Origin of the sequence: Methylophilus sp. 13 (assembly GCF_015354335.1) — a bacterium.
Lineage (GTDB): Bacteria > Pseudomonadota > Gammaproteobacteria > Burkholderiales > Methylophilaceae > Methylophilus > Methylophilus glucosoxydans.
Window position 1 is genome coordinate 1 of the sequence record NZ_JADKYR010000009.1, and the last position, 50,230, is coordinate 50,230.

Here is a 50,230-nt window from a genome sequence, read left to right on the forward strand (position 1 = left end):
TTCCAAGGCATAGTGTTCTCCGCATTTATCCAATGCGAAAGTGTCAACTATGTCCTCGTACACCTGTCAACCATGTCCCCGGTCTATACAGCTTGCACAAAGATAAAGTAACCAAAAGAAAGTGCACCCTAGCTTCCGCTTATTCCCTGCGTTGCTCATCAAAATAAGCGCTCGCGGAACTCATCCTGGCGGCCTGCACAAACCGCAGGCCACCGCGGGATTCGGACAGCCGCTCGCTTGATCTTATTTTGCCTGTGCTACTCGGCGCGGCAGATAGGGGCCCGAAAAACCAATGAACGCCACCTTTTGCGAATTGAAGAAAAGAATAGTGTTTTTCAACGGTCCAACTTCAGGAGTGTGAGTTTGGCGAGATAAATCCCATCCCATCACGCTGAGTAGCGGAAACGAAGTGGGAGGGTTCGGCCATCGGCTGTTTGAGTTCCGCGGTGGCTTGCGTTCTTTGCAAGCCGTTAGGGCGAGTTTCGATGGCCGCCCACTTTGTTGAGCAACGCAAGGGAGCCGAAGGCCGTGATGGCTGGGTGCCCTCTTCTTTGGTTACTTTCTGTGGGGCAAGCAGCAGAAAGTAACTCGCCAAAAGGCGAAATAAATCTGCCGTTAAAATTCGATATTTAATTTAGTCATTTGCCACCCAGTCCCCACTCTTCCCACCATGTTTTTCCAGTACGCGAACACCTTGTATTGTCATACCTCTATCAATCGCCTTACACATGTCGTAAATCGTCAGCAGGCCAACCTGCACCGCGGTCAACGCTTCCATTTCGACGCCAGTTTGCCCGGTAGTTTCACATTGCACGCGGCAGGTGATTGTTTGTTGTGCTTCATCCGCCATAAAACTGACATCTACACGGCTTAGGCTAAGCGGGTGGCAGAGCGGAATCAGGTCGCTGGTTTTTTTGCTGGCCTGGATGGCGGCAATGCGGGCAATGCCGAGGACGTCGCCTTTTTTGGCGGTGCCTTGCAGGATGGTTTGCAGCGTGGCTGCCTGCATTTGAATCTGGCCTTCAGCGATGGCGATGCGTTTGGTGTGTGCTTTGTCACCGATATCGACCATATGGGCATGGCCTTGGGCGTTAAAGTGAGTGAGTCCGTTGTTGGCAGTTGACATAATTGGTCTTGAGCTCAGTTTGAGTGAAATCAGTGCGAGTGAAAAAGGATGAACTCGGGCAGTGAAGTCGTTATCATAACAAGTTTGGGTCTTTAGCACAGGGCACATGCGTTTTAAACCACTTCACATGGTATTTCAATCTGGCAATCTGCGTACACGTTGTGCGCGGCTGTTGCGCGGGTTGTGTTTGTGCGCACTGTTCATTGTGCCCGAGACGTCCTTGTTGGCAAATAACGCGACTGGTATTTTTTCTGGCAAGCCTTATGAGCCAGGTGATCTGGATGTCACCCTGCCTGCCGATTCATCTAATCAGCTGCCTGAGTTGGGTGACGCCTCACAAACCGTATTGTCATTGCGCGATGAAGAAAAAATTGCGCACCAGATTTTAAAGCAAGTCGCTACCGATGAAGATGTGTTCGATGATGCTGAGGTAACGGATTACCTGCAGGCACTGGGGACGCGGCTGGGGGCGAGTAGCCCGGACCGCGCTCAAAAGTTTTATTTTTTTGTGGTACAGGACAAGTCGATTAACGCTTTTGCCATGCCGGGCGGGGTCATTGGCGTCCATACCGGTTTATTCATTGCGGCCAACAGTGAGTCTGAGTTGGCCAGTGTGCTGGGGCACGAAATCGGCCATGTCACGCAGCATCACCTGGCGCGTATGCTTGCCTCTCAAAAGTACGATATGTTCAAAAATATCGCTGCGACGGCCCTGGCATTGCTGGTGGCACGCTCTAACCCGCAAGTGGGCATGGGCGCGATGACTGCGGCCTCTGCTGCCGGGATACAAAAGCAGCTGGATTACACGCGTGAGCACGAGCGCGAAGCAGATCGGGTCGGCTTGACCATTTTGCAGGATGCAGGCTTTGATGTGCGCGCCATGCCGGCCTTTTTTACCACCATGCAGCGGGCGACGCGCTTTTCGGATGGCAATATGCCCAGCTATTTGCGTACCCACCCGCTGACCAGCGAGCGGATTGCCGATATAGGCAACCGTGTACAAAACCTGCCTTATAAGCAGGTGAATGAAAGTCTGCCCTTTTTTATGATGCGGGCAAAAATCCGGGCTTTTCAAGGCGCGCCCCAGCAAATGGTAGAAGAGTTTCAGAACAATATTAACGAGGGCCGCTACCAGAATGAGCTGGCTGAACACTATGGCCTGGCTTACGCCTGGCTGCGTGTCAATCAGCCGCAAAAAGCACAGGCCGAGGTCGACTGGCTGGTTAAGCATGGCCTTTCCAGCCCTTATCTGGTGACCCTGCAAGGCTTGACCCTGGCCAAGTCGGGGCAGGTGGCACAGGCGCAAAACCGTTTTGTTCAGGGCTTGCAGCAATATCCGCAACATCGTGCGCTGGCGCAAGGCGAGGCTGAGTTATTGATCCGCAGCAATCAGTGGGCGCCGGCAGTCAGTTTTATCCAGAAACAGCTTGAGGCCTTCCCTGAGGACCCAAAACTGTATGACTGGCTGGCTGCCGCATATCAGGGCCAGGACAAACAGATGTTGCGGCATCAGGCGCTAGGGGAGTCTTATGTGCGCAAGTATGATTTGCCGCGGGCGATTGAGCAGTTTGAAATTGCCAGCAAGGCCAAGGATGGCGATTTTTACCTGCAATCCAAAGTCGAGGCCAGATTGAAAGCGCTCAGGGTGCAGCTCAAGCTGGAACAAGGGGATGACAAAAATGGATAGGAGGGCAGGATGGACAGACGTCGCTGGTTAAAAAACAGTGTGCTGCTGGCAGCGCTACCATTGTGGATCATCGCCCGCAAAGTGCAAGCGGCCACCTGGTTTGCTTCTGCCTTTGAGGCCAAGCAAACGGCACAAGTGTTGGCTGCGCTCAAAGCCACCGCGGTGCCTGTCGCCAGTGATCTCAGTATTGACGCACCGCAAAAAGCTGAAAACGGCGCCGTGGTGCAAATTGAGCTGAGCAGCACGCAGGCGGCGGGCAAACTGCGTAGTTTGCGCTTGCTGGCAGATGCCAATCCCACTCCCTTGATTGCGAGTTTTGAGTTAGGCAAGCAGGTATTGCCGAGGCTGGTGACACGCGTCAAGCTCGCGCAATCGGGGGAGGTGATCGCGTTGGCAGAACAGGGGAGTGGCCAGTTTGTGCAGCAGCGGCGTCAGGTGATCGTGCTCGAAGATGGTTGTGCCAGCAGCGAACGTGAAGAGCCGTTTGCCAGTAGCATGAAAATGCGAGCCCGCATGCTGGAGAGCAGCCCGCTGGGGAACCATGTCACTGAACTTAAAATCATTATTGTGCATCCCATGCGTACGGGTCGTAGCAAAAATGAAGATGGCCAGTTAATGCCCGCGCACTTTATGCAACTGATGCAAGTGGTGATGAATGGGCAGGTGATTGTAGATGCCCAGACGGGCACCGCGATTGCACGCAATCCCTATTTCACCTTTTATATACAGGATGCCAAGGTCGGCGATGTGATTACGGTAAACTGGCAGGATAACCGTGGCCTTGAAGGGCATGGACAAGTTACGGTGGCTGTATAGTTTGATAAAAATAATTTATTGATAAAATTAAAATAATCAATTTTACATATTGAATGTGTGTGTCTACAATGCACTCATTCGCTGTTGAAATGCAGCAATATTTAATGAAGTCTGTTTAATTAACCCACGTTCTAAATCATAAAGGAGAACTACATGTCATTGATTAACACACAAGTACAACCATTCAAGGCGCAAGCTTTTCACAACGGTAAATTTATCGAAGTGACTGACGAGTCTTTGAAAGGCAAATGGTCTGTGTTGATTTTCATGCCAGCAGCGTTCACTTTCAACTGCCCAACCGAAGTTGAAGATGCAGCTGACAATTATGCGGAATTCCAGAAGGCTGGTGCTGAAGTGTACATCGTGACCACCGATACCCACTTCTCCCACAAGGTTTGGCACGAGACTTCACCAGCAGTAGGCAAGGCGAAATTCCCATTGGTTGGCGATCCAACTCACCAATTAACCCGTGCATTTGACGTGCATATTGATGAAGAAGGTTTGGCATTGCGTGGTACCTTCGTGATCAACCCAGACGGCGTGATCAAGACTGTTGAAGTACACAGCAACGAAATTGCCCGTGATGTGAAAGAAACCTTGCGTAAATTGAAGGCTGCACAATATACGGCTGCTAACCCAGGCCAGGTGTGCCCAGCCAAGTGGAACGAAGGTGCAAAAACCTTGACGCCATCTTTGGACTTGGTAGGCAAGATCTAATCTCGTTGAGATTGGTATGAGCAACGCCCTGCGCCAGCAGGGCGCTCAGGAAAAGTCACTGAGTGGATGTGTTGTCACTGTGGTTTTTCCTGAGCGAGTTTCCCCCAACCATTTTTGATTGCCATGCATGATGGCCACGGTTTCTTGTTGCCTGAAGAAATGCACCAGCCGTGATTTTGGAGAATGAATATGTTAGATGACACCTTAAAAACCCAACTGCAGACTTACCTTGGCATGTTGCGCCAACCTATCCGTTTGATTGCTTCGCTGGATAGCAGCGAGCGTGCGGCAGAAATGCGTGAACTATTGCAAGAAATTGCCGCGCTGTCCGACAAGGTCAGCCTGGACGAGACTGGCGATGATGCACGCAAACCGTCATTCGTGATTGCCAAAGAAGGCGAAACCCATGGTGTGCGTTTCGCGGCGATTCCGTTAGGCCATGAGTTCACCTCATTGGTACTGGCGTTGTTGTGGACCGGCGGCCATCCACCAAAAGTGGAGCAGGATGTGCTTGACCAGATTAAGGCGCTGGATAGCGATTTGAATTTTGAAGTCTATATGAGCTTGTCTTGCCATAACTGCCCGGATGTCGTGCAGGCGACCACACTGATGACTGTGTTCAACCCACGCATCAAGACCACCGTGATTGACGGCGCGCTGTTTCAGGACGAAGTCAACGAGCGCAACATCATGGCGGTACCCGCCACTTTCCTCAATGGCGAGATGTTTGCCTCAGGCCGTATGCTGGTCGAAGAAATTCTGGCCAAGGTGGATACGGGCGTTGTTGCCAGAGAGGCCGAAAAGCTCAACGCTAAAGAAGCGTTTGATGTCCTGGTGGTTGGCGGTGGCCCGGCGGGTGCTTCAGCAGCAATTTATGCAGCCCGTAAAGGCATACGCACCGGCATCGTCGCTGAGCGCTTTGGTGGCCAGGTTAACGACACCCTGGCGATTGAAAACTTTATTTCAGTCAAAGAGACCGAGGGCCCTAAACTGGTCGCGGCGCTTGAAGAGCACGTGAAAACCTACGACGTGGATATCATGCCATTGCAACGTGCAGTTGGATTGGCCGAGCCTAGCAAAACCGACAGCAAACATGCTGGCTTGATTGAAGTGAAGCTAGAAAGCGGGGCGATTTTGCGCAGCAAGTCCGTGATTTTGGCCACCGGTGCACGCTGGAGAAATCTGAATGTGCCTGGCGAAGAAGCCTATAAAAATAAAGGCGTGGCCTACTGCCCACACTGCGATGGCCCGTTGTTTAAAGGCAAGCATGTCGCAGTGATTGGTGGTGGTAACTCCGGTGTGGAAGCCGCAATTGACCTTGCTGGTGTGGTTGGTCATGTCACCTTGCTGCAGTTTGATACTGAGCTGAAGGCAGATGCGGTATTGCAACGCAAACTGCGCTCACTTGAAAACGTGACGATTTTAACCAGCGCGCAGACCACTGAAATCACGGGGGATGGGACACGCGTCAATGGCTTGACATACACGGACCGCGTCTCTGGCGAGAGCAAGCATATCGCACTGGAAGGCGTGTTTATCCAGATCGGCCTAGTTCCCAACAGTGACTGGCTGAAAGGCACCCTGGACCTGAGCAAATATGGTGAAATTGAAATTAACCACCACAATGCCACTTCGTTGCCAGGCGTGTTTGCGGCCGGGGATGTCACAACGATTCCCTACAAGCAGATCATCATTGCCATGGGGGAAGGCTCGAATGCGGCACTGGGGGCATTTGATTACCTGATTCGTCAGTAATTGTGTTGGCAATAAAAAAACCTGCCTCGGCAGGTTTTTTTATGTGGTCTATTTTGAAAAACTGATCAGGAAGTTAGCGACAGTGAAACGGCTTCTGCCACCTTAATCCCATCTACCGCGGCTGACAGAATGCCGCCTGCGTAGCCTGCGCCTTCACCACAGGGAAACAAGCCTTTGGTGTTGATGCTTTGCAAGGTATCGTCGTTGCGTTTGATGCGGATCGGGCTGGAGGTGCGGGTTTCCACGCCAGTGAGGACGCCATCGGCCAGGTCAAATCCGGAAACTTGTTTGGCAAAAGCCGGGATCGCTTCACGCATGGCGCTAATCGCGAATTCAGGCAATGCCGTATCCAGGTTGGTCAAGTGCACACCGGGCGTGTAAGACGGCGTCACTTCACCAAATTGGGTCGAAGGGCGGTTAGCTAAAAAGTCGCCTATCAGTTGGCCGGGGGCTGAGTAATTACTGCCGCCGAGCACGTAGGCCTGGCTTTCAAGCTGGCGCTGGAATTCGACCCCGGCCAGCGGATGGCCGGGATAATCCACTTCCGGCGTGATGCCAACCACAATGCCGGCATTGGCGTTACGCTCGTTGCGGCTATATTGGCTCATGCCATTGGTCACCACGCGGTTGGGTTCTGAGGTGGCGGCAACGACCGTGCCGCCCGGACACATGCAAAAACTATACACACTACGGCCATTTTGCGCGTGATGCACCAGCCGGTAATCAGCTGCACCCAGTTTTTTAAGGATATCGTCGCTATAGCTTTTGCCATAGCGTGCGCGATCTATCAGGCTTTGTGGATGTTCAATGCGGAAGCCAATCGAGAACGGCTTGGCTTCAACATAAATGCCTCGCTCATACACCATCTCAAACGTATCCCGTGCGCTGTGACCGACGGCGAGCACTAGATGATTGGTCGGGATAAACTCACCGCTATGCAGAGTGACGCCCTGTACCTGCTCGTTCTCAATCGCAATATCGGTCACTCGGCTTTCAAAGCGGATCTCGCCGCCCAGGCTAATAATGGTATTGCGCATTTCTTCAACCATGCCGACCAGACGGAACGTTCCGATGTGCGGATGGCTGACGTAAAGAATTTCTTCTGGCGCCCCGGCCTTGACGAACTCCTGCAAGACCTTGCGGCCGTAATGTTTGGGATCCTTGATCTGGCTGTAGAGTTTGCCATCCGAGAACGTGCCCGCTCCGCCTTCACCAAACTGCACGTTGGATTCAGGGTTTAATGTGCGTTTGCGCCAGAGTCCCCAGGTGTCTTGGGTCCGCTTGCGCACTTCTTTGCCGCGTTCGAGCACAATCGGATTGAAGCCGGCTTGCGCGAGAATCAGCGCGGCAAAAATCCCGGCTGGGCCAAATCCCACCACAACAGGCCTGTGTGTCTTGGTCTGATTAGATTGTGCGACAAAGTGGTAGCTGGTATCCGGCGCCGGTTTGATGTGCGGGTCTTTTTTAAACCGTGCCAGTATTTTGGCTTCGTTTTTGACCTCGACATCCAGATTGTACACATACAATATGGCATGTGACTTGCGCGCATCCACGCCGCGCTTAAAGATCTCAAAGCGGAGCAGTTCGCTTTCGGGGATTTCAAGACGTCTGAGCAGCGCCGCCTTGATTTGGTCATCCTGGTGTTTGAGCGTATCTGCAAGCTCAATCGGTAGTTTGATTTCTGTGATTCTGAGCATAATGGGATAGTGGTTATCTATCAAAAGGCTATTTTATTATACTTGACAAGGCTTTATCATGATTTAGTTGGAAATTTTCCCTAAAAAACATGTGAGATTGTGACGATATAAAGTTTGTATGTTTAACTACAAGCGACGAATACTTATCCCACTAATCATTGCGGCTGCATTATTATGCATCTCAATGGCGGGGTTGTTTGTTGCCATGTATCAGCTCGTTGATTACTCAGAGCAAAAAGATCTGGTAGACAGGCAGCGCTACCAGGTGGTGACCTTGGGCAAGGCGATCACCAATGCCGAAAGTGGGCAGCGCGGTTATTTGCTCACTGGGCACACCTTGTTTTTGGATGCGCTGGAACAAGGACGTGATGAAGCCTCTAAAGTCATCGCACAGCTAGAAAATAGTTTGGCAATAGACTGTGCTGCGCGTCCCTTGTTAAACAAAATCAAACAGTTGGTGCAACAAAAATTTAATGTCATGGATAAAAGCGTGCAGGTACAGATGCATGCCGGTGAATATGCGCCACATCTTTCATTAAGCAGAGATCGCGGGCGTGAATTGATGAAGTTGATTGATGGGCATATGGCGCAGATTGACGAGCAACTGGTATTACAGCGTCAAGGCTTTGAGCAAGCGATCCGCAATCGCATCCTGGCTTCAGTCACGGTGGCGATTCTATTGAGTATTGTCATTATTAGCGTCTTGGTCTTTTCTTACCGCAGTACCACCCTTTTGCTGGAACAGGTCATGGAAAATCAGGCCGTAGCTAAGCAGCTTAGCCATCAGGCTGATCACGATTTGCTCACCAGCCTGCCAAACCGCCGCAGTGTGAATGTCTATCTGGAAAGCACTTACGAAATGGCCAGGATAGGCTCCAAGCAGTTTGCTGTCTTTTTTATGGATCTGGACGGGTTTAAACGGGTGAACGATGCCTATGGGCATGATGTGGGCGATGCCTTGCTGATTGAAGTGGCAAATATGTTTAAAAGAGTGCTGAGACAGTCTGACTTTCTGGCCCGTCAGGGCGGAGATGAGTTTGTATTGGTGGTGAGCAACTACTTACATCGGCTGGAGTTGACGCAGCTCGCGCAGCGCTTGATTTATTTGTTTGCGCAACCCGTGGTTGTGCGCGGGATTCCGTTGGAAATCGGGGTGAGTATCGGCATTGCCGAATACCCGCATCATGGCAAAAACGTGAAGCAGTTGTTGCATGTGGCAGATAAAGCCATGTACGACTCCAAGAAAAATGGCAAGAATCGTTTCAGTTTTGGCGAGTAGGCCGATGGCTGAATGAGGGAGCGCTCGTCGTGTGTTTGATTACCGCGTTGTCTGCAACTGACGCATTTTTTTGAGCATGGCGACGGTGACGGGCTTTTTGGTGGTCAACGACCATTTATCCAGTGCGTCCAGCACGGCCATCAGTGTCGGCAAATCCCGGCGCAAATAGCGCAAGCAGTAAGCAATCACCTCTTCGGGTAATTTCATGCCACGCTCATGCGCATGAGCACGCAAGGCCTCCGCTTTTTCACTGTCACTCAGCGGATGTAGTTGATAAACCAAGCCCCAGGCCAGCCTAGTCGCGAGGTCATCACGCAAGCCCATCTGGGTGGGCGCATGGCTGCCAGCGCTCACCAGTATGCCGCCTTCTGCCTTGATCTGGTTAAAAGTATCAAACAAAATGATTTGCGACTCTTCATCCAGCAGGTGCACATCATCGGCAATATGTGCCCCCAGGGCCTGTGCAGCCAGCAACAAATGGCTTTTGCCACTGCCAGACTCACCCCAGAGGTAAAGAAAACGGGTGGGGGCTTGTGCGGCCAGCACGGCATGTAAACTGGCCAGCGCCTCTTGGTTTTGGCCCACAATAAAGTTGTCAAAACCGGGCGCGGCCGGCGGCTGAATATTCAGTAGCAGTTGTTTCACGGCAGTCTTATCGCGAGGGATCACTCATCCAGGGTTTGGATCAGATTCGGCTCGCTATTCAAATAGGTTTCGCTACGCAAATAACTTTGTTTGGTATGGCGCAAGCCTACGGCAATCGCGGCACTCACCGGCAACGCAAGCAATACGCCGGCAAACCCAAATAATTGCCCACCAGCCATTAATGCGAGAATCACGATGACCGGGTGCAATCCGATGCGGTCGCCCACCAAAATAGGCGTAAGCAGAAAGCTTTCTACAAACTGGCCGACGCCAAATACCAGCAGGACCGGGACAACTTCTGGTAGCGAGGCAAACTGTAACAAGGCGAGCAAGACTGCCATCACAAAGGCCAAGGCAAAACCCAGGTAGGGGACAAAGCTTAACAAGCCGGCAATCATGCCGATGGAGAGCGCCATATCCAGCCCCACCAGCCACAGGCCGACGCTGTAAAACACGCATAGCGACAGCATGACGGAAAGCTGGCCACGCAAGAACTCTGCGACCACGCTGTCTACGTCTTTACAGATATGCTTTACCCGCGCGATCCAGTTGCGCGGGATCAGGTTGCCGGTTTCAGCCACCATGTGATCCCAGTCGCGCAGAAAATAAAACAACACCACGGGCAACAGGCAAATGTTGGCAAACATGCCAATCAGGTTAAGGCCTTTTTGCCCGGCGCTGAGCAAGAAACTCCCCAGCATGCTGCCTGCGGTTTGCCAGTGCTCGCTAATCAGTTTTTGGACAACGTTGCTGTCAATATCAAGGTGGATGCCAAATTTGTCGCGTAACCAGGGCTCTACCTGCTGATGGAAGTGATCGACCACGACCGGTAAGCGTTGCGCGATTAACTGCGACTGCTGTTGCAAGAGCGGAATCAAGATCAGCAACAGACCAATCAACGCCAAAATGACGCCAGTCATCACCAGCAAGGTGGCGACGGTACGGCCAAACTGCCAGCGGCCCAGGCCGGCTTCGCTCAGTTTGTCCACCATCGGGTCCAGCATATAGGCAATCACGGCAGCGGCCAGAAAAGGCGTGAGGATGGGCTCTAGCAGGTAAAACAGGTAAATGAAAATGCCGATCACAATCCACCAGCGATGATCACTGACAAACTGGGTAGCAATGGACTTGTGATGATCTTGGTCTGACATGGGTAGGGCGCATGCGCGAATCCGGCATAGGTCGAACTGGCAAGATGCGTTAAAATAATGATTATTTTAAAATTATACTGAATTTCGACGCGGTCTTACGCTTTGTTGCAAACATCTGCACATTGCCGGTAGTGCGTCACACAATTAATCGCATTGAAAGAAACGAGAGTATCTTGACGACTTCTTCAGATAAAACTTCTATTACCTACCGCGATGCCGGTGTAGACATTGAGGCGGGCGATGCCCTGATCGAACAAATCAAGCCCTTTGCCAAGCGCACGCTACGTCCTGAAGTCATGGGCGGGATTGGTGGCTTTGGGTCATTGTTTGCCATGCCAAAAAAATTCAAGGAGCCTGTGCTGGTTTCGGGCACCGACGGCGTGGGGACCAAGCTTAAATTGGCATTTCAGTTGAACAAGCATGACACTGTGGGTATAGACCTGGTGGCCATGAGTGTGAACGATATATTGGTGCAAGGCGCCGAGCCGCTATTTTTCCTCGATTACTTTGCCTGTGGCAAACTCGAAGTCGGCACTGCGGCTGCGGTGATCAAAGGCATTGCGCAAGGCTGTGAAGAGTCCGGTTGTGCGCTGGTGGGCGGTGAAACCGCTGAAATGCCAGGCATGTATCCTGCCGGTGAATATGATTTGGCTGGCTTTGCTGTTGGCTGTGTCGATAAAGCCAATATTATTGATGGGTCTACCATTCGTGCCGGTGATGTGGTGCTGGGCCTGGCTTCCAGTGGCGCGCACTCTAATGGCTACTCCTTGATCCGCAAACTGATCGAAACATCCGGGATTGATATGGAGTCAGATTTCCATGGCCGCAAATTCAAAGATGTGGTGATGGCACCGACCAAGCTGTATGTGAAGTCTATTCTCAAATTGCTGGAAACTTTGCCAGTCAAAGGCATGGCGCATATTACGGGTGGCGGTATCACCGAAAATATCCCGCGCGTGTTGCCTGAAGGCCTGACTGCAGAAATCCAGAAAGCCAGCTGGACGTTGCCACCCTTGTTCCAATGGTTGCAGGCACAAGGCAATATCGAACCGATTGAAATGTACCGCACGTTTAACTGCGGTATTGGCATGGCCGTGATTGTGGCGGCAGAGCACGCAGACCAGGCGCAAGCCGTGCTGGCATCAGCAGGGGAGACGGTTTACCGGATTGGTCAGATTCGCGCACAGCAAGCTGGCGAAGCCCCAACCGTGGTGGTGTAATGGCTGGCATGCAGCGTTTTTGCCGCCATCTAGCGTTCTGTCTGGCGATTGCAGGCTTGTTGGCCGCACCGTGCTTGTCTGCTGCGCCCAAGCAACTGACCGTCACCTATGATTTGTTGCAGCAAGGCGTCAGTATTGGCACCATCAAAGATCAGCTCAATGTCTCCTCAGGGCGTTACGAGATCAATTCCCTGGCGGAAGGTAAAGGCATTTACAAGCTGATGGGTGAGCGCACACTCTCCAGTCAAGGCCAGGTTATCTCGAATGCTTTACGTCCGGCACATTTTGAGTCACGCCAGTCCAAACATCCGAATAAAGCCTTGATCAGTGAGTTTGACTGGGCGAAAAAAATCCTCAATATGCAAATCAAAGACGAGCAGGAAACCGTGCCGTTGACCAAAAACGTACAGGATTTGCTAAGTGTGATGTATTGCTGGATGTGGCAGCCCCCTAAAGGTAAACAAATCAGCCTGGACGTGGCAACTGGTAAAAAACTCTCGCCCCACGCCTTTGTGATCACCGAAGAAAAAACACCGCTTGTCACCGAGGCAGGGACGTTTAATGTGATCAAACTGGCGGATACCGAGGGTGAGAAAACGTTATACCTGGCCAAAGAAAAAGGCTATCTGCCAGTCAAGCTGATTGTGCAAGATGATGGCAAACAGATGGAGCAGGTGATCACCAGCATCACCGGCCAGTGATGCCGTCAATGCTGGGAACTTAAACATGCCAGCGTCAGGGTTACGAGAAAAGATCACGCAGCATTTTTCGTGGCCGTTGTTTCTCGCTTTCTGTGTTTCTTTGTTGTTGCATGTGCTGGTGTTGAGTGAGGTCAATTGGCGGAGCTGGTTACCGGCAGAAGCGGAACAGCCAGCGCGATTGCAAGCACGTCTTGTGTTGCCAACCAAGTCCGCGCCAGTCGCTTCCAAGGTTGAGGCGCCGGCCTCTCGCCCTGCGCCTGCGGCGAAAAAGCGCTCTTCCGCGCAGCCACTTTCAGAACCGGCGACTGATCAGGGTGATCGTGTCGCGCCGGATGCTTTAAGCGAGTCATCGTCAGCAGATGTGAGCCAGTCAGGTCAGGATGCGCCTGCTGTGCCTGAGGCTGAGGCGGTGGCAGAACAAATTGCCGAGTGGCATGCCAGTGATCATCCAGAGGCAACGGACGATGAGCGGCCTGCCCCGCCATATCGGCATGTGCTGACCGAGTATGCGGTGTATGTGAATGGCGAGTCGCGCCCGGCCGGCAGTGCCAGCATTGAATATGTGCGCGAGACTGCAGAAAGTTATTCCTTACGCTGGCTGGTTGAGGGCAAGGGGCTGCTAAAATTGTTGTACCCCTCGCTTGAACAGCAAAGTCGCGGTGAAGTGGGGCCCGCTGGGCTCAGGCCTAGCTATTACCGTTATGCGTTTGGTAGCCGTGAAAGCAAAACCTATGAGGCGACCTTTAACTGGGCGATCGGTGAATTGACCCTCAAAACCAGCAAGGGTGAGCAAAAGCGCGAGTTGCCCGCCAATACGCAAGACATCCTGAGTTTTATGTATCAGTTTATGTTTGTACCGCCGCTGCAAGAAATGCGCGTGACATTAACCAATGGCCGCCGGCTGGGCGAATATGAGTATGTGTTTGAAGGTGAGGAGACGTTAGAGATTGCCGAGCAGTCTGTGTCTACCCTGCATATTGCGCACACCCGTGGTGACACAGATGAAAAAGTGGAATTATGGCTGGCCAGCGGCTATCGCTATGTGCCGGTTAAAATCAAAAAGCTCGAGAAAAACGGCATGGTGATTGAGCAAGTGGCCACGCGCTTGATCGCCGAATAACGCAAATATTGCAACTATCGTAAGTATTGAAAGAACCTGATGAACCAATCCCTGATGCGCCAGACGGCGATGCTGTTAAACGACCTGCTGAAATTTGAAAGTCCGGCCGATGCCAAGCTCGGCGAATTTTTCCGTCAGCATCGCGAGCTGGGCACCAAAGACCGTGCTTGGGTGGCTGAAACCGCCTACGGCGTCTTGCGCCGCTATCGCTATTTGCGTGAAGTGAGTGTCAGCGAGCCCGATGAACAAGAAGACACACGCAAGCTCATTATCGCCTTGCTGCTTAAAATAGAGGGCAAAAGCATCCGTGACTTGGATGAGATGCTCGACGAGCGTCAAAAAGAATGGGCCGTTACCATCAAAGCCAAAAACAGTGAAGGCTTTGCGCCAGCAGTGCTGGCCGATGTGCGCGACTGGTTCTGGCAAAAGCTGGTTGAACAATATGGCGAGACAGAAGCCATGACCATCTGCCGCAGCATGTTTGAGCAAGCCAGTCTGGATTTGCGCGTCAACACCATCAAGGCCAGCCGTGAAGAAGTGCTGGCTCGAATGCTGGCTGAAAACACGGTTAAAGATAATGTGATCACGCCTACGCCATACTCCCCCGTCGGCATCCGTATGGGTTCGCGCCTCAATATCGGCAAACACATCCTGTTTACCGAAGGCAAAATCGAGGTGCAAGATGAAGGTAGCCAGTTGCTCAGCTATCTGGTTGCACCCAAACGCGGCCAGATGGTGGCAGATTTATGCGCAGGGGCAGGTGGAAAAACCCTGGCTCTTGGCGCACTCATGAAAAACACCGGTCGCCTCTATGCCTTTGATGTCTCGGAAAAACGCTTGAATAATCTGGGCCAGCGCCTCAAACGCAGTGGCTTATCCAACCTGCAAGCACAATTGATTAACAACGAAAACGACCTCAAACTCAAACGCCTCAACGGCAAGTTTGACCGCGTGCTGGTCGACGCCCCTTGTAGCGGTCTCGGCACCCTGCGCCGCAACCCGGATTTAAAATGGCGCCAAGCTGAAGAAGATGTGGCTGAACTGAATATCAAACAAACCAACATCCTCGCCCGCGCCGCCAAGCTCTGCAAAGCCGGTGGCCGCGTGGTGTATGCGACCTGTAGCTTGTTACGTGAAGAAAATGAAGCCATCGCCGAAGCCTTTCTTGCTGCACACCCTGACTTCAAACTCATCCCTGCCAATGAAGTTTTAGCCCAGCAAAATATTGCGATGGATACAGGTGACTATCTGAAATTATTGCCTCACCTGCATGGCACGGATGGGTTTTTTGCGGCGGTGTTTGAAAAGTTTGCTTAATTGGCTAAGGCGTACCTACTGGCGGTACGCCAAGTGGTCTGCTAAGTTTAGGCCTTGCAATAAGGCTGTCTTAAGAGCTGGTTATGCATTAAGCCTATTCCCCTTTCAATGCTGTGATTACTCACCCGAGTTGCAGTATGATGTTTCCAAGCCATTGTTCCCTTAAAATGCCAAAAAAATGAAATTCCCCAGCCTCAACGTTCAAATATTCATTGCTGCCATTGGGGGTGTCTTTTTTGGCTGGTTGGCGCATACCGGTGAACATGGGGTGGCGCTTTATGCGGCGAACTTAGTGGGCACTTTGTTCATTGATTTGTTGAAAATGGTGATGATCCCATTGGTGTTTTGCGCGATTGTGACTGGTATCGCTAATCTGCGCCAGCATCGCCAGATCGATGTGGTGTGGAAAACGACTTTGCTGTTTTTTGCTACCACGACCATCATCGCGGTGGTAATTGGGTTGACTGCAAGTCATCTTTTTAAACCGGGGGCAGGGCTGCATCTGGAAATGTTTTCGCATGCCATGCAGCAGTTTGAATCCAGGCAGATGAGCCTGCCCGAGTTTTTCACACAGTTTTTGCACGGCATATTCATTGATCCATTCAAGGCGCTGGCCGAGGGTAATATTCTGGCGATTGTGGCTTATGCCATGTGTTTGGGCATTGCGCTGGTGATGGCGTCCGAGCGCTATCCGCAATGGCTGGCGTTGTTTGAAGAGGGCATGGGTCTAAGCATGCAGATGATTGGTTGGATCATGCGGCTGGCACCATGGGGGATTGCTGCACTGTTATTCAAGCTGGTCGCAACGCAGGATATGAGCCTGTTTGCCTCTTTGACCAAGTTTATGCTGGTGGTGACCGGGACGACCTTGTTTCATGGCGTGATTGTTTTACCGGTCTTGTTGTTTCTGTTTACAGGCAAACATCCTGTGTGGTTTTTGCGGCAAGCCCGGGAGGCGTTGGTGACGGCATTTGCCACCAGTTCTAGCAATGCGACCATGCCGGTGACGATGCGTTGTACGACGCAAAACATGCATGTGAAGCCTGAAATTGCCGGGTTTGTGGTGCCGCTAGGGGCAACCATGAATATGGATGGCACTGCCCTGTATGAGGCGGCAGCGGCCTTGTTTGTGGCACAACTGGCCGGGATTGATTTGTCGCTGGGGCAGCAGTTGGTGGTGTGTTTAACCACCATGATCGCGGCCATGGGGGCCCCGGGGATTCCCAGTGCGGGCATGGTGACCATGGTGATGGTGTTACAAAGCGTGGGATTGCCGGCTGAAGCCATTGCCATTTTGTTGCCTATAGACCGCTTGCTCGATACCGTCCGTACTGCCGTCAATGTCGAGGGCGATATGATAGGCAGTTTGGTGGTACAACATCGCATTGAAAAATTAGCACACTAAGGTCATGACTGAGTTAGAGATTAGACCTGCGCAAGCGCAGGAGGCCGACATCATCGCGGCACTGGTGAATCGTGCGTATCGCGGCGAGAGCAGCCGGGCAGGATGGACCACGGAGGCTGATTTGCTCGATGGCAAGCGTACCACGCCAGAGGAGGTGCTGAGTTTGCTCGCTCGGGATGATATTCAGATACTCACCGGCTGGGTGGCATCACAATTGACGGTGACGCTGTGTGCCGAATGGCATGCTGTACAGCAGACCGTGCATCTGGGCATGATTGCCGTAGAGCCGACTGCGCAGAACCGCGGGTATGGCAAAACAGTGATTCTGGCGGCTGAGCAATGGGCGGTGGAGCATTGGCAGGTGCGGGCCAGCCAAATGGTGGTTGTCAGTCTGCGGCAGGCATTAATCGCGTTTTATCAGCGGCTGGGTTATCAGCCGACCGGGGAGGTCAGGCCGTTTCCCTACCAGCCAGAGATGTGGCAGGCCAAGGTCGAAAACATGCAGCTGATCACCCTGCAAAAGCCGCTTGGCTTAAGTTGAGGCTATCGTGGCAATCATCCAACATCAGGCAATTGTCGTCGGTGTATCACAAGACGCTTGACCATTTTTGCCAATCCACGTAAATTGCCCAACCTTATGAACAAGCAATTTTTCTCAACTATTGTGTTGGCAATGCACCGAAAGGCATTGTGGCTGGTCGCCACAGCGTGCCGCGGTTGCTGCTTGTCGTAAATCTCATGCAACCGCGGGCTCTCCGCGGTTGATCTGTTGTCCCTCCCTCCCGGCGAGCCCTTTTATTTAGGGCACATATGAAAGACGCGACTCACCCCTATTACGGTGCCATGTTGGTACTGTTATCCTCCGTGGCCTTTTCGTCAAAAGCGATTATGGTCAAGCTGGCCTATGCCTATCATGTAGATGCAGCGACCTTGATCTCCTTGCGGATGGCGTTTGCTATTCCTTTCTTCGCTGCACTTGGCTGGTGGGCTATGCGCCAAGGCACGCCTGTGCGTATGGCGCGCCACGACTGGTGGAAGCTGGCATTGTTAGCGATGGCTGGCGGGTATGGGTCGATGTGGCTTAATTTTGAAGGCTTGCGTTATGTCTCTGCCGGGCTGGAACGAGTCATTTTATTCCTATACCCAACCTTGGTCGTTGTGATGAGTGCGATTTTTCTTAAACACCAGATTACCCGGCGTGAGTGGTTTGCCATGGTGACCAGCTATGCAGGTGTCGTGCTGGTAGTCTGGCATGATGTGGCGCTAGCGGGATTCGATTCTGCAGACACCTTGTATGGTGCTGGGCTGGTGTTACTTAGTGCGATTGTCTATGCCGGTTATTTACTGGTGAGCGGGCAACTGATTCCCAAGTTGGGGGCCAGCCGCTTTACTGCGTTGACCATGGGTCTGGCCGCGCTCGCTAGCGCTACACATTTTGCCTGCAATGGTTCGTATGAAAAGGTGGCCTCATTCCCGCAGGCGGTATACATGCTGGCTTTGTTGATGGCGCTGGTGGCGACTGTTCTACCTTCGATGTTGATGAATCTCGGCATCCAGCAATTGGGGAGCCGCAAAGTCTCGCTGATCAGTGCGATTGGTCCGGTCTCTACCATTTTGCTTGCTTACCTGTTCCTGGGCGAGCACCTTTCATGGGTACAGGGGCTGGGTACCCTGCTGGTGCTGGCCGGGGTGATGGCAGTGAGCCTGGATAAGGCTACGAAGGCTTAAGCATTCGTAGAGAGGCGCTGCCAGTCAAAAAACGGGCCGGGGTCGGTTTTACGCCCCGGTGCGATATCAGCGTGGCCGACAATATGCTGGATGGGATAGCGTTGCTGTAGCGCCTTGACCAAGGCTTGCAAGGTGACATATTGCGCATCTTCAAACGCCTCAATATCACAGCCTTCCAGTTCAATGCCAACTGAAAAGTCGTTGCATCGTTCGCGGCCTTGCCATTGTGAAACGCCGGCATGCCATGCCCGCTGCGCGCAACTCACATACTGCAATAGCTCACCGGTACGGCGGATCAGAAAATGTGAAGATACTCTGAGTTGCGCAATTTCTGCGTAGTAAGGGTGTTCGTCCGCATTCAGCCGGTTGGTGAATAACTGTGTAATGCCCTCGCCGCCATATTGTTGCGGTGGCAGGCTGATGTTGTGGATCACGATCATGTCGATGGCCGCATGCTCAGGCCGGTCGTCCTGATTGGGCGAGGTGATGATGCGCGCATGACTGGCAAAGCCAGCATGATCAATTTCTATCATGGGTGACAAGTAGCGTGACATATAAACATTGTAGGTGAATTTGACCGAATTGCGTTATGATTTCGCCCGCGTGCACACCTTTGGCATGCACATGCGGATCGGGCGGTGGACGCATGCAGGATTCATGACCGCCAGACAGGGACAGGTATGGTTTTTTTACAATTATTGCTGATGCTGGTGTTGATTTTAGTGGCAGCAGAGGTGTTTACCAACGCGCTGGAACATTTGGGGGAGCGCCTGGGGATTTCTGAAGGCGTGACAGGCTCAATTTTTGCGGCGGTGGGGACTGCGTTGCCAGAGACGCTGGTGCCATTGCTGGCGATTTTTTCGTATACGTCCTCCACGGGCGATAGCCATGCCGGCAATGACATCGGGGTGGGTGCCATTTTGGGCGCGCCCTTGATGCTGGCAACCTTATCTATCAGTTTGATGGCCTTTTCAGTCTTAAAGCGTCGTGGCGCACACGGTCATATCCGTCCCGAGCGCACCGGCCTGATCCGTGATCTGAATTTCTTTATTCTGGCGTTTATCTTTGCCACGGTGGCCATGTTTATTCCGCACACCGTCCCCATGGTGCGCTACGGTATCAGTATCCTCATGATTCTGATCTACTTTGTGTATGTGTTGATGACCATCAAGGCGTCTAAAGGCCTGGTGGAGGAGGGGCACGCGACCGAGGCCGAGGATGTCATGATGTTATCCCGGCTGGGCTTGCCCACCAACATGGTCACCATTCTGCTGCAATTGTTGCTTGGCTTGGCTTTGCTTATCGTCGGTGCCAAAGGCTTTATTAACGAGGTGGAAACCGCGGCTGCCATTTTGGGTGTGTCAGCCTTGTTGCTGTCTTTGCTGATTATCCCGATTGCCACCGAGCTGCCCGAAAAAGTAAACAGCATTTTGTGGATACGCAAAGGCAAAGACACGCTGGCGTTTGGCAATATTACCGGTGCCATGGTGTTTCAAGGCACTTTGTTGCCGGCAATCGGCATTATGTTGACTGACTGGTCTCCGCGACAAGAGGTCGCGCTCGGCATCCTGATCACCTTGCTGGCGGCCATCTGGGTACGTTACCGCATTGCCAAAGGTGGTTTGCTGGTATGGCACCTGCTTGTCAACGGCCTGTTCTACCTGGCCTATCTGGCAATTGTATTAAGCTAACCCTGACTGGATGAAAAAAGGCGACCTTCTGGTCGCCTTTTTGTTTTACTCTTCGTCGCCGTCTGCGTCGTCCAGGTCCGCGTCTTGCTCTTTCGATAATCCTAGCTTGGATAAACGGTAGCGCAAAGTGCGGAAACTGATGCCCAGTAATTTGGCCGCCGCAGTTTTATTATTGTTAGTTTTCTCCAGGGCTTGCAGAATCGTGCGCTTTTCAATGTCTTCCAGATAATCAGACAAGCTCACATCCATCGGCAACATGGTTCCAGGGACCGTCGCGGGTGCGGTGCTGGCTGGCGGGACCACGTCAGCCGCTTTCGCCACGGGTTCGTTGGCGCGCTCCAATACAGGGGCCTTCCAGGGCAACACCGGGCGATCACTCAGTTGCGCAGGCATGTCCTCCAGCGACAAGTCCTCTACCGTAATGGTCTGGCCATCGCATAGCGCCAGTGCGCGTTCCAGCATGTTTTCGAGTTCACGGACATTGCCATGAAAGGGCAGTTGCTGAATAAACACTTTGGCATCATCGGCAATCACCGGGATGTCTATGCCTTGTGTCTGGCACAACTTGGTCAGCAAACGTTCTGTCAGCTCCGGAATGTCTTCGGGGCGTTCACGCAAGGCCGGCATCTTGAGCTGAATCACATTGAGCCGGTAATACAAATCCTGCCGGAATTCGCCTTTTTCCATCATGGCATTGAGGTTTTTGTGCGTGGCAGAAATGATGCGTACATCCACCGCTTCTTCAATGGTGCTCCCCACCACGCGGACTTTTTTCTCCTGAATCGCGCGCAGCAGTTTCACCTGCATGGCCAGCGGCAGGTCGGCTACTTCATCCAGAAACAAGGTGCCACCACTGGCGGCCTGAAACAGGCCTTGCGTATCCTGAACGGCGCCGGTAAAGGCCCCTTTTTTATAGCCAAAGAATTCGCTTTCCATCAGGTTCTCGGGGATGGCGCCACAGTTAACTGCTACAAAAGACTGGTCCTTGCGGGCGCTGTTCTGGTGGATGAGACGCGCGGCCAGCTCCTTACCACTGCCAGATTCACCGCTGATGTAAACAGGGGCCTGGCTACGTGCCAGCTTGGCAATCATGGTCCTGACATAGCCCATGGCCGGAGACGCCCCAATCAAATCGACGGTGTTGGCTCCTTGAGATTCTTTTTGCGAGGAAAGCTTGAGCGCAGACTCGACCAATGGCCGCAACTGTTTGAGTGAAATCGGTTTGGTGATGTAGTCGTAGGCCCCGGCCTTGAGCGCAGAAACCGCATTTTCTGCACTGCCATAAGCCGTAATTACCGCGACGGGCAGCCCCGGAAATTGTGCATTGATGTGCTGTACAAGTTCCAGGCCCAAGCCATCCGGCAGGCGCATATCGGTTAGGCACAAGTCATAGCTGAAAGACTGCAGCATATGTTTTGCATCTGTGACGGTACTGGCGCTCTCGGCCTGTATGCCCATACGTTCCAGTGTCAGGACGACCAGTTCGCGAATATCGGTTTCGTCATCAACTACCAGACAACGATAAGTGTTTGCCATTTAAACAATTGCCTTTTTAACTGTCAGTGAAAATTGGGTGCCACCGGCCCCCGTGGTATAACTTAATTTTGCGCCATTGGCCTCAGCCAGCTCTCTTGCGATAAACAAGCCCAGCCCGGTCCCGGTTTTCTCCGTGGTCATGAACGGTTCGAACAAGTGGGGTTGAATTTTCGGGTCCACGCCTTGGCCATCGTCTCTGACCAGCAGGTGAATAAACTGTCCGCTTTTATCGCTCACGACGTTCAGTTGCAGGCTTTGTGCCTGTTGCTGACTGTGCCGCCATCCATTTTTACACAGATTCCATAAAATCTGGTTGATGTGCCGACGATCAAAAATAATGCCGGTTTCTGCTGCAGGCAAACTGAGTGTGAAATCACTCAGGGCAATCTTTTCTACCGCACAAAACTGTTGATAAAACTCCAGTACAAAGCTGTTGATATTTAATTTTTCCTGATTGGTGCGGTCGCGCCGGTTCAACTCCAGCACATCCTTGATAATCTGGTCCAGCCGCTGCACGTTGTCAGAAATAATTTGCAGCATGCGCTGCGTGCCTGGCTGCTGCGAGTCTTCTTGCATGAGTTGCGTCGCATGGCTAATCGCACTGAGCGGATTGCGGATTTCGTGCGCGATATTCGCTGTCAGCCTGCCCAGTGCCGCCAGTTTTACCTGGTGGGCCTGGGTTTGTATTTGTGACCAGTCCTCAATAAAAATCACCACACCATTGTCTGCATTTTCTGAGATGGCGTGAAAGCGGATACCGAGGTCGCGATTGTTGATACTGAGTTTGGTGGCATCTGGCGAGGCCAGTTTGGCCGAGGGCGTCGTACGCAATAATTGCATGATTGCCGGAATCAGTTGCTCCACCGGGGTGGAGAGTTCCAGCGCTGCCAGCATTTGTGATTCTTCCAACCCCAGCAGCTTGCAGGCTTGCAGGTTGTAGTGTTTGAGCTGCTGGTGCTGGTCTATCACCAGCACCCCGTTAGGCATTTCTTGCGTGATCAGGGCGTTAGTTTTGGCTAAATGTTCAATATCACGCCCACGCTGACTGGCCAGCTTTTCACTGCTTTGCATGCGTGCAGTCAGCGTTTGTGCCAGCCAGGCCGTCGCAAAGCAACTCAATGACAACAGCACTGCATTGCTGTAATCGTTCATGGGGACGTTGCGGTTTAACAGCTGAAAAGTGTTCTCGAGCAGAATGCCTATGGTGGCAATGGCCGCATAAAACATGGCAAAGCGGCCATCGCTGATCAGCCCGGCAAAGATGATATTGATGATGAGCAGCAACCCAATCGCACTCTGGTTGCCAGGTAAAAAATGCAGCATGAGCACGATAAAAACAATGTCGAGGCTGGTCTGGATCTTGACGGCTAGCCCTTGCTTGCATTGCAGGGACTCAAAGCTGACACTGACAGCAATCGCGTATAAAAAGAATAACAGCAATGCCCAAAAGGTGAGCGAGGGTTCTGCCGGGGCATTGCGAAAAAATGGCCATAGCTGGCTACCAAACAGCATGCCCGAGGCCCCCAGCCTGAAGAGCGTATACAGGCGCAAGTGCTGGATATCAGGAGTTCTTTCAATCGTGCTGATCATCATAAGGCGCACGCAGAAAAAACGGAGGGTTGCCGAGCGGCGGCTTGCACTACTTGGCAATTTACTGGACAAGGCATAAACATTATTTTTTAATTGTGAGCATAAATAGTGTGCTTTTGCTATTGAGCTTGTGGCCGTTATCACGTGGCAATTCGCAGGCTTATTCTAACAGTAATTAAATTTAAAACTGATATACTCCCTGTCAGAGGGAGATAAAACCGTGCATATTTGTTTTAGACGGATAAACACTCACAACAATGTCGCAAAAATGGCACCTTTGTCAGCATGAGAAACTGACGATCGCGGGAATGGGAATTTGTAGTGGCGAGTGCGCAAGAACTATCGGATTTTTTACGCCAGGTTGAAAAACGGGCCTTCAGGCAAACGGCGTATGCGGTGCGTGACGATCATGCCGCACTGGATATCGTGCAGGATGCCATGATGAAGCTGGCTGAAAAATATGCCAGCAAGCCGATTGAAGAATATCCTTTGCTGTTTCAGCGCATTTTGCAAAATACCATGCGCGACTACTGGCGGCGGCAGAAAGTGCGCAACTTGTGGACCAGTCTGTTTTCGTCACTCGGTTCGCAAGAGGATGAAGACTATGACCCACTTGAAACGATAGAGGTGGAAACCCAGGAAGGGGATCCTGCCGAGCAACTCGAGCGGTCACAAGTGATGCGCCTGATTGAAAAAGCCCTGGCAAAATTACCAGCACGTCAACGGGAAGCCTTCGTCCTGCGTTATTGGGAGGAATTAGACGTTGCTGAAACAGCGTCGGTGATGGGATGTTCAGAAGGAAGTGTTAAAACGCACTGCTCCAGAGCAGTCAGTGCGTTATCAATGTTAATGGAGCAGGCCGGCATTGGTCGCCGGAAACTGCCAAACAAGGAGTAAGGCATGAGGATACAACGTCACGTGGATGATGACTTGCCCACCCCTCTGCGCGAAGGGGTGCAGGCACTCAAGCAGGATGATCGGCCGCTGTCTGCCGCAGTGCAAGACCGGTTGGCGAAGGCCCGTCAGGCTGCTTTGGCGCAACATGCAGCTGCGCATCAGGCCCGTTCCGGTTGGTCGGATGTGTTGTCATGGGCTTCATGGGGGCATCCCCGTGTCGCAGGGATGGCCGCGTTCTCTATTTTTTTTGCGGTGGGCTTGATGTTTATCTCTAACAGCCAGAATGATGATGCGCTGTTGCTCAGCGATGATATGCCTGTCGAGGCATTTGTCGATAACGGGTTTGCTGCCTGGCAGTATTCAGAAGATATTTGATGGCGCTTTGGGTAGGGTTGTGCGCCGGGCGATACAAAATGCTTTCATGGAATAATGAGAAATGATACGAAATCATTCTTTGTGGATAGGGTGGATATTCTGTTTCGGCACTTCGTTGCCGAGTTTTGTGGCTGCAGAAGCGTTCCCCGGCGAGGCCGCTGCCTCGCGCGTGATGGCGATGGCCGATATCGGGGCGATCAAGAATGACCTGGCCCCGGCCGATCCTGCGGCCAATGTGACTTGGGCACAGTTGACGGAACAGCAGAAAACCGTGTTGGCGCCTTTGGCCAGTGAGTGGGATAGCTTGCGGCCCTGGCAGCGTGAGAAAATGCTCGATATTGCCAAGGAGTATCCAAAAATGGATGCGCAGAAGCAGCAGCGCATCCAGCATCAACTGGTGAAATGGAGCCGCATGACGCCCTACGAGCGCGAGAATGCGCGCAAACGTTACCAGCAGTTTCAAAGCTTGAGTCCCGAGAAAAAAGAAGCTTTGCGCAAACAGTGGCAGCAGCACAAGCAAAAATCGGCGATCAGTGAAGGTTATGATCCTGAGTTTGATGGCGCAGAGCATTAAACTTTCTCTCATAAAAAAGGCCCGCTGGATGCGGGCCTTTTTTATGAGAGTTCAGGATTAGTTGGCTTCTTCATTCAAAGACTTGCTCATCGACAGGCCGGTCAGCACAATGCCGGAGCCCGCGCTCTGGGAGGTCAGGGTGCTGTAGTTGTGTTCCATCCATTTTTTGATGCGTTTGGCATCGCCAATTCGAGTCAATTTGCCAACGGAGTCCAGCAACACCATGATGAGTGGTTCACCCGCAATGGTTGCCTGCATCACCAGGCAGCGGCCTGCTTCACTGATGTACCCTGTTTTGGAGAGGCCAATTTCCCAGCTGCTGTTGGAGCTGTCACGCACCAAGGCATTGGTATTGTGAAAGTGTATCGGCTGGCGTCTGCTATTCACGTATAAGTCGTAATCAGATGTGGTCGTAATCTGGCGTATTAATGGGTACTGATACGCTGCGTGAACCATTTTGGCCAAGTCCATGGCGGTTGAGACATTGTTGCTGGTCAGACCAGTGGAGTCTTCAAAATGCGTATTCATCATGCCCAGGCTGGCTGCTTTGGCGTTCATTTCCTGGATAAAACGGGCCTTACCACCTGGATAGTGCGTTGCCAGCGCAGAAGCTGCACGGTTTTCGGAGGCAATCAACGCCAGGTTCAACAGGTCGGCACGTGTCATGGTGGTGCCGACTGGCAGGCGTGAAGAAGTGCCTTTCAGGTAGTCAACGTCCATTTCAGTAATGGATACTTCTTCATTCAGGTTAAGTTTTGCATCCAGCACGACCATGGCAGTCATGAGTTTGGTGACGGAGGCAATCGGCGTCGGCGTATCGAGGTTTTTGGAGTAAATGATCTCGTGCGTGTTCTGGTTCATGACCAGCGCCTTGGTGGAGGCGATGGACAAATTGCCATTGTTGAGCGATTTGCCCTGGAACGAATCAAACATCTCGGCATCGACCGTCGGTCGCGCCGCTTTTCTGGCATGCGAGTGTAATTTCACCGGGCGCATCCCTTTGGTTTTTTCAGGGTTAACGCGGTACTGTGAAGAAACGCGCGCGCTGTATTTTTTACTTTTGCTCGCAGAAACGGTTTGTTTCTTGGAGGATGATTTGGCAATGGCTTGACCCGCAGGTGCAAAAGCAATTGAACACATTAGTAAAACTTTAAAACAGTGCTTGTAAAAACTCATAATCAACCTTCCTGAAACCCGCCTCATTATTGCCCAGTAATTATTCAGCGTCAATCACTTATCGCAATTTTTTCGTGTGAAAAGTTAAGCAATTTGCTTGCCTGTCTGAATAAGTTTTGGCGCGTTGTGCAGACTATGGCACAATAATTATCTACTAAACTTTTGATTTTTAAATTCTATGTCAGCAGGCTTGAAATACTTCTTTTCCAAAGACCACACCTGGGCAGCGCAAGGCGAAGATGGATTATGGCTGGTTGGGATTACTGACTACGCCCAAAATATGCTGGGGGATGTGGTGTTTGTGGACCCGCCCAAAGTGGGGCAGTCTGTTGAGCAAGGGGCGGTGTGCGGCCTGATTGAGTCAGTCAAGACCGGTTCTGATCTCTATGCGCCCTTGACCGGGGTCGTGGACGCCGTCAATGAACAGGCATTGTCTTCACCTGAGCGCATTAATGATCATCCTTATGACACGTGGTTGTTCAAGCTGGCAGCGACTGCCAGTGGTGCAGAAGGGCTGCTTGATCAATCAGCTTATGAATCACAGCTTTAGTGGCTGATGGTTTAGCTGGGGGTTGCTTAGTCCGCCTGTTTTATCCTGAGCGGGCGCTTGGTGGCTGCCAATTCGGCTGGCGTGAGGGCTGCTACTTTCACTGTGTCGGCTTTTTGATCTAGCGATAACATGGTGTGATGGATGTTCAAATCGCGGCTGGCTAAGCTCAGAAAAAATAGTGCGATCAGGCTAAGGGGTATTTTAAGTGACAGTGATTGCATGGCGGGTTCCTTAAAGTCTTTTTAATTCAAATACATCGCGCTGCTTTTTATGATTTGTAACGCGAATCGGGTATAATTTGTCTTTGTTTAGTTTTTAAGCAAGTTATCTTTCCGGTTGACGTTCAAAATGCCTATCTACGATTTTCAATGTACCGCCTGTGGTTACCAGCAAGAGTTGATGCGTAAGGTCTCTGCGCCTGCAGTGGAGGCTTGTCCGCAATGCCAGCAGCAAACCTTTAGCAAGCAAGTGTCGGCGCCCAATTTTCAGCTGACCGGCAGTGGCTGGTATGCCACCGATTTCAAAAATAACCAGTCAGCCAAGAGCAGCTCTTCATCTGAATCTGCCAGTGCCGGAGACGCTGCCAAGTGCTCACCGGGTTGCGCCTGCCACTAAAAAGACAAGCATGAAAAAATACTTTATTACAGGGTTGTTGGTACTGGTTCCATTGTTCATTACGGTGTGGGTGCTAAAAACTTTAGTGCAAACGCTGGACCAGAGTCTGCTGTTGTTGCCCGTCGCCTGGCGGCCAGAAGCCTGGCTGGGCGTAGATATTCCAGGCTTTGGCGTGATTCTGACCGTGGGCATTATTTTGGCGACCGGTCTGGTAGCGACCAACATTTTTGGCCAGCAACTGATTGTGTTATGGGAAGGCTTGCTGGTCCGCGTGCCTGTGGTCAAGTCTATTTATTCCAGCGTCAAGCAAGTATCAGACACTTTGTTTTCTGACTCCGGTAACGCATTCCGCCAGGCGTTGTTGATTCAGTACCCACGGCAGGGCGTCTGGACCATCGCTTTTTTAACCGGCACGCCGGGTGGCGATGTGAGCAAGCACTTGCAGGGAGAATATGTCAGTGTGTATGTGCCGACCACGCCTAATCCGACCTCAGGATTCTTTTTGATGCTGCCCAAGGCAGATGTGATCGAGCTGGATATGAGCGTAGATCAGGCCTTGAAATACATCATCAGCATGGGTACAGTGGCGCCCTTGCCTAAACAACATTAACCGCAACACCACTTTAAACTTTATAAAATTATTATGATGCGTACACATTACTGCGGTCACTTGAACCGCGAACATATTGGACAAACCGTGACCCTGTGTGGCTGGGCTCACCGTCGTCGCGACCACGGGGGGGTGATTTTTATTGATTTGCGGGACCGCGAAGGTCTGGCGCAAATCGTGATTGACCCGGATACCAAAGACGCATTTGCCATCGCAGAAACCGTACGTAATGAATTTGTGTTGCGTGTGGTCTGTAAAGTGCGTGCCCGTCCTGAAGGCACCGTGAATCCCAACCTGCCAACCGGCGAAGTGGAGATGCTGGCGACAGAGATCGAAGTACTGAATGCTTCACTGACACCGCCGTTCATGCTGGATGACGACAATCTGACCGAGACCGTTCGTCTGGAGCATCGCTATATCGATCTGCGCCGCCCGGCCATGCAGAAAAACCTCATGTTGCGTTACAAAGTGGCGAAAAACCTGCGTGACTACCTCGATGAAAATGGCTTTATCGAAGTAGAAACGCCAATGCTGACCCGTTCGACGCCAGAAGGCGCACGTGATTACCTGGTGCCTTCACGCGTACACCACGGCATGTTTTTTGCACTGCCACAGTCACCACAATTGTTCAAACAATTGCTGATGGTGTCCGGTTTTGACCGTTACTTCCAGATCACCAAATGTTTCCGTGACGAAGACCTGCGCGCAGACCGTCAGCCAGAATTTACCCAGGTGGATATTGAAACTTCTTTCCTGGAAGAAAACGACATCATGGACATCGTCGAAGAGATGATTCGTCGCATGATGAAAAAGGTGCAGGATATCGACCTGCCCGCCAAATTCCCGCGCATGCCCTTCTCTGAGGCGATGAACAAATACGGTTCTGACAAGCCTGATATGCGCGTGACACTGGAAATCACTGAGCTCACCGATGTGATGAAGGATGTGGATTTTAAAGTGTTTGCCGGTGCTGCCAATATGGCCGGTGGCCGCGTGGCTGCGATTCGCGTGCCTAACGGTGCGGCCATCAGCCGCTCTGAGATTGATGCCTATACCGAATTCGTCAAAATTTATGGCGCCAAAGGTCTGGCTTATATCAAGATCAACGACATTACCAAACTGAACGAAGAAGGTCTGCAAAGCCCGATTGTGAAGAACATTCACGTCAATGCCTTGCAAGCCGTGCTTGAGCGCACGGGTGCGCAAAACGGTGACATCGTATTCTTTGGCGCCGATAAAGCCAAGATCGTCAATGAAGCCCTGGGCGCACTACGCACCAAGGTTGGCCATGAAAAAGGCCATGTCGATGGTCGTCAGTGGGCGCCATTGTGGGTGGTGGATTTCCCGATGTTTGAGCACGACGAAGATGCAGACCGTTGGGTCGCCTTGCATCACCCGTTTACTGCACCGAAAGATGGTCATGAAGACCTGTTGGTCAGCAATCCAGGCGCTTGCTTGTCTAAAGCGTATGACATGGTGCTCAACGGTTGGGAAGTGGGTGGTGGTTCCGTGCGTATCCACAAGCAAGAGGTGCAGTCCAAGGTGTTTGATGCATTGAAGATCAGCAAGGAAGAAGCGCAAGAGAAATTTGGCTTCTTGCTGGATGCACTGCAATACGGTGCGCCACCGCATGGCGGCTTGGCATTTGGTCTGGATCGTTTGGTTACCCTGATGGCTGGCGCCGAATCAATCCGTGATGTGATTGCCTTCCCGAAAACCCAGCGCGCACAATGTCTGATGACCAATGCGCCTAACGAGGTGGACGAGAAGCAATTGCGTGAATTGCATATTCGCGTACGTCAGCAAAACGCTGCTGGCAGCTAACATGCGGGCGACTTGCCACGAGATTGTTGCAGGTCTCTGTTTTGTGATCAACGCGCCCAGACGGGCGCGTTTTTTATTGGATGTTTAGAGTATGTTGTCACTGATACGCACGATTCCCGATTACCCAAAACCCGGCATTCAGTTTCGGGATATCACGCCTTTGTTGCAGGATAAGCAGGGGTTTGCAGCGGTGCTGGATGCGCTGGCAGCACATTGTTCCCAGATGCCGGTAGATAAGGTGGTCGCCGTGGAGGCGCGGGGCTTTATTATTGGCGCAGCATTGGCTGCACGCCTGGGAGCAGGCTTTGTGCCTGTGCGCAAACCGGGCAAATTGCCAGCGCAGACCATCAAGCAGTCTTACAGTCTCGAATATGGCACCGATACACTGGAGCTTCATGCCGATGCGATTCAGGCAAATGAGCGCATTTTGCTGGTGGATGATCTGATCGCTACCGGTGGCACCGCACTGGCCGCGGTCGCGTTGATTCGGCAGCTGGGCGGGCTGGTAACGCAGGCTGCTTTTATCATTGATCTGCCCGATTTGGGCGGGATGCAACATTTAGCCAATGCTGGCGTCCAAGGCTTTGCCTTGTATCAATTTGAGGGCGATTAAGTTTTGTACTATAGTGGCCGACTTGCATGCCACTTAACACACGGGACCTCACAGGATTACTATGCCACTGACCGAAATCAATCATGTCAATTTTCGCTCTGACCGCGAAACCATGCACAAACTGCGCGATTTTTATTGCGAGGTGCTTGGGCTGACGGTGGGCAAGCGGGTGGCGAGTACCACCTATGGCTATTGGCTGTATATCGGTGATAACGATGTGATTCATCTGGCCGAGTACAAAACGGCAGAAGCGCCGCAGTTGCATGTGCATGGCACCTATGACCATGTTTCATTCACCTGCACAGACATGCCTGCCATGGAGGCGCACTTGCAGGCGCACGGCATCACTTACACCACGCGTATCCTGGCTAATGGGGTTCGCCAGATCAACTTGCGGGATCCGGCCGGTAATGGCGTGGAGCTTAATTTTGAAGAGTACCGTGACCCGGCGTATGTGATGCGGCCATCTGGCGACCCGGGCAAAATGTGAGGGTCAATGTGATGCGTATCACATATTGTATTTGTCAAAGCATAAGAAAATCCTTTTCATGCAATCTAAGATAAAAAATGGAAGATGGGGAATCGTATGAAAAAAACATGGATGATGGTCGTGGGGTTGGTGGCTTTCTGTGCGGCAAGTGTGGTGCATGCAGAGGCGGATCCCAAGTTATGGTCAGTAGTGAAAGAGGCTTTTTTCCCCAAGCGGGAGATTCAGGAAGTTGACTTCCTGAAAGTGGAGGGGCCACGCCGCGCCGAGAGCGGCGCACAGGTGCCCGTCACTTTCATTTACGACAAGGCGGCGGCCAACGGCATCCAGTTAAAGAAACTGTATGTGATCGTTGATGCCAACCCGATACAATTGGCGTCCACTTATCATTTAACCGACAGCTTGAACGGCTTTCAGATGGCGACCCGTATCCGTCAGGAAACCGATTCTTATGTGCGCCTGATTGGCGAAACTGCAGATGGCAAGCTGTATATGGGTAAGCGCGAGATTCGTGCGGCGGGCGGCTGTGGCGGTACCGTCGATAATAATGAATCCGAAGTGCGGGCGGCGGCGGGCAAGATCAAAATGAGTGTGGATGCGCCAAAATTTGGCGAGCCCGCCACGGCCACGTTCAACATTAAACATGTGATGCGGACCGGCTTGCAGCGCGATCTGGTTTCACAAGGCTATGTGCCTGCATTTTATATCAACAAAACCACCTTTACCTACAACGGCAAGGAGTTGATGACAGTCGATGTCGGTGTGGGCACCAGTGAAGATCCTTACATGAAATTTAGTTTTATCCCCGATGCACCGGGCAAGCTCGAAGTGGTCGCCACGGATAATGAAGGCAAGACGTTTAGCCAGAGCCTGGATGTCCATAGTTAATCGTGATGCATGCATAAAAAGGTCTCTCAGGAGGCCTTTTTTATTTGCGCTGCGTGGGCGCGTTTGGCCTGCTGACCGTCAATGTTAAAATAACATTATTTGGGGAAAGGGAAAGCATGAAAAGTTTTCGTAAAGAGCTGTGGTTTAACATTCCGGCACGCATGGATTTCAAGAATATCACCAGTGACGTGGTTGCGTGTGTGCGTGAAAGTGGCGTGCAAGAAGGCCTGGTGCTGATTAACGCCATGCATATTTCTGCCAGCGTGTTTATCAACGACGATGAGCGCGGCCTGCACCATGATTACAAAATATGGCTGGAAAAGTTGGCGCCGCACGAGCCGGTGAGTGGCTACCGCCATAACGATACTGGTGAGGATAATGCAGATGCGCATATCAAGCGCCAGATCATGGGCCGCGAAGTGGTGGTGGCGATTACTGAAGGCAAGCTGGATTTCGGCCCATGGGAACAGATTTTTTACGGTGAGTTTGATGGCCGCCGTAACAAGCGTGTACTGGTGAAAATTATCGGCGAATAAATGGCATTCGCTGCAAGTGATTGAGCTATAAGCTTTTTTAATGGACTAAATTGAAATGAAATCCCCTGAATTGTTAGCGCCCGCCGGTGATCTTGATCGCATGCGTACGGCGTTTGATTACGGCGCAGACGCGGTGTATGCCGGTCAGCCGCGCTACAGCTTGCGCGTGCGTGAAAATGATTTTTCAATGCAAAACTTGGCAATTGGCATTCAGGAGGCGCATGCACGCGGCAAAAAGTTTTTTGTCGCCAGCAATATTTCACCGCATAACGCCAAAGTCAAAACCTATATGCGCGATATGGCGCCGGTGATTGACATGCAGCCCGACGCATTGATTATGGCCGACCCTGGCCTGATCATGATGGTGCGCGAGCAATGGCCGGACATGCCTATCCATCTGTCGGTGCAGGCCAATGCGGTCAATTACGCTTCGGTTAAATTCTGGCAGCGCATGGGCCTGACACGGGTGATTTTGTCACGTGAGTTATCGCTGGACGAGATTGCCGAAATCCGCCAGGAATGCCCGGATATGGAGCTTGAGGTGTTTATTCACGGTGCCTTGTGTATCGCTTATTCCGGCCGTTGCCTGCTGTCTGGCTATTTCAATTCGCGCGATCCCAATCAGGGGACCTGTACCAACAGTTGCCGCTGGGATTACAAGGTGCATGATGCCCAGCCCGATGCCGCAGGCGTGATCCGTTTAAAAGAGTTTGATTTTCAGGCCGAGCTGGAACAATCCAATCTGTCTTCCTGTGGCTCATTACCCCGCCATCCGGCTGCTGACCAGGTTTACCTGATCGAGGAAAAAGGCCGTCCTGGCGAGCTTTTGCCTATCATGGAAGACGAACACGGCACCTATATCATGAACAGCAAGGACTTGCGGGCGATTGAGCACGTGGAGAAGCTAATTGCCATTGGCGTCGATTCGCTCAAGATTGAAGGACGTACCAAGTCGCGTTACTACGTGGCGCGTACCAGCCAGAATTACCGCCAGGCGATTGATGATGCCGTGGCCGGGCGTCCGTTTGACTGGCGTTTGCTGGGCGAGTTGGAGAACCTGGCCAACCGGGGCTACACCGATGGTTTTTACCAGCGCCACCATACCGCCGAGCACCAAAATTACGTCCAGGGGCACTCGAGTGCCAATCGCAGCCAGTATGTCGGCGATGTGGTGGCCTATGATGCAGAGCTGGGACTGGCTTCCATTCAGGCGCGTAACAAATTTGCCGTAGGCGACAAATTGCAACTGATACACCCCAGTGGTAACCGCGACATTGTGGTGGAGCAGCTTTTTGATAAGCGGGGCGAAGCCGTGCAGCAGGCCGCTGGCAGCGGACATTTTGTCAAACTGCCGATTGCCGCATCTGCCCTGGATAATGCCATGGTTGCCAAATATCTGTAAGTGCGGGTCAATCTGGGCAATCAAAAAAGGGGAGTGAGCTCCCCTTTTTTGTTGGCTGCTGAAATGCATCAGCTATGAATATAGCTTTCCAGTTGCTTGATCAGTGATTGCTGGTAGTCTATCGTCTCTTTGAGAATATCCCCGATCGAAAGCATGCCTAGCAGTTTGCCATGATCGACCACGGGCAAGTGGCGGATACGCTTTTCCAGCATGGTGTTCATGGCCGACTCGACCAGGTCACCCGGTTTGCCTGTGATGACTTTTTCCGTCATCACTTCACTGACTTGCGTGGTTTTGGATGAGCGGCCTTTCAGGATAATCTCGCGCGCATAATCGCGTTCCGAGAAGATTCCCACCAGTTCGCCGTCTTTGATCACAGCCAGTGCACCAATCTGGTATTCCGCCAGAATCACCAGTGCGTCAAACACCGGTCGGTTGGGCGCAATACTAATGATGCCTTGATGTGTTTTATGAGTGAGTACTTGCTGAAGCGTCTTCATGACTTCCTCCTTTCATAGGGCACGAGCGTCTAAATATACACCGATGTGTCGTGGAGTAAAACCTCAGATTGTTATTGACATAATTAGCCGGCTAACTATAATGTGGCTAATTATGTTACAGCTTAGAGATCTTCCTACCCCAGAAGTCCTGCAACGGTTTGCCCAGCGCTATCCGGAAGCCGATGTCACGGCTATTGCCAGCTTCTTGATGTTGTTACGCGTGGCCACTGATTTGTCAGTGGCACTGGATGCCTGCCTGAGTAAACACGATTTGTTACAGGGGCGCTGGTGGGTGTTGATTTTGTTGATGCGCGAAGTTGACCTGACGTCTACGCCCTCGGTGTTGGCAGAAAAGCTGGGGGTGACGCGCGCCACCATGACTGGGTTGTTGGATGGCCTGGAGCAAGGTGGCCTGGTCCAGCGTATCTTGGTGCCAGAAGACAGACGCAGTGTCAAAGTGCGTCTGACTGAAGCCGGGCAAGCCCGGCTGGATGCGGTGATGCCGGACTATTACACGCGGCTACGGCAGTGCATGCAAGGATTGAACGAGCAGCAGCGCAAGGATTTGCAAGCGCTGTTAGGGGTGATAGACCAGGGCATCTCAGCCTGGGATTTTAAATAGTAATGTGTCTTTTATTCAGGAGTTTTGTATGACTAATGTTGATCACTTCATTGCGTTAAACCAGCAGTTTGATGCTGCCTTTAACAGCAAAAATCCACAGGCGATTGCGGCCTTGTATGCAGAGCAGGCGATCGTGATGCCTGCGCCTGCTGGCCAGGTCGTGAAGGGCCGTCAGGCGGTTGCGGATTTTTTTGCTGGACTGATTCAGGCTGGGGTCATTGAACATGCGCTGACGATGAACGAGGCGGTGGTCAGCGAAACGCTGGTCACTCAAACCGGACATTGGGCAGCAGCCATGATGGCTGAGGATGGCGTCAAGCAGCAGTTTGGCGGCAATGTACAAGTGGTGTTTCAAAAGCAACCCGATGGGCAGTGGCTGGCAGTGACCCATATCTGGAACTAAATCAGCGGATAAAGTCATGGATCAATTGCTTAAACAGCGTTCACAGGCACTGACAGCACTGCTGGTGCTGACGCTGATCTGGGGCTATAACTGGGTGGTGATGAAAAGCGCGTTGCAATATGCGGGGCCGTTCCAGTTTGCCGCCATGCGTACCTTTTTTGGCGCGCTGGTGTTGTTTTTGGTGCTGTATGTGACGCGGCGGCCAATGGGCTTGACCGAGTTTCCAACCATGCTGCTGCTGGGCATTTTGCAGAATGTAGGGTTCACCGGCGTGCTCATGTGGGCGCTGGTGCAGGGGGGCGCGGGCAAGACGGCGGTGCTGACTTATACCATGCCTTTCTGGACCTTGCTGTTTGCCTGGCCCATGCTCGGTGAGCGTATCCACGGCTGGCAATGGCTGGCGGTGATTTCTGCCGTGTTGGGCATGCTGTTTATTTTTGATCCTTTGCATTTGCGTGCAGACAGCTTCAGCATGCTGTTGGCTGTGCTGTCCGGCGTGTCGTGGGCGGTGTCTGCGATTATGACCAAGCAATTGCACAGACGTCATCCAACGCTAGACCTGATCAATCTGACGGCCTGGCCTATGTTGCTGGGTTCGCTGCCTATGGTGCTGATTGCCTTTCTGGTCCCTGCGCCGACTATGCAATGGTCGGGTTATCTGATCGGCGCGGTATTGTTTAATGTGATGTTATGTGGCGCGTTGGCCTGGTTGCTCTGGCTGTTTGCCTTGCAGCGGTTGCCCGCCGGGGTGGCCAGTATGGCCTCCATGCTGGCACCCGTGATTGGGGTGATTGCGGCCTGGATACAGTTGCATGAAGTGCCGGATGGCATGGAGATGATCGGCATGGCACTGATTTTGTTTTCCCTCAGCCTGATTTCCATTCTGATGATGCGGCCTGCCTATCACGGTATCCCGCCGGCGAGTGCCAACGTTTAGCGCCATTTTTCGCTGTTCTCCCGGTTTTTTCATTGCGCAGGGCTTGCGTAAATCAGGCCCTGTTCTTATTTGTCTTGCCTATCTGCCTTCAATCAAGCCGCCGCCAAGCCTGCTTGCGCCTGTGGTAAAATCCGCCAGTTAAAACATTTCATCCCGTTGTTAAAAAATACAAGGAAGTCATATGGCTGGACATAGTAAATGGGCCAATATCCAACATCGCAAAGGTCGCCAGGATGCCAAGCGCGGCAAAATCTTCACCAAGCTGATTAAAGAGATCACGGTCTCTGCGCGCATGGGTGGCGGTGATACAGCCATGAACCCGCGTCTGCGTGCGGCCGTGGCAGCGGCCAAAGAAGAGAATATGCCTTCAGACAATATCACGCGTGCCATCAAAAAAGGCACGGGTGAGCTCGAGGGTGTCAACTACGAAGAAATTCGTTATGAAGGCTATGGCATCAATGGTGCGGCCATCATTATTGATTGTCTGACCGATAACCGTCAGCGTGCGGTCATGGATGTGCGCCATGCCTTAACCAAGCATGGCGGCAACCTCGGGACCGATGGTAGCGTGGCCTTTATGTTCAAGCACTGTGGTCAGTTGGTGTTTGAGCCTGGCGTCTCGGAAGACGCCGTCATGGAAGCGGCACTGGAAGCCGGTGCGGAAGATGTGATTGCCGATGAGGATGGCAGCATAGAAGTGATCACGGCCCCTGGCGATTTTGTCACGGTGAAAGAAGCGCTTGAGGCTGCGGGCCTGAAGGCGGTGATGGCGCAAGTGACCATGAAGCCGCTGAATGAAGTGGTGTTTACTGGCGATGATGCGGTCAAAATGCAAAAAATTCTCGACATGCTCGAAGACCTCGATGACGTGCAAGAGGTCTACACTTCTGCCGTGATTGAAGAAGATTAAATGGCGCGATTGGCGGTGCACGCCTTTCTGGCCAACCGGCTTGAACTGGGTGTCTTGACGTGAGTAGTCAGCGTATTTTGGGCATAGACCCCGGCCTGAGAATTACGGGTTTCGGTGTTATAGAAGCCGTGGATGGCAAATTGTCCTACGTGACCAGTGGCGTGATTAAAACCGCTTCAGCTAAAAAAACCGCAGAGGGCGAGTCAGAAAAAGAGGCCTTGCCCGAGCGCCTAAAGGTTATTCTGGACGGCTTGTTTGAGGTGATTTCAACCTATCAGCCCACGCAAGTGGCGATTGAAAAAGTGTTTGTTAATGTCAACCCTCAGTCCACGCTATTGTTGGGTCAGGCGCGCGGCGCTGCCATTTCTGCGGCGGTGATCCGTCAACTGCCGGTGGCTGAATATACGGCGCTGCAAGTGAAACAATCGGTCGTGGGTAACGGCCATGCGCAAAAAGAGCAGGTGCAAGAGATGGTCAAGCGCCTGCTTAAATTACCGGCTACGCCTAGCCCAGACTCTGCGGATGCCTTGGCTTGCGCGATTTGTCATGCACATGGCGGTCAGGGCCTGGGGGCTTTGGCCACCACCGGCTTCAGAGTTAGAAATGGAAGATTGATATGATCGCACGCCTGAATGGCCGCTTGCTGGAAAAGTCCCCACCCTTGATTGTGGTGGATTGCAATGGCGTGGGCTATGAAGTAGAGGTGCCGATGAGCACTTTTTATAATTTGCCCGATCTGGGTCAACCTGTGCAGATTTTGACGCATATGGTGGTGCGCGAGGATGCGCAACTGCTGTATGGCTTTGGCAGTGAGCAAGAGAAAAACACCTTCAAGCAATTGTTGAAGGTGAATGGCATTGGTGCCAAGTCTGCGCTGGCGATTTTGAGTGGTGTCAGCGTGAATGATTTGATGCTCGCCGTCAGCCAGCAAGAAGTCGGCTTGCTGACGCGTATTCCTGGCATCGGCAAAAAAACAGCCGAGCGTTTGTTACTCGAGCTCAAAGACAAATTTGTGGTGACGGGGTCCACCTCGGCGCAACCGGCCGTCAAAGCGGCGACAGATGATATCCTCAATGCACTGGTGGCGCTTGGTTACCATGAGCGTGAGGCAGCTGCGACCCTGAAGTTGCTGGAACCTGGCATTAGTGTGAGCGATGGTATCCGGCAGGCGCTCAAGTATCTGGCCAAGTAGTCCGGCCAGGCCGAGCGCGAGTCTGTAATAGTCATACGCTGCATGGTATGATGACAAAAATAACTGATTCAATCGCGGCATGAGGCCTTCATTGTTGAGTATTGCATTGCACTTCATCGCCCATCACCCATGATAGAAACCGATAGACTCGTCGCTCCCGCTACTGCCAGCACTCAAGAAGAGGCGCTTGAGCGTGCCTTGCGCCCCAAGCATCTGGATGAGTATGTGGGGCAGGAGAAGGCGCGCGGTCAACTCGAAATCTTTATTAATGCGGCCCGTGGCCGGCAAGAGGCACTTGATCATGTGCTGCTGTTCGGCCCGCCTGGTCTGGGTAAAACCACGCTTGCTCACATTGTGGCTAAAGAGATGGGCGTCAATCTGCGCATGACCTCGGGCCCGGTGCTGGAGCGGGCCGGCGATCTGGCTGCATTGCTGACCAATCTTGAACCCAACGACGTCTTATTTATTGACGAGATTCATCGCCTGAGCCCGGTGGTTGAGGAGATTTTGTATCCGGCCATGGAAGATTACCGACTCGATATCATGATCGGTGAAGGACCTGCAGCACGCAGTGTGCGACTGGATTTGCCGCCTTTTACGCTGGTGGGGGCGACCACGCGCGCGGGCATGTTGACCAACCCCTTGCGTGACCGGTTTGGCATTGTGGCGCGGCTAGAGTTTTACAGTCACGCGGAGCTCTCCAAGATTGTCATGCGGTCGGCCAACTTGCTCGAGGTTGAAATGCAAGCGGCCGGCGCGCTGGAGATTGCCAGACGTTCACGCGGCACACCGCGGATTGCCAATCGTCTGCTACGCCGGGTCAGGGATTATGCGCAAGTCAAATCGGATGGCATTGTGACCGATACGATTGCCGATGCCGCCTTGAAAATGCTGGATGTCGATCAGCAAGGGCTGGATGTGATGGATCGCAAGTTATTGCAGGCGGTGGTTGAAAAGTTTGGTGGCGGGCCAGTGGGACTGGACAATCTTGCCGCGGCCATTGGTGAAGAGCGTGACACCATAGAAGATGTGCTGGAGCCCTATCTGATTCAGCAAGGCTATCTGATGCGCACGCCGCGCGGACGCGTGGCCACGCAGTTGACTTACCAGCATTTTGGCTTGAAAGCGCCTGTCAGCATGGTGTCAGCCGATTTATGGCAAGATGCCGGGCAATAACATGGTTGAGTTTCCTGTACGTGTGTATTACGAGGATACCGATGCCGGTGGTGTGGTCTATCACAGCCGCTACCTGAATTTTATGGAGCGTGCGCGCACCGAGTGGTTGCGGGCGGCAGGCTTTGACCAAAGCGCGCTCAAGCAGCAAGAACAAGTGTTGTTTGTCGTCCACAGCATGCAGCTACAATTTAAAAAACCGGCCCGGCTGGATGACCAGTTGCGGGTGGTTTCGCAGTTGCTGGAGATGGGGCGTGGCAGTTTTAGCTGCCAGCAGCAGATCATGCGTGATGAAACGATTTTAATTGAGGCACAGGTGAAAGTCGCCTGTGTCGATGCGGATTCATTTAAACCCACGGGTATTCCGGCCCGTATCAAAATTGCACTGGAGTCTTCATGAATGTAGCGAACGATATGTCGATTTTTACCCTGGTGAGCGGGGCCAGTTTGCCAGTTCAGCTGGTGATGCTGATTCTGCTGCTGACCTCACTCGCCTCCTGGTGGTATATCTTCATTAAGGTTTTTTCACTTAAGGCTGCCAACGAAAATGTGGATCAGTTTGAAGCGCAATTCTGGTCCGGCGGTGATTTGAACGAGCTGTACGAGCGCATCACGACTGGTCGCAAAACACCTCAAGGCATGGCCAGCATTTTTCAGGCCGGGTTAAAAGAATTTATCCGCTACAAGCAGCAAAAAGATACCGAAGTCAGTGATGTGATGGAGGCGACGCGTCGTGCCATGCGTGCAGCATATAACCGCGAACTGGATTATCTGGATGCGCACCTGCCATTCTTGGCTTCCGTAGGTTCGGTCAGTCCTTACATCGGCCTGTTCGGCACCGTATGGGGCATCATGAACGCCTTCCGTGGCTTGTCTAACGTTGCGCAGGCGACATTGAGCCAGGTTGCCCCTGGCATTGCCGAGGCGCTGGTGGCGACTGCGATCGGGTTGTTTGCCGCGATCCCAGCCGTGATTGCCTATAACCGCTTTGCCGCGGGCGTAGACCGCCTCTCTGTCCGTTACGAGAGCTTTATCGAAGAATTTACCAACATTTTGCAACGTAGAGCCTGATAGGAGCCGCGATGAGCAGAACGCGTAAACGTCGCATGATGAACCAGATTAACGTCGTCCCCTATATCGACGTCACGCTGGTGTTGCTGGTGATTTTTATGGTGACCGCGCCCATGACCAATCCCGGCATGGTGGAGTTGCCCAAAGTCGGGCAGGCCCTCAAGCAGAGTGGTGACCCGATTGTGATCACCGTGCAAAAAGAAGGCACTGTGATGATGGAAGGCAAAGAGATGCAGCGTGACGATATGCTGGCTTTGATTCGTCAGCGCCTGTCTGAGACACAAAAGCCGGTGGTGGTGTCTGCAGATAAAAACACGCCTTATGGTGAAGTGGTGTCCGTCATGGATTTGCTCAAGCAAGCGCAGGTGAATCAAGTTGGTTTGCTGTTTCAGAATGAGAAATAACGGGCAGGTTGCTTAAAGCGCATGAAAGTCACTTACTCCCCACAAGATCAGGCGATACGCAAACGTGCAGCGATCTTATCCGTGCTCATGCACGTGTTACTGTGCTTGGGCATGATCTTTATGGTTGACTGGAAAGCGGTCCACGTGACCCCCAGTGTGATGGAGGCGACCTTGTGGGATAGCTTGCCTAGTAAACAGCCTGCCAAGCCAGTGGAAAAGCCGGTAGAACCGACGCCACCACCGCCTGAACCCAAACCAGAACCGACACCGCCGCCCAAGCCGCCTGAGCCAGAACCTAAACCGCAACCCAAGCCTGAGCCTGCGCCTCAAGTCAAGCAAGCGGAACAAGAGGCGGAAATTGCACTCAAAAAGCAGGAGGAAGAAAAGAAGCGCCTGCTAGACGAAGAGAAAAAGAAGGAACTTGAGCAGAAAAAGCAGGAAGAAAAACTGAAAAAAATTCAGGAAGCCTTGCGTAAACAAGAGGAAGAAGAAAAGCTGAAAAAAATTCAGGATGCGATGCGCCAGCAAGAGTTGGACGCACAGCAGTCGGCGGCGGCTGCAGCGGTTGATCCGTCTGTGCTCAGTTATTACATGGGCTTGATGAGCCGCAAAATCCGTAGCAATGTGAACCCCGGCTTGTGCCCTGTTTCTAACCCCGAGTTGCTGGTAGATATCCAGATGATGAATTCGGGAGATATTTCCGGCATGCCCAAGCTGGTGCGAGGGTCGGGCGATGCCATTTGTGATGATGCAGTGATCCGTGCCATTTTGGCGGCCAAGCCCTTCGATTTGCCGGATGATCCTGCGGCACGTAGAAAAATGGTAGATCAGATTCGCTTGAAGTTGAAGCCACGTGGCTAGGCAAGCAATGACGATGAGGCGGCTTTTCGTTATAATTCAGATATATAAGCAAACCAGATGAATAATATTGTCACCATGAAAACACACACACGAGGTTTGATGCACGCATTTGCCACGGCGATTTTTGCCGGATTCGTTGCGCTGCTGTCGGTTATCCCTGCCCATGCGGCACTAGAGCTTGAGATCAGTGGCGGTAGTGCCATCCAGATTCCAGTCGCGATTCTGCCGATGGCCGAGACAGACAATCCGCAAGCACAAAGCCGTTTGCATGAGATCATCAGTAACGACCTGCGTAGCAGTGGCATGTTCCGTATTATCAATACCAGCGGCATGCCAGCGTTGCCGACCAATGCTTCTCAAATTAAATATACCGACTGGACTGCGCTCAAGGCACAAGGCTTGAGCCTGGGTGAAGTGCAGTCAACAGGCAACGGCAATCTCAAGATCTCGGTGCAGGTGATGGATGTGTTGCGTCAAACGGCGTTGCTGCAACTGACCTATACCGTCTCTGCTAGTCAGTATCGCCATGTCGCGCACATGATTGCCGACCAGATTTATGAAAAGTTTACCGGTCAGCCCGGCGCCTTTGCCACGCGCATTGCTTACGTTACCAAAACAGGTAAGCGCTTTACGCTGCAAATTGCGGATTACGATGGCTATAATGCGCAAACGCTGGTGTCTTCGAATGAGCCGATTATTTCACCGGCCTGGTCGCCTGATGGCACCAAGATGGCTTACGTGTCTTTTGAGAAAAAGAAACCGATTGTGTTTGTGCAGTCCTTGTATACGGGTGAGCGCAAAGTGGTGGCTAACTTCAAGGGGAATAACAGTGCCCCGGCCTGGTCGCCAGACGGTAGCAAATTGGCGGTGGTGTTGACCTATGGTGCCAACTCGCAGATTTATACTATTGCTGCGGATGGTTCCAACTTGCAGCAAATCACCAAAAGCAGTGCGATTGATACCGAGCCAGCGTTCTCGCCTGATGGCCAGTTTATTTACTTCAGCTCAGACCGTGGCGGACGTCCTCAGATTTACAAGGTGCCTGCTTCTGGTGGCTCCCCTTCGCGCGTGACTTTTGAGGGTGGCTATAACGTGAGCCCGCGCTTTTCCCCCGATGGCAAGTATTTAACCTACATTCGCAATGACGGCGGTTCTTTTAAAGTAGCCGTTCAGGAGTTGGCGTCTGGCAATGTCAAACTGCTGAGCAATGGTTCGCAAGATGAGTCGCCGAGCTTTGCCCCGAACGCACGTACCATCATGTATGCCACCCGGGTGGGCGGCAAAGGGACCTTGGCGACAGTGACCGTGGATGGCCTGGTCAGGCAGCGTCTGTCTGAGGCCGGCGGTGATATTCGTGAGCCCGCCTGGGGTCCTGCACAAGCTTCAGCCAAGTAGTCGTAACAATAATCGTCTTTTTGGTTAATTTTATTCAGTCAATCATTTTTAAGGAGAAAGTATGAACAAGAGTATTTGGACAATTGCAGCACTGGCATTAGTGCTAACTGCTTGTAAAAGCACCCCGATGAACCCAGCCAAGGTTGAAGATTCCAGCGTGACTCGCCCAATGGCAAAACAAAACGGCAATGGTAATGATGGCTCTGCAAACACAGACAAAATCAATATCAAAACCGTTGATGTGGATACCAGCAAAGACGAGTTGAGTGCCGCTGAATTGGCCAAGCGTCAGGTATTCTTTGACTACGACAGCGACGCGATTCGTGAAGAGTACAAGAGCCTGATCGCTAACCACGCCAAATACCTGATTGCCCACCCACAAACTAAAGTGGTACTGCAAGGTAACACCGACGAGCGTGGCACACACGAGTACAACCTGGCATTGGGTCAGCGTCGTTCCGTGGCTGTGAAAAATGCCCTCAACGTATTGGGCGTGAGCGATAGCCAGATCGAAACTGTGAGCTACGGTGAAGAGCGTGCAAAACAAAACTGCGCGGATGACGGTTGCTTCCAGCAAGACCGCCGCGTAGACATCGTTTATGCAGGTCAGTAATTTGCGATACGCTGCGGTATTGATGGCCCTTGGCTTGACGGTGTCTACCGTCAGCCAGGCGGCTTTATTCGATGATACTGAAGCCAGAAAGCGTATTCTTGAGCTCGAAACCAAGCAGGGTGCAGATTATGATGCACAGCAAAAAGCCATCACAGACCTGACACGCACCCAGCAATCGCTGGACAGACGCGTGCAAAGTCTGGAAATGCTGATCAACGGCAAGGGTTTGCTGGACATGCAGAATCAGCTGGAGCAGCTCCGTCAGGATGTGGCACAACTGAAGGGTGATCTTGAAGTGGTGACCCATCAGCTTGAGGATATGCGTACCAAGCAGAATGCGTCTTACACCGATCTGGATACGCGTGTGCGCAAGCTGGAAACCTTGGCACAATCAGTGACAAATGGTCAAGGCTTACCCGTCGCAGGCGCGAGTGGTACGACTGGCGATGTAAAAGCTGATGTTTCCCAGCAGGAAACCAGCGCGTTTGCCGAGGCAGAGTCGCTCAACCAGGCAGGCAAGTACAAAGAGGCCTTTAATGCCTATGATGCGTTCCTGAAGACTTACTCTAATAGCAAGCTGGTGCCAGATGCCATGTACGGCATGGGATATACCCAGTTTGCACTGAAGAGCTACAAATCCTCTGCTGCCACACAGCAGAAGTTTCTGGAGAGTTATGCGACGCATCCCTTGGCACCGAATGCCATGCTCAATCTGGCGAATAGTCAGATTCAGTTGGGGCAGATTCCGGCCGCCAAAAAGACCTTGAAGGATCTCATTGCGGCCTATCCATCGGCTGAAGTGACGCCTAGCGCACAAAAACGCTTGAAAGTGCTCGAAACGATCAAATAGCAGATTTTCGTTATTGAAATGACCTTATTTCAGCGATAATAGCGGGCAGATAGCAATATCTGCCCGTTTACTTTTAGTTTCCCCATGACCACACTCAAAATTTTCGAGATTTTTTACTCCCTGCAGGGCGAGAGCTCACGTGTCGGGCTGCCTACGATTTTTATCCGCCTGACCGGCTGCCCATTGCGTTGTGGTTATTGTGATACGGAGTATGCGTTTAAAGGCGGCAGCAATATGATGCTGGATGACATCATGCAGCAGATTGCAGCCTACGATACCCGTTACGTCTGCGTGACCGGCGGCGAGCCGCTGGCGCAAAAGGGCTGTATTGAATTGCTGACCAGGCTGGGCGATGCTGGCTATCAGGTGTCTTTGGAGACCAGTGGTGCCATGGATATCGCCGAGGTCGATTCACGCGTGAAAGTGATTATGGACATCAAAACGCCGGGGTCGGGTGAAGTAGAAAAAAACCGCTGGGAAAACTTGCCTTTGCTGAAAGCCGGTGATGAAGTGAAATGGGTGATTTGCAGCCGGGAAGATTATGACTGGGCCAAATTGATGTTACAGACCCGGGCATTTCCGGCCGATTGCGATCAGTTATTTTCGCCCAGCTTTCATGAGGTCAGTGGCGAAACTTTGGCCAGCTGGATTTTGCAAGATCACCTCAAGGTGCGTATGCAGCTTCAATTACATAAAATTCTCTGGGGCGAGAAACAAGGAGTATAAGCGTGACAGCAGCAAACCCTAAGGCGGTGATTTTATTATCGGGCGGCCTGGACTCAAGTACGGTATTGGCGATTGCCAAATCGCAAGGCTATGACTGTTATTGCCTGAGTCTGGATTATCATCAGCGCCATAATGTCGAGCTGCAGGCCGCCCAACGCGTTGCGGCAGCCTTAGGGGCAGCCGAGCATAAAACCGTACAGCTGGATTTGTCCTTGTTTGGTGGTTCGGCACTCACTGACAATGCGATCGCCGTCCCTGAGCAAGAGACGCAGGGCATTCCTGTCACTTACGTGCCGGCACGCAATACGATTATGCTATCCTTGTCCCTGGCCTGGGCCGAAGTGTTACAGGCGCGGGATATTTTTATCGGCGTCAATGCGCTGGATTATTCCGGCTACCCTGATTGCCGTGGTGAATATGTCAAAGCCTTCCAGCAAATGGCCAATCTGGCCACTAAAGCTGCGGTGGAGGGACAAACCATTACCGTGCATGCACCGTTGATCGATATGACCAAGGCTGACATCATCCGCACCGGCCATGCGCTGGGCGTGGATTATGGCTTAACCGTTTCTTGTTATCAGGCCGATGGTCAAGGCGCCGCGTGTGGTGTGTGTGACTCCTGCCGCTTCCGCAAAGCGGGATTTATACAAGCGGGCGTGGCTGATCCGACGCTGTACAGGAATGCATCGTCAGGTGAGTGAAAAAGACTTGCCACTGTTTTAAAAAATCAAGTATAATCCGCGCCTTTCTGCAAAGAAATTCATTTTTAAGAGAACAAGATTATGGTCGTTATTCGTTTATCACGTGGTGGCTCCAAAAAGAACCCGTTTTACAGCGTTGTTGTGGCAGATTCCCGCAACCGTCGTGACGGTCGTTTTATCGAGCGCGTTGGTTTCTACAATCCATCTGCACGCGCTGGCGCTGAAGGCCTGCGTATCGATGAAGCACGTACACAATACTGGGTTGAGAACGGTGCACAACTGTCCGACACCGTAGCACGTCTGGTTAAATTCCACGCTAAAGGCGTTGAAGGCATGGCAGCTGCGAAAGCGAAAGAAGTTGCTAAAGCTGAAGCTGCCAAAGAGAAAGCCATTGCTGCTGCCGCTGCAGAAGCCGCTGCCAAGGCAAAAGCAGAAGCCGACGCTGCTGCTGCAGAAGCCGCCGCCGCACAAGCAGCTGCCGCTGAAGCGCCAGCTGCTGAGTAATTGTTTCAACGCCTGAATACAGATGGCGTTTGAGAACATGGTTGTGATGGGGCGCATTGTCGCCCCATATGGCGTTTATGGCTGGGTAAAAGTCGTGCCTGATACTGAGTATCTGGATGGCCTGCTGGACTACGAAGCCTGGTGGATCGGTAAAGCGCCGAATTGGCGTGAAACGACGGTAGAGCAAGCCAAAATCCATAACGATGTGTTGCTGATCAAGTTGTCAGGGGTGGGCGATAGAGATGCCGCCTTTGCGCTCAAAGGTCAGCAAATTGCTGTACCGCGTGAGGCCTTGCCCGAGACAGAAGAGGGCGAGTATTACTGGTCTGATCTGATCGGTTTGCAAGTCAGCAATACTGAAGGCGTGGACTTCGGCAAGATTACGCAAGTGCTGGAAACCGGCGCAAACGATGTGCTGGTCGTGCGTGAAAAGCAGCCGACACAGGTCAAAGGCAAGGATGGCAAACTGCGCGAAGAGTATCGCGAGCGTTTGATCCCGTTTACCAGTGACGCTGTGCCAGAGGTGGATATCCAGGCGGGTACCGTGCTTGTGGAGTGGGATGCCGATTTTTAAAAGAAAGCGCAGCTCATGATGCAGATTGAAGTGATCAGTTTGTTTCCTGAGATGTTTGCAGCACTGACGGAATACGGGATTACTAGTCGTGCCAGACAGCGTGGCTTATATCAGTTAACGCTGACCAATCCGCGCCAATATACGCAGGATGTGCATCACACCGTTGATGATCGGCCATATGGTGGTGGACCAGGCATGGTGATGCTGGCGGAGCCGCTTGCACATGCCATAGGCGAAGCCAAAGCGCGCTTAAGTGCGAAAGAAATAACGCCCAGGGTGATCCACTTATCGCCACGGGGCAAACCGCTGACACACGAAAAAGTGGTGCAGCTCAAAGCATTACCGGGGCTGGTGCTGTTAGCCAGCCGCTATGAAGGCGTAGACCAGCGCGTGCTGGATACCTTGGTGGATGAAGAACTCTCCATCGGCGATTATGTGTTAAGTGGCGGTGAGTTGCCTGCCATGGTGTTGCTGGATGCCATCATCCGCCAATTGCCTGGGGCACTTGGCGATGCTGATTCGGCGCAGGAAGATTCATTTGTGAATGGCCTGCTCGATTATCCGCACTACACGCGCCCGGAAGAATTTGCAGGATTAAAGGTGCCCGACGTATTGCTGTCTGGACACCATGAAAAGATTAGACAATGGCGATTACAACAATCGCTGCTGCTAACAAGGGCTAAACGCCCGGATTTATTGGCTGAAAGGCCGTTGACGAAAGAAGAGGCTAGGCTACTTAAAGACGTTGCATCAAAAGGCGTCGAGTAGGAACGAGTCACTTTACAATTAAAAGGAACTGACATGGCAGACATTATCAAAATGTTAGAGCAAGAAGAAATTGCTCGTTTAAACAAAGCTATCCCTGACTTCGCGCCAGGTGACACCGTAGTTGTAGGTGTAAACGTGGTTGAAGGTAACCGTAAACGGGTGCAGGCTTACGAAGGCGTTGTAATCGCCAAGCGTAACAGAGGTCTGAACTCCTCTTTCATCGTGCGTAAAATCTCTTCAGGTGAAGGCGTTGAGCGTACATTCCAGACTTACTCCCCACTGATCGCTTCTATCGAAGTGAAACGCCGTGGTGACGTGCGTCGCGCTAAACTGTACTACTTGCGTGAGCGTTCAGGTAAATCTGCACGTATTAAAGAGAAACTGGTTGCGCGCGAAAAAGACATCGCAGCAGACAACTCTTAATTCAAGCGTTGCAGCAAAAAGCCCTTCAGTTGAAGGGCTTTTTTATTGCCATATTCCAACGATCGTTGGTTGCACCCGGGCCAAGATTACAGTTAAATAGGCGCATGAACCGTCTTGATGATGAACTCGATGCATTGGTACCTGCGCCCTTTGGCTTTGTTGGTGTGCGTAGCGATGAGGCCGGTGAGCGGCTGCAATTCTTGCTACATGCATTGCCCGTCAAAGCCAGCCCCAATCCGCGTGCGCAAGCCGTGGCCGATCAAGTCGCCACTTATCTTGAAAATCCGCATATGGTCTGGCAACCCATTCAATCCACTCTCGGCACGGCTTTTCAGCAACGCGTCTGGCAGGCCATGCGTGCGATCCCTGTCGGTGAAACCTGGACTTACAGCCAGTTAGCGGCAGCGGTTGACTCTGGCCCACGTGCCGTGGCTAATGCCTGCGGTGCCAATCCCTTGCCCTTGTTTAATCCCTGTCACCGGGTGGTTGCCAGCCATGGGCTGGGCGGATTTATGCAAGGCTTGGACGGTGGTTTGGAGATTAAACGCTGGCTGCTCGCCCATGAGCAAGGCCACAAATAAACGCCGATGCAGCAAAAAGCGCATTCTTTGACCGAGGCGGCAGCATTTCCTGAAATCGATACCTTTATCGATCAGCTCTGGCTGGAAGATGGCTTGTCGCCCAATACCTTATCCAGCTACCGCAATGATTTAAAAGGTTTTGCCGAGTGGTGCAGGCAGCACACCCATACTTTGTGGGAGGTGCAGTCGCATGATGTGCAGGCATATCTTGCCCATCGTTTCCCGCAAGTGAAAGTGCGGAGTATTAACCGCCTGATAGCCACCTTGCGCCGTTTTTACCGGTACGCGCTGGCCGCCAATCTGATTCATCAAGACCCCACCTTGCATATCGAAGCGCCCAAAATGCCTAGGTCACTACCAAAAACGCTGAGTGAATCGCAGGTGGAAGATTTGCTCAATGCCCCGGATGTGAATGTGCCGCTTGGTATGCGAGACCGAGCCATGCTTGAGCTGCTCTATGCCAGTGGGTTGCGTGTCTCAGAGCTGGTGAATATCAAAATCAGCGAAGTGAGTACGCAAGATGGCGTGGTGCGCGTCACCGGTAAAGGCAGCAAAACCCGCCTGGTACCCATGGGCCAGGAAGCGGCCGAGTGGATAGACCGTTACTTGGCAGGCGCCCGCGCGGAGATTTTAAAAGGCAGTCTGAGTGATGCGGTGTTTGTCACCGCACGTGGCGATGCCATGACGCGGCATGCGTTCTGGCACATTATTCAGCGGTATGCCTTGCAGGCGGGGATTTCACAACATATCAGCCCGCATGTGTTACGCCATGCGTTTGCCACGCATTTGCTCAATCATGGCGCGGATTTACGCGTGGTGCAGATGCTATTGGGGCATGCAGATATTTCGACCACGCAGATTTATACGCATGTGGCGAGGGAGCGGTTGCAGCAGTTACATAAGGCGCATCATCCGAGGGGGTAGAATTTTGTCGCATTGTATTGGCTAGAAAGGCAGGGTTTCGCAGAGCATACTCCGCCTAAGTAATAGCTGAATTATGCAGAACCAGTGCATCTTGCAACAAGTTGTCATTCCGGCGGAGGCCGGAATCCTGGTCAGGTTAATACTAAACTTGACACAATCGAAGAGAGAGTACTGAACCTGCTGCGAGTATTTGTAGATATTTCCTCGGAGATCCACCTTTTTCTTTCGCCTCTAGGCGAGTTACTTTTCTTTGCTTGCACTGTATAGACCGGAGACATAGGTGACACATGTATTAGGACATGGTTGACACATTAATGTGTTTTTCATGTTTGTGTAAAGTAGATGGTTTCGCAATGATGGTGCGCATAAA

57 protein-coding genes are annotated in these 50,230 nt (G+C 52.2%); 47 read left to right on the forward strand and 10 right to left on the reverse strand.

Going from position 1 to position 50,230, the window contains the following annotated elements; translation table 11 throughout:
• Nucleotides 1-634: 634 nt before the first annotated feature.
• Nucleotides 635-1,126, reverse strand: a complete 492-nt coding sequence (gene moaC / locus INP77_RS14465) for a cyclic pyranopterin monophosphate synthase MoaC (protein WP_194749789.1) — start codon at nt 1,124-1,126, stop codon at nt 635-637.
• Between the two features lie 127 nt (nt 1,127-1,253).
• Here moaC and INP77_RS14470 point away from each other — a divergent pair, with 127 nt between their 5' ends.
• From INP77_RS14470 to ahpF, 4 genes are all read left to right on the forward strand, one after another.
• Entirely contained in the window at nt 1,254-2,813 is a 1,560-nt protein-coding gene (locus INP77_RS14470) for a M48 family metalloprotease (RefSeq protein WP_194749790.1), read from the forward strand.
• A gap of 9 nt (nt 2,814-2,822) precedes the next feature.
• Nucleotides 2,823-3,629, forward strand: coding sequence for a thiosulfate oxidation carrier complex protein SoxZ (soxZ, locus tag INP77_RS14475; RefSeq protein WP_194749791.1), 807 nt, complete (start codon nt 2,823-2,825; stop codon nt 3,627-3,629).
• A 153-nt stretch (nt 3,630-3,782) separates the two neighbouring features.
• Nucleotides 3,783-4,346: an alkyl hydroperoxide reductase subunit C gene (ahpC, locus tag INP77_RS14480; protein WP_018987528.1), complete on the forward strand. Its 564-nt coding sequence runs from the start codon at nt 3,783-3,785 to the stop codon at nt 4,344-4,346.
• Nucleotides 4,347-4,535: 189 nt separating this feature from the next.
• Nucleotides 4,536-6,101, forward strand: coding sequence for an alkyl hydroperoxide reductase subunit F (gene ahpF / locus INP77_RS14485; RefSeq protein WP_194749792.1), 1,566 nt, complete (start codon nt 4,536-4,538; stop codon nt 6,099-6,101).
• Nucleotides 6,102-6,166: 65 nt separating this feature from the next.
• Here ahpF and INP77_RS14490 read toward each other — a convergent pair whose 3' ends face one another.
• Nucleotides 6,167-7,798 carry an NAD(P)/FAD-dependent oxidoreductase gene (locus INP77_RS14490; protein ID WP_194749793.1) on the reverse strand — a complete coding sequence of 544 codons (1,632 nt, stop codon included), beginning with the start codon at nt 7,796-7,798 and terminating at the stop codon, nt 6,167-6,169.
• A gap of 184 nt (nt 7,799-7,982) precedes the next feature.
• Between INP77_RS14490 and INP77_RS14495 the strand changes: the two genes are divergently transcribed.
• Nucleotides 7,983-9,077 (forward strand): diguanylate cyclase, encoded by a 1,095-nt coding sequence (locus INP77_RS14495; protein WP_194749794.1) that lies wholly within the window; start codon nt 7,983-7,985, stop codon nt 9,075-9,077.
• A 39-nt stretch (nt 9,078-9,116) separates the two neighbouring features.
• On the opposite strand, the gene INP77_RS14500 is transcribed toward INP77_RS14495, so the two are convergent.
• Both INP77_RS14500 and INP77_RS14505 read right to left on the reverse strand, forming a co-directional pair.
• Nucleotides 9,117-9,722, reverse strand: coding sequence for a DnaA/Hda family protein (locus INP77_RS14500; RefSeq protein ID WP_194749795.1), 606 nt, complete (start codon nt 9,720-9,722; stop codon nt 9,117-9,119).
• A gap of 20 nt (nt 9,723-9,742) precedes the next feature.
• On the reverse strand, nt 9,743-10,873 hold the full coding sequence (locus INP77_RS14505; RefSeq protein WP_194749796.1) for an AI-2E family transporter: 1,131 nt from the start codon (nt 10,871-10,873) through the stop codon (nt 9,743-9,745).
• A gap of 170 nt (nt 10,874-11,043) precedes the next feature.
• On the opposite strand from INP77_RS14505, the gene purM reads away from it, so the two are divergent.
• The 7 genes from purM (at nt 11,044) to INP77_RS14540 (ending at nt 18,364) form a co-directional block, all read left to right on the forward strand.
• Entirely contained in the window at nt 11,044-12,093 is a 1,050-nt protein-coding gene (gene purM / locus INP77_RS14510; RefSeq protein WP_194749844.1) for a phosphoribosylformylglycinamidine cyclo-ligase, read from the forward strand.
• Nucleotides 12,093-12,794, forward strand: a complete 702-nt coding sequence (locus INP77_RS14515; RefSeq protein ID WP_194749797.1) for a DUF3108 domain-containing protein — start codon at nt 12,093-12,095, stop codon at nt 12,792-12,794. Before purM ends, INP77_RS14515 begins: the two co-directional genes overlap by 1 nt.
• A gap of 25 nt (nt 12,795-12,819) precedes the next feature.
• Nucleotides 12,820-13,914, forward strand: coding sequence for a DUF3108 domain-containing protein (locus INP77_RS14520; protein ID WP_194749798.1), 1,095 nt, complete (start codon nt 12,820-12,822; stop codon nt 13,912-13,914).
• A 39-nt stretch (nt 13,915-13,953) separates the two neighbouring features.
• Complete coding sequence (locus tag INP77_RS14525) at nt 13,954-15,231, forward strand: RsmB/NOP family class I SAM-dependent RNA methyltransferase (protein ID WP_194749799.1); 1,278 nt, start codon at nt 13,954-13,956, stop codon at nt 15,229-15,231.
• Nucleotides 15,232-15,409: 178 nt separating this feature from the next.
• Nucleotides 15,410-16,636, forward strand: coding sequence for a dicarboxylate/amino acid:cation symporter (locus INP77_RS14530; RefSeq protein WP_194749800.1), 1,227 nt, complete (start codon nt 15,410-15,412; stop codon nt 16,634-16,636).
• Nucleotides 16,637-16,640: 4 nt separating this feature from the next.
• Nucleotides 16,641-17,177 (forward strand): GNAT family N-acetyltransferase, encoded by a 537-nt coding sequence (locus INP77_RS14535; RefSeq protein WP_194749801.1) that lies wholly within the window; start codon nt 16,641-16,643, stop codon nt 17,175-17,177.
• A gap of 269 nt (nt 17,178-17,446) precedes the next feature.
• The gene (locus INP77_RS14540; protein ID WP_194749802.1) at nt 17,447-18,364 is read left to right on the forward strand and encodes a DMT family transporter; all 918 of its coding nucleotides are present in this window, start codon (nt 17,447-17,449) and stop codon (nt 18,362-18,364) included.
• Here INP77_RS14540 and ampD read toward each other — a convergent pair.
• Nucleotides 18,361-18,918, reverse strand: a complete 558-nt coding sequence (ampD, locus tag INP77_RS14545) for a 1,6-anhydro-N-acetylmuramyl-L-alanine amidase AmpD (protein WP_194749803.1) — start codon at nt 18,916-18,918, stop codon at nt 18,361-18,363. The genes INP77_RS14540 and ampD overlap by 4 nt on opposite strands.
• 126 nt (nt 18,919-19,044) lie before the next feature.
• On the opposite strand from ampD, the gene INP77_RS14550 reads away from it, so the two are divergent.
• Entirely contained in the window at nt 19,045-20,055 is a 1,011-nt protein-coding gene (locus INP77_RS14550) for a sodium:calcium antiporter (RefSeq protein ID WP_194749804.1), read from the forward strand.
• Nucleotides 20,056-20,100: 45 nt separating this feature from the next.
• Here INP77_RS14550 and INP77_RS14555 read toward each other — a convergent pair whose 3' ends face one another.
• Both INP77_RS14555 and INP77_RS14560 read right to left on the reverse strand, forming a co-directional pair.
• Nucleotides 20,101-21,591 (reverse strand): sigma-54 dependent transcriptional regulator, encoded by a 1,491-nt coding sequence (locus tag INP77_RS14555; RefSeq protein WP_194749805.1) that lies wholly within the window; start codon nt 21,589-21,591, stop codon nt 20,101-20,103.
• Nucleotides 21,592-23,184 (reverse strand): nitrogen regulation protein NR(II), encoded by a 1,593-nt coding sequence (locus INP77_RS14560; protein ID WP_194749806.1) that lies wholly within the window; start codon nt 23,182-23,184, stop codon nt 21,592-21,594.
• Nucleotides 23,185-23,502: 318 nt separating this feature from the next.
• On the opposite strand from INP77_RS14560, the gene INP77_RS14565 reads away from it, so the two are divergent.
• The 3 genes from INP77_RS14565 (at nt 23,503) to INP77_RS14575 (ending at nt 25,027) form a co-directional block, all read left to right on the forward strand.
• Nucleotides 23,503-24,078, forward strand: a complete 576-nt coding sequence (locus INP77_RS14565) for an RNA polymerase sigma factor (RefSeq protein WP_194749807.1) — start codon at nt 23,503-23,505, stop codon at nt 24,076-24,078.
• Between the two features lie 3 nt (nt 24,079-24,081).
• Nucleotides 24,082-24,453 (forward strand): DUF3619 family protein, encoded by a 372-nt coding sequence (locus tag INP77_RS14570; protein ID WP_194749808.1) that lies wholly within the window; start codon nt 24,082-24,084, stop codon nt 24,451-24,453.
• A gap of 178 nt (nt 24,454-24,631) precedes the next feature.
• Nucleotides 24,632-25,027 (forward strand): DUF3106 domain-containing protein, encoded by a 396-nt coding sequence (locus INP77_RS14575; protein WP_228518968.1) that lies wholly within the window; start codon nt 24,632-24,634, stop codon nt 25,025-25,027.
• 57 nt (nt 25,028-25,084) lie between these two features.
• Here INP77_RS14575 and pbpG read toward each other — a convergent pair whose 3' ends face one another.
• The gene (gene pbpG / locus INP77_RS14580; protein ID WP_194749810.1) at nt 25,085-26,167 is read right to left on the reverse strand and encodes a D-alanyl-D-alanine endopeptidase; all 1,083 of its coding nucleotides are present in this window, start codon (nt 26,165-26,167) and stop codon (nt 25,085-25,087) included.
• 214 nt (nt 26,168-26,381) lie between these two features.
• Here pbpG and INP77_RS14585 point away from each other — a divergent pair, with 214 nt between their 5' ends.
• Entirely contained in the window at nt 26,382-26,753 is a 372-nt protein-coding gene (locus INP77_RS14585) for a glycine cleavage system protein H (RefSeq protein ID WP_194749811.1), read from the forward strand.
• A gap of 26 nt (nt 26,754-26,779) precedes the next feature.
• Here INP77_RS14585 and INP77_RS14590 read toward each other — a convergent pair whose 3' ends face one another.
• Nucleotides 26,780-26,974, reverse strand: coding sequence for a hypothetical protein (locus INP77_RS14590; protein ID WP_194749812.1), 195 nt, complete (start codon nt 26,972-26,974; stop codon nt 26,780-26,782).
• 127 nt (nt 26,975-27,101) lie between these two features.
• Between INP77_RS14590 and INP77_RS14595 the strand changes: the two genes are divergently transcribed.
• The 8 genes from INP77_RS14595 (at nt 27,102) to yegQ (ending at nt 33,728) form a co-directional block, all read left to right on the forward strand.
• Nucleotides 27,102-27,368 (forward strand): FmdB family zinc ribbon protein, encoded by a 267-nt coding sequence (locus tag INP77_RS14595; RefSeq protein WP_194749813.1) that lies wholly within the window; start codon nt 27,102-27,104, stop codon nt 27,366-27,368.
• Nucleotides 27,369-27,378: 10 nt separating this feature from the next.
• A complete protein-coding gene (locus INP77_RS14600; protein WP_194749814.1) occupies nt 27,379-27,978 on the forward strand; it encodes a DUF502 domain-containing protein in 600 nt (199 codons plus the stop codon).
• A 33-nt stretch (nt 27,979-28,011) separates the two neighbouring features.
• Entirely contained in the window at nt 28,012-29,802 is a 1,791-nt protein-coding gene (aspS, locus tag INP77_RS14605) for an aspartate--tRNA ligase (protein WP_194749815.1), read from the forward strand.
• Between the two features lie 91 nt (nt 29,803-29,893).
• Entirely contained in the window at nt 29,894-30,415 is a 522-nt protein-coding gene (locus INP77_RS14610) for an adenine phosphoribosyltransferase (protein WP_194749816.1), read from the forward strand.
• A gap of 61 nt (nt 30,416-30,476) precedes the next feature.
• The gene (locus INP77_RS14615; protein WP_194749817.1) at nt 30,477-30,905 is read left to right on the forward strand and encodes a VOC family protein; all 429 of its coding nucleotides are present in this window, start codon (nt 30,477-30,479) and stop codon (nt 30,903-30,905) included.
• A gap of 96 nt (nt 30,906-31,001) precedes the next feature.
• Nucleotides 31,002-31,790 carry a quinoprotein dehydrogenase-associated SoxYZ-like carrier gene (locus INP77_RS14620; protein WP_194749818.1) on the forward strand — a complete coding sequence of 263 codons (789 nt, stop codon included), beginning with the start codon at nt 31,002-31,004 and terminating at the stop codon, nt 31,788-31,790.
• A gap of 116 nt (nt 31,791-31,906) precedes the next feature.
• Nucleotides 31,907-32,326 carry a secondary thiamine-phosphate synthase enzyme YjbQ gene (locus tag INP77_RS14625; RefSeq protein WP_194749819.1) on the forward strand — a complete coding sequence of 140 codons (420 nt, stop codon included), beginning with the start codon at nt 31,907-31,909 and terminating at the stop codon, nt 32,324-32,326.
• Between the two features lie 55 nt (nt 32,327-32,381).
• On the forward strand, nt 32,382-33,728 hold the full coding sequence (yegQ, locus tag INP77_RS14630) for a tRNA 5-hydroxyuridine modification protein YegQ (protein ID WP_194749820.1): 1,347 nt from the start codon (nt 32,382-32,384) through the stop codon (nt 33,726-33,728).
• Nucleotides 33,729-33,796: 68 nt separating this feature from the next.
• Here the strand turns inward: yegQ and INP77_RS14635 are convergent, their stop codons facing one another.
• Nucleotides 33,797-34,228: a CBS domain-containing protein gene (locus INP77_RS14635; protein ID WP_194749821.1), complete on the reverse strand. Its 432-nt coding sequence runs from the start codon at nt 34,226-34,228 to the stop codon at nt 33,797-33,799.
• A gap of 112 nt (nt 34,229-34,340) precedes the next feature.
• Here INP77_RS14635 and INP77_RS14640 point away from each other — a divergent pair, with 112 nt between their 5' ends.
• From INP77_RS14640 to xerD, 22 genes are all read left to right on the forward strand, one after another.
• The gene (locus INP77_RS14640; protein WP_194749822.1) at nt 34,341-34,850 is read left to right on the forward strand and encodes a MarR family winged helix-turn-helix transcriptional regulator; all 510 of its coding nucleotides are present in this window, start codon (nt 34,341-34,343) and stop codon (nt 34,848-34,850) included.
• A 28-nt stretch (nt 34,851-34,878) separates the two neighbouring features.
• A complete protein-coding gene (locus INP77_RS14645) occupies nt 34,879-35,253 on the forward strand; it encodes a nuclear transport factor 2 family protein (RefSeq protein WP_194749823.1) in 375 nt (124 codons plus the stop codon).
• 16 nt (nt 35,254-35,269) lie between these two features.
• Nucleotides 35,270-36,190, forward strand: coding sequence for a DMT family transporter (locus tag INP77_RS14650; protein WP_194749824.1), 921 nt, complete (start codon nt 35,270-35,272; stop codon nt 36,188-36,190).
• Between the two features lie 181 nt (nt 36,191-36,371).
• On the forward strand, nt 36,372-37,100 hold the full coding sequence (locus INP77_RS14655; RefSeq protein WP_194749825.1) for a YebC/PmpR family DNA-binding transcriptional regulator: 729 nt from the start codon (nt 36,372-36,374) through the stop codon (nt 37,098-37,100).
• Between the two features lie 59 nt (nt 37,101-37,159).
• The gene (ruvC, locus tag INP77_RS14660) at nt 37,160-37,720 is read left to right on the forward strand and encodes a crossover junction endodeoxyribonuclease RuvC (RefSeq protein WP_194749826.1); all 561 of its coding nucleotides are present in this window, start codon (nt 37,160-37,162) and stop codon (nt 37,718-37,720) included.
• Nucleotides 37,717-38,292: a Holliday junction branch migration protein RuvA gene (gene ruvA, locus INP77_RS14665; protein WP_194749827.1), complete on the forward strand. Its 576-nt coding sequence runs from the start codon at nt 37,717-37,719 to the stop codon at nt 38,290-38,292. The genes ruvC and ruvA overlap by 4 nt, the downstream gene beginning before the upstream one ends.
• A gap of 129 nt (nt 38,293-38,421) precedes the next feature.
• The gene (ruvB, locus tag INP77_RS14670; protein WP_194749828.1) at nt 38,422-39,468 is read left to right on the forward strand and encodes a Holliday junction branch migration DNA helicase RuvB; all 1,047 of its coding nucleotides are present in this window, start codon (nt 38,422-38,424) and stop codon (nt 39,466-39,468) included.
• 1 nt (nt 39,469) lies between these two features.
• On the forward strand, nt 39,470-39,865 hold the full coding sequence (ybgC, locus tag INP77_RS14675) for a tol-pal system-associated acyl-CoA thioesterase (RefSeq protein ID WP_194749829.1): 396 nt from the start codon (nt 39,470-39,472) through the stop codon (nt 39,863-39,865).
• On the forward strand, nt 39,862-40,536 hold the full coding sequence (gene tolQ / locus INP77_RS14680; RefSeq protein ID WP_194749830.1) for a protein TolQ: 675 nt from the start codon (nt 39,862-39,864) through the stop codon (nt 40,534-40,536). The genes ybgC and tolQ overlap by 4 nt, the downstream gene beginning before the upstream one ends.
• An 11-nt stretch (nt 40,537-40,547) precedes the next feature.
• The gene (locus tag INP77_RS14685; RefSeq protein ID WP_194749831.1) at nt 40,548-40,940 is read left to right on the forward strand and encodes an ExbD/TolR family protein; all 393 of its coding nucleotides are present in this window, start codon (nt 40,548-40,550) and stop codon (nt 40,938-40,940) included.
• 21 nt (nt 40,941-40,961) lie between these two features.
• On the forward strand, nt 40,962-41,801 hold the full coding sequence (gene tolA / locus INP77_RS14690) for a cell envelope integrity protein TolA (protein ID WP_194749832.1): 840 nt from the start codon (nt 40,962-40,964) through the stop codon (nt 41,799-41,801).
• Between the two features lie 57 nt (nt 41,802-41,858).
• Nucleotides 41,859-43,196 carry a Tol-Pal system beta propeller repeat protein TolB gene (gene tolB / locus INP77_RS14695; protein WP_194749833.1) on the forward strand — a complete coding sequence of 446 codons (1,338 nt, stop codon included), beginning with the start codon at nt 41,859-41,861 and terminating at the stop codon, nt 43,194-43,196.
• 61 nt (nt 43,197-43,257) lie between these two features.
• A complete protein-coding gene (gene pal, locus INP77_RS14700) occupies nt 43,258-43,809 on the forward strand; it encodes a peptidoglycan-associated lipoprotein Pal (RefSeq protein WP_194749834.1) in 552 nt (183 codons plus the stop codon).
• The gene (locus INP77_RS14705; RefSeq protein ID WP_194749835.1) at nt 43,796-44,659 is read left to right on the forward strand and encodes a YbgF trimerization domain-containing protein; all 864 of its coding nucleotides are present in this window, start codon (nt 43,796-43,798) and stop codon (nt 44,657-44,659) included. Before pal ends, INP77_RS14705 begins: the two co-directional genes overlap by 14 nt.
• An 84-nt stretch (nt 44,660-44,743) precedes the next feature.
• Entirely contained in the window at nt 44,744-45,385 is a 642-nt protein-coding gene (queE, locus tag INP77_RS14710; RefSeq protein WP_194749836.1) for a 7-carboxy-7-deazaguanine synthase QueE, read from the forward strand.
• Between the two features lie 2 nt (nt 45,386-45,387).
• Entirely contained in the window at nt 45,388-46,086 is a 699-nt protein-coding gene (gene queC, locus INP77_RS14715; RefSeq protein WP_194749837.1) for a 7-cyano-7-deazaguanine synthase QueC, read from the forward strand.
• Nucleotides 46,087-46,167: 81 nt separating this feature from the next.
• Nucleotides 46,168-46,590: a 30S ribosomal protein S16 gene (rpsP, locus tag INP77_RS14720; RefSeq protein WP_194749838.1), complete on the forward strand. Its 423-nt coding sequence runs from the start codon at nt 46,168-46,170 to the stop codon at nt 46,588-46,590.
• 37 nt (nt 46,591-46,627) lie between these two features.
• A complete protein-coding gene (gene rimM, locus INP77_RS14725) occupies nt 46,628-47,164 on the forward strand; it encodes a ribosome maturation factor RimM (RefSeq protein WP_194749839.1) in 537 nt (178 codons plus the stop codon).
• An 18-nt stretch (nt 47,165-47,182) separates the two neighbouring features.
• Nucleotides 47,183-47,932, forward strand: a complete 750-nt coding sequence (gene trmD / locus INP77_RS14730) for a tRNA (guanosine(37)-N1)-methyltransferase TrmD (RefSeq protein ID WP_228518971.1) — start codon at nt 47,183-47,185, stop codon at nt 47,930-47,932.
• A 33-nt stretch (nt 47,933-47,965) separates the two neighbouring features.
• Nucleotides 47,966-48,355, forward strand: coding sequence for a 50S ribosomal protein L19 (gene rplS, locus INP77_RS14735; protein ID WP_194749841.1), 390 nt, complete (start codon nt 47,966-47,968; stop codon nt 48,353-48,355).
• Nucleotides 48,356-48,459: 104 nt separating this feature from the next.
• A complete protein-coding gene (locus INP77_RS14740; protein WP_194749842.1) occupies nt 48,460-48,936 on the forward strand; it encodes a methylated-DNA--[protein]-cysteine S-methyltransferase in 477 nt (158 codons plus the stop codon).
• A gap of 6 nt (nt 48,937-48,942) precedes the next feature.
• The gene (gene xerD, locus INP77_RS14745) at nt 48,943-49,860 is read left to right on the forward strand and encodes a site-specific tyrosine recombinase XerD (RefSeq protein WP_194749843.1); all 918 of its coding nucleotides are present in this window, start codon (nt 48,943-48,945) and stop codon (nt 49,858-49,860) included.
• Nucleotides 49,861-50,230 lie beyond the last annotated feature (370 nt).

Excerpts from the sequence above, each read along its gene's own strand:
- INP77_RS14550 (WP_194749804.1), top strand. The coding sequence starts at position 19,045 with ATGGTTTTTTTACAATTATTGCTGATGCTGGTGTTGATTTTAGTGGCA.
- INP77_RS14575 (WP_228518968.1), top strand. The coding sequence starts at position 24,632 with ATGGCCGATATCGGGGCGATCAAGAATGACCTGGCCCCGGCCGATCCT.
- INP77_RS14530 (WP_194749800.1), top strand. The coding sequence starts at position 15,410 with ATGAAATTCCCCAGCCTCAACGTTCAAATATTCATTGCTGCCATTGGG.
- INP77_RS14505 (WP_194749796.1), bottom strand. The coding sequence starts at position 10,873 with ATGTCAGACCAAGATCATCACAAGTCCATTGCTACCCAGTTTGTCAGT.
- INP77_RS14570 (WP_194749808.1), top strand. The coding sequence starts at position 24,082 with ATGAGGATACAACGTCACGTGGATGATGACTTGCCCACCCCTCTGCGC.
- pbpG (WP_194749810.1), bottom strand. The coding sequence starts at position 26,167 with ATGTGTTCAATTGCTTTTGCACCTGCGGGTCAAGCCATTGCCAAATCA.
- ahpC (WP_018987528.1), top strand. The coding sequence starts at position 3,783 with ATGTCATTGATTAACACACAAGTACAACCATTCAAGGCGCAAGCTTTT.
- aspS (WP_194749815.1), top strand. The coding sequence starts at position 28,012 with ATGATGCGTACACATTACTGCGGTCACTTGAACCGCGAACATATTGGA.
- INP77_RS14625 (WP_194749819.1), top strand. The coding sequence starts at position 31,907 with ATGAAAAGTTTTCGTAAAGAGCTGTGGTTTAACATTCCGGCACGCATG.
- INP77_RS14600 (WP_194749814.1), top strand. The coding sequence starts at position 27,379 with ATGAAAAAATACTTTATTACAGGGTTGTTGGTACTGGTTCCATTGTTC.
- INP77_RS14705 (WP_194749835.1), top strand. The coding sequence starts at position 43,796 with ATGCAGGTCAGTAATTTGCGATACGCTGCGGTATTGATGGCCCTTGGC.
- rpsP (WP_194749838.1), top strand. The coding sequence starts at position 46,168 with ATGGTCGTTATTCGTTTATCACGTGGTGGCTCCAAAAAGAACCCGTTT.
- ahpF (WP_194749792.1), top strand. The coding sequence starts at position 4,536 with ATGTTAGATGACACCTTAAAAACCCAACTGCAGACTTACCTTGGCATG.
- INP77_RS14595 (WP_194749813.1), top strand. The coding sequence starts at position 27,102 with ATGCCTATCTACGATTTTCAATGTACCGCCTGTGGTTACCAGCAAGAG.
- INP77_RS14515 (WP_194749797.1), top strand. The coding sequence starts at position 12,093 with ATGGCTGGCATGCAGCGTTTTTGCCGCCATCTAGCGTTCTGTCTGGCG.
- rplS (WP_194749841.1), top strand. The coding sequence starts at position 47,966 with ATGGCAGACATTATCAAAATGTTAGAGCAAGAAGAAATTGCTCGTTTA.
- INP77_RS14620 (WP_194749818.1), top strand. The coding sequence starts at position 31,002 with ATGAAAAAAACATGGATGATGGTCGTGGGGTTGGTGGCTTTCTGTGCG.
- INP77_RS14590 (WP_194749812.1), bottom strand. The coding sequence starts at position 26,974 with ATGCAATCACTGTCACTTAAAATACCCCTTAGCCTGATCGCACTATTT.
- INP77_RS14655 (WP_194749825.1), top strand. The coding sequence starts at position 36,372 with ATGGCTGGACATAGTAAATGGGCCAATATCCAACATCGCAAAGGTCGC.
- trmD (WP_228518971.1), top strand. The coding sequence starts at position 47,183 with ATGCAGATTGAAGTGATCAGTTTGTTTCCTGAGATGTTTGCAGCACTG.
- INP77_RS14615 (WP_194749817.1), top strand. The coding sequence starts at position 30,477 with ATGCCACTGACCGAAATCAATCATGTCAATTTTCGCTCTGACCGCGAA.
- pal (WP_194749834.1), top strand. The coding sequence starts at position 43,258 with ATGAACAAGAGTATTTGGACAATTGCAGCACTGGCATTAGTGCTAACT.
- rimM (WP_194749839.1), top strand. The coding sequence starts at position 46,628 with ATGGTTGTGATGGGGCGCATTGTCGCCCCATATGGCGTTTATGGCTGG.
- INP77_RS14490 (WP_194749793.1), bottom strand. The coding sequence starts at position 7,798 with ATGCTCAGAATCACAGAAATCAAACTACCGATTGAGCTTGCAGATACG.
- INP77_RS14685 (WP_194749831.1), top strand. The coding sequence starts at position 40,548 with ATGAGCAGAACGCGTAAACGTCGCATGATGAACCAGATTAACGTCGTC.
- INP77_RS14560 (WP_194749806.1), bottom strand. The coding sequence starts at position 23,184 with ATGATGATCAGCACGATTGAAAGAACTCCTGATATCCAGCACTTGCGC.
- ruvA (WP_194749827.1), top strand. The coding sequence starts at position 37,717 with ATGATCGCACGCCTGAATGGCCGCTTGCTGGAAAAGTCCCCACCCTTG.
- tolQ (WP_194749830.1), top strand. The coding sequence starts at position 39,862 with ATGAATGTAGCGAACGATATGTCGATTTTTACCCTGGTGAGCGGGGCC.
- INP77_RS14650 (WP_194749824.1), top strand. The coding sequence starts at position 35,270 with ATGGATCAATTGCTTAAACAGCGTTCACAGGCACTGACAGCACTGCTG.
- INP77_RS14495 (WP_194749794.1), top strand. The coding sequence starts at position 7,983 with ATGGCGGGGTTGTTTGTTGCCATGTATCAGCTCGTTGATTACTCAGAG.
- soxZ (WP_194749791.1), top strand. The coding sequence starts at position 2,823 with ATGGACAGACGTCGCTGGTTAAAAAACAGTGTGCTGCTGGCAGCGCTA.
- tolB (WP_194749833.1), top strand. The coding sequence starts at position 41,859 with ATGAATAATATTGTCACCATGAAAACACACACACGAGGTTTGATGCAC.
- tolA (WP_194749832.1), top strand. The coding sequence starts at position 40,962 with ATGAAAGTCACTTACTCCCCACAAGATCAGGCGATACGCAAACGTGCA.
- INP77_RS14585 (WP_194749811.1), top strand. The coding sequence starts at position 26,382 with ATGTCAGCAGGCTTGAAATACTTCTTTTCCAAAGACCACACCTGGGCA.
- ruvB (WP_194749828.1), top strand. The coding sequence starts at position 38,422 with ATGATAGAAACCGATAGACTCGTCGCTCCCGCTACTGCCAGCACTCAA.
- INP77_RS14610 (WP_194749816.1), top strand. The coding sequence starts at position 29,894 with ATGTTGTCACTGATACGCACGATTCCCGATTACCCAAAACCCGGCATT.
- INP77_RS14520 (WP_194749798.1), top strand. The coding sequence starts at position 12,820 with ATGCCAGCGTCAGGGTTACGAGAAAAGATCACGCAGCATTTTTCGTGG.
- queE (WP_194749836.1), top strand. The coding sequence starts at position 44,744 with ATGACCACACTCAAAATTTTCGAGATTTTTTACTCCCTGCAGGGCGAG.
- yegQ (WP_194749820.1), top strand. The coding sequence starts at position 32,382 with ATGAAATCCCCTGAATTGTTAGCGCCCGCCGGTGATCTTGATCGCATG.
- INP77_RS14525 (WP_194749799.1), top strand. The coding sequence starts at position 13,954 with ATGAACCAATCCCTGATGCGCCAGACGGCGATGCTGTTAAACGACCTG.
- ybgC (WP_194749829.1), top strand. The coding sequence starts at position 39,470 with ATGGTTGAGTTTCCTGTACGTGTGTATTACGAGGATACCGATGCCGGT.
- INP77_RS14540 (WP_194749802.1), top strand. The coding sequence starts at position 17,447 with ATGAAAGACGCGACTCACCCCTATTACGGTGCCATGTTGGTACTGTTA.
- INP77_RS14470 (WP_194749790.1), top strand. The coding sequence starts at position 1,254 with ATGGTATTTCAATCTGGCAATCTGCGTACACGTTGTGCGCGGCTGTTG.
- INP77_RS14535 (WP_194749801.1), top strand. The coding sequence starts at position 16,641 with ATGACTGAGTTAGAGATTAGACCTGCGCAAGCGCAGGAGGCCGACATC.
- INP77_RS14555 (WP_194749805.1), bottom strand. The coding sequence starts at position 21,591 with ATGGCAAACACTTATCGTTGTCTGGTAGTTGATGACGAAACCGATATT.
- xerD (WP_194749843.1), top strand. The coding sequence starts at position 48,943 with ATGCAGCAAAAAGCGCATTCTTTGACCGAGGCGGCAGCATTTCCTGAA.
- INP77_RS14635 (WP_194749821.1), bottom strand. The coding sequence starts at position 34,228 with ATGAAGACGCTTCAGCAAGTACTCACTCATAAAACACATCAAGGCATC.
- INP77_RS14645 (WP_194749823.1), top strand. The coding sequence starts at position 34,879 with ATGACTAATGTTGATCACTTCATTGCGTTAAACCAGCAGTTTGATGCT.
- moaC (WP_194749789.1), bottom strand. The coding sequence starts at position 1,126 with ATGTCAACTGCCAACAACGGACTCACTCACTTTAACGCCCAAGGCCAT.
- INP77_RS14640 (WP_194749822.1), top strand. The coding sequence starts at position 34,341 with ATGTTACAGCTTAGAGATCTTCCTACCCCAGAAGTCCTGCAACGGTTT.
- ampD (WP_194749803.1), bottom strand. The coding sequence starts at position 18,918 with ATGTCACGCTACTTGTCACCCATGATAGAAATTGATCATGCTGGCTTT.
- INP77_RS14740 (WP_194749842.1), top strand. The coding sequence starts at position 48,460 with ATGAACCGTCTTGATGATGAACTCGATGCATTGGTACCTGCGCCCTTT.